At 69.8% G+C, this 57,671-nt stretch carries 48 protein-coding genes, 1 pseudogene and 1 riboswitch (1 of these 50 running past the window's edge); of the genes and pseudogenes, 9 read left to right on the top strand and 40 right to left on the bottom strand.

From position 1 onward, the window contains the following. The 5 genes in view from ACWFRB_RS14740 to rpsP are tightly spaced (at most 51 nt apart) and all read right to left on the bottom strand, a layout consistent with a single transcriptional unit that may run on beyond the window. Positions 1–1,591, bottom strand: the 5' portion of a protein-coding gene (locus tag ACWFRB_RS14740) for a Tex family protein (protein WP_452641886.1). Its footprint begins 770 nt before the window's first position; the window shows 1,591 of its 2,361 coding nt (coding positions 1–1,591); its start codon is at positions 1,589–1,591; its stop codon lies off the left edge, out of view. Positions 1,592–1,642: 51 nt separating this feature from the next. Further along, positions 1,643–2,374: a tRNA (guanosine(37)-N1)-methyltransferase TrmD gene (gene trmD, locus ACWFRB_RS14735; RefSeq protein ID WP_452641885.1), complete on the bottom strand. Its 732-nt coding sequence runs from the start codon at positions 2,372–2,374 to the stop codon at positions 1,643–1,645. Positions 2,375–2,376: 2 nt separating this feature from the next. Beyond that, positions 2,377–2,904 carry a ribosome maturation factor RimM gene (gene rimM / locus ACWFRB_RS14730; protein ID WP_452641884.1) on the bottom strand — a complete coding sequence of 176 codons (528 nt, stop codon included), beginning with the start codon at positions 2,902–2,904 and terminating at the stop codon, positions 2,377–2,379. 4 nt (positions 2,905–2,908) lie between these two features. Further along, on the bottom strand, positions 2,909–3,151 hold the full coding sequence (locus tag ACWFRB_RS14725; protein WP_027499286.1) for an RNA-binding protein: 243 nt from the start codon (positions 3,149–3,151) through the stop codon (positions 2,909–2,911). Further along, complete coding sequence (rpsP, locus tag ACWFRB_RS14720; RefSeq protein ID WP_452641883.1) at positions 3,148–3,609, bottom strand: 30S ribosomal protein S16; 462 nt, start codon at positions 3,607–3,609, stop codon at positions 3,148–3,150. The genes ACWFRB_RS14725 and rpsP overlap by 4 nt, the downstream gene beginning before the upstream one ends. A gap of 283 nt (positions 3,610–3,892) precedes the next feature. Between rpsP and ACWFRB_RS14715 the strand changes: the two genes are divergently transcribed. Both ACWFRB_RS14715 and ACWFRB_RS14710 read left to right on the top strand, forming a co-directional pair. After that, the gene (locus tag ACWFRB_RS14715; protein WP_452641882.1) at positions 3,893–4,828 is read left to right on the top strand and encodes a DUF5336 domain-containing protein; all 936 of its coding nucleotides are present in this window, start codon (positions 3,893–3,895) and stop codon (positions 4,826–4,828) included. Further along, positions 4,825–5,664, top strand: a complete 840-nt coding sequence (locus ACWFRB_RS14710) for an NADase-type glycan-binding domain-containing protein (protein ID WP_452641881.1) — start codon at positions 4,825–4,827, stop codon at positions 5,662–5,664. The genes ACWFRB_RS14715 and ACWFRB_RS14710 overlap by 4 nt, the downstream gene beginning before the upstream one ends. 6 nt (positions 5,665–5,670) lie before the next feature. Here the strand turns inward: ACWFRB_RS14710 and ACWFRB_RS14705 are convergent, their stop codons facing one another. From ACWFRB_RS14705 to ACWFRB_RS14670, 8 genes are all read right to left on the bottom strand, one after another. Then, positions 5,671–6,780, bottom strand: coding sequence for an amidohydrolase family protein (locus tag ACWFRB_RS14705; protein ID WP_452641880.1), 1,110 nt, complete (start codon positions 6,778–6,780; stop codon positions 5,671–5,673). Between the two features lie 2 nt (positions 6,781–6,782). Beyond that, complete coding sequence (ffh, locus tag ACWFRB_RS14700; RefSeq protein WP_452641879.1) at positions 6,783–8,372, bottom strand: signal recognition particle protein; 1,590 nt, start codon at positions 8,370–8,372, stop codon at positions 6,783–6,785. 41 nt (positions 8,373–8,413) lie between these two features. Next, complete coding sequence (locus ACWFRB_RS14695) at positions 8,414–10,951, bottom strand: [protein-PII] uridylyltransferase (RefSeq protein WP_452641878.1); 2,538 nt, start codon at positions 10,949–10,951, stop codon at positions 8,414–8,416. Beyond that, a complete protein-coding gene (locus ACWFRB_RS14690) occupies positions 10,941–11,279 on the bottom strand; it encodes a P-II family nitrogen regulator (protein WP_005240467.1) in 339 nt (112 codons plus the stop codon). Before ACWFRB_RS14690 ends, ACWFRB_RS14695 begins: the two co-directional genes overlap by 11 nt. Before the next feature lie 5 nt (positions 11,280–11,284). Continuing rightward, positions 11,285–12,592 (bottom strand): ammonium transporter, encoded by a 1,308-nt coding sequence (locus ACWFRB_RS14685; RefSeq protein ID WP_452641889.1) that lies wholly within the window; start codon positions 12,590–12,592, stop codon positions 11,285–11,287. Between the two features lie 312 nt (positions 12,593–12,904). Next, positions 12,905–14,311 carry a signal recognition particle-docking protein FtsY gene (ftsY, locus tag ACWFRB_RS14680; RefSeq protein ID WP_452641877.1) on the bottom strand — a complete coding sequence of 469 codons (1,407 nt, stop codon included), beginning with the start codon at positions 14,309–14,311 and terminating at the stop codon, positions 12,905–12,907. A gap of 83 nt (positions 14,312–14,394) precedes the next feature. Then, the gene (smc, locus tag ACWFRB_RS14675; RefSeq protein ID WP_452641876.1) at positions 14,395–18,012 is read right to left on the bottom strand and encodes a chromosome segregation protein SMC; all 3,618 of its coding nucleotides are present in this window, start codon (positions 18,010–18,012) and stop codon (positions 14,395–14,397) included. Between the two features lie 96 nt (positions 18,013–18,108). Then, positions 18,109–18,885 carry a VOC family protein gene (locus tag ACWFRB_RS14670; protein ID WP_452641875.1) on the bottom strand — a complete coding sequence of 259 codons (777 nt, stop codon included), beginning with the start codon at positions 18,883–18,885 and terminating at the stop codon, positions 18,109–18,111. Between the two features lie 78 nt (positions 18,886–18,963). Between ACWFRB_RS14670 and ACWFRB_RS14665 the strand changes: the two genes are divergently transcribed. Next, positions 18,964–20,514: an APC family permease gene (locus ACWFRB_RS14665; RefSeq protein ID WP_452641874.1), complete on the top strand. Its 1,551-nt coding sequence runs from the start codon at positions 18,964–18,966 to the stop codon at positions 20,512–20,514. A 4-nt stretch (positions 20,515–20,518) separates the two neighbouring features. Here ACWFRB_RS14665 and ACWFRB_RS14660 read toward each other — a convergent pair. The 14 genes and pseudogenes from ACWFRB_RS14660 to ACWFRB_RS14595 form a co-directional block, all read right to left on the bottom strand. Beyond that, positions 20,519–21,355, bottom strand: a pseudogene (locus ACWFRB_RS14660) (SDR family NAD(P)-dependent oxidoreductase). 37 nt (positions 21,356–21,392) lie between these two features. Beyond that, positions 21,393–21,848, bottom strand: coding sequence for a DUF350 domain-containing protein (locus ACWFRB_RS14655; RefSeq protein ID WP_452641873.1), 456 nt, complete (start codon positions 21,846–21,848; stop codon positions 21,393–21,395). Between the two features lie 41 nt (positions 21,849–21,889). Further along, positions 21,890–23,056 carry a glutathionylspermidine synthase family protein gene (locus ACWFRB_RS14650; protein ID WP_077041204.1) on the bottom strand — a complete coding sequence of 389 codons (1,167 nt, stop codon included), beginning with the start codon at positions 23,054–23,056 and terminating at the stop codon, positions 21,890–21,892. Between the two features lies 1 nt (position 23,057). Beyond that, positions 23,058–23,570: a hypothetical protein gene (locus ACWFRB_RS14645; RefSeq protein ID WP_452641888.1), complete on the bottom strand. Its 513-nt coding sequence runs from the start codon at positions 23,568–23,570 to the stop codon at positions 23,058–23,060. A 148-nt stretch (positions 23,571–23,718) separates the two neighbouring features. After that, positions 23,719–24,003, bottom strand: a complete 285-nt coding sequence (locus ACWFRB_RS14640) for an acylphosphatase (protein WP_452641872.1) — start codon at positions 24,001–24,003, stop codon at positions 23,719–23,721. A 12-nt stretch (positions 24,004–24,015) separates the two neighbouring features. Beyond that, positions 24,016–25,251, bottom strand: coding sequence for an SMP-30/gluconolactonase/LRE family protein (locus tag ACWFRB_RS14635; RefSeq protein WP_452641871.1), 1,236 nt, complete (start codon positions 25,249–25,251; stop codon positions 24,016–24,018). 13 nt (positions 25,252–25,264) lie between these two features. Beyond that, the gene (locus ACWFRB_RS14630; RefSeq protein ID WP_452641870.1) at positions 25,265–25,720 is read right to left on the bottom strand and encodes an OsmC family protein; all 456 of its coding nucleotides are present in this window, start codon (positions 25,718–25,720) and stop codon (positions 25,265–25,267) included. 81 nt (positions 25,721–25,801) lie between these two features. Further along, positions 25,802–26,482: a response regulator gene (locus tag ACWFRB_RS14625; RefSeq protein ID WP_027499265.1), complete on the bottom strand. Its 681-nt coding sequence runs from the start codon at positions 26,480–26,482 to the stop codon at positions 25,802–25,804. Then, complete coding sequence (locus ACWFRB_RS14620) at positions 26,479–29,004, bottom strand: ATP-binding protein (protein ID WP_452641869.1); 2,526 nt, start codon at positions 29,002–29,004, stop codon at positions 26,479–26,481. The genes ACWFRB_RS14625 and ACWFRB_RS14620 overlap by 4 nt, the downstream gene beginning before the upstream one ends. A 26-nt stretch (positions 29,005–29,030) precedes the next feature. Next, positions 29,031–29,663: a potassium-transporting ATPase subunit C gene (locus ACWFRB_RS14615; RefSeq protein ID WP_452641868.1), complete on the bottom strand. Its 633-nt coding sequence runs from the start codon at positions 29,661–29,663 to the stop codon at positions 29,031–29,033. A gap of 6 nt (positions 29,664–29,669) precedes the next feature. Beyond that, positions 29,670–31,781, bottom strand: coding sequence for a potassium-transporting ATPase subunit KdpB (kdpB, locus tag ACWFRB_RS14610; RefSeq protein WP_452641867.1), 2,112 nt, complete (start codon positions 31,779–31,781; stop codon positions 29,670–29,672). Then, positions 31,778–33,478 (bottom strand): potassium-transporting ATPase subunit KdpA, encoded by a 1,701-nt coding sequence (gene kdpA / locus ACWFRB_RS14605; RefSeq protein WP_452641866.1) that lies wholly within the window; start codon positions 33,476–33,478, stop codon positions 31,778–31,780. The genes kdpB and kdpA overlap by 4 nt, the downstream gene beginning before the upstream one ends. A gap of 3 nt (positions 33,479–33,481) precedes the next feature. Continuing rightward, entirely contained in the window at positions 33,482–33,565 is an 84-nt protein-coding gene (gene kdpF / locus ACWFRB_RS14600) for a K(+)-transporting ATPase subunit F (RefSeq protein ID WP_452641887.1), read from the bottom strand. A 306-nt stretch (positions 33,566–33,871) separates the two neighbouring features. Then, positions 33,872–34,510 (bottom strand): pyridoxamine 5'-phosphate oxidase family protein, encoded by a 639-nt coding sequence (locus ACWFRB_RS14595; protein WP_452641865.1) that lies wholly within the window; start codon positions 34,508–34,510, stop codon positions 33,872–33,874. A gap of 77 nt (positions 34,511–34,587) precedes the next feature. Here ACWFRB_RS14595 and pdxR point away from each other — a divergent pair, with 77 nt between their 5' ends. Beyond that, entirely contained in the window at positions 34,588–36,048 is a 1,461-nt protein-coding gene (gene pdxR / locus ACWFRB_RS14590) for a MocR-like pyridoxine biosynthesis transcription factor PdxR (protein WP_452641864.1), read from the top strand. A 1-nt stretch (position 36,049) separates the two neighbouring features. Here the strand turns inward: pdxR and ACWFRB_RS14585 are convergent, their stop codons facing one another. The 9 genes from ACWFRB_RS14585 to ACWFRB_RS14545 form a co-directional block, all read right to left on the bottom strand. Then, positions 36,050–36,556, bottom strand: coding sequence for a hypothetical protein (locus ACWFRB_RS14585; RefSeq protein ID WP_452641863.1), 507 nt, complete (start codon positions 36,554–36,556; stop codon positions 36,050–36,052). Positions 36,557–36,608: 52 nt separating this feature from the next. Beyond that, on the bottom strand, positions 36,609–37,469 hold the full coding sequence (gene mutM / locus ACWFRB_RS14580; RefSeq protein WP_452641862.1) for a bifunctional DNA-formamidopyrimidine glycosylase/DNA-(apurinic or apyrimidinic site) lyase: 861 nt from the start codon (positions 37,467–37,469) through the stop codon (positions 36,609–36,611). 4 nt (positions 37,470–37,473) lie between these two features. Beyond that, on the bottom strand, positions 37,474–38,217 hold the full coding sequence (rnc, locus tag ACWFRB_RS14575) for a ribonuclease III (protein ID WP_452641861.1): 744 nt from the start codon (positions 38,215–38,217) through the stop codon (positions 37,474–37,476). Positions 38,218–38,224: 7 nt separating this feature from the next. Continuing rightward, positions 38,225–38,407 carry a 50S ribosomal protein L32 gene (gene rpmF / locus ACWFRB_RS14570; RefSeq protein WP_077041191.1) on the bottom strand — a complete coding sequence of 61 codons (183 nt, stop codon included), beginning with the start codon at positions 38,405–38,407 and terminating at the stop codon, positions 38,225–38,227. Positions 38,408–38,409: 2 nt separating this feature from the next. Next, positions 38,410–39,027 (bottom strand): YceD family protein, encoded by a 618-nt coding sequence (locus ACWFRB_RS14565; RefSeq protein WP_452641860.1) that lies wholly within the window; start codon positions 39,025–39,027, stop codon positions 38,410–38,412. 96 nt (positions 39,028–39,123) lie between these two features. Further along, positions 39,124–39,894, bottom strand: a complete 771-nt coding sequence (locus ACWFRB_RS14560; RefSeq protein WP_452641859.1) for a DivIVA domain-containing protein — start codon at positions 39,892–39,894, stop codon at positions 39,124–39,126. A 97-nt stretch (positions 39,895–39,991) separates the two neighbouring features. Then, the gene (coaD, locus tag ACWFRB_RS14555) at positions 39,992–40,513 is read right to left on the bottom strand and encodes a pantetheine-phosphate adenylyltransferase (RefSeq protein WP_452641858.1); all 522 of its coding nucleotides are present in this window, start codon (positions 40,511–40,513) and stop codon (positions 39,992–39,994) included. Further along, entirely contained in the window at positions 40,510–41,073 is a 564-nt protein-coding gene (gene rsmD, locus ACWFRB_RS14550; protein ID WP_452641857.1) for a 16S rRNA (guanine(966)-N(2))-methyltransferase RsmD, read from the bottom strand. The genes coaD and rsmD overlap by 4 nt, the downstream gene beginning before the upstream one ends. Further along, a complete protein-coding gene (locus ACWFRB_RS14545; protein ID WP_452641856.1) occupies positions 41,070–44,483 on the bottom strand; it encodes a pyruvate carboxylase in 3,414 nt (1,137 codons plus the stop codon). The genes rsmD and ACWFRB_RS14545 overlap by 4 nt, the downstream gene beginning before the upstream one ends. Positions 44,484–44,785: 302 nt before the next feature. Then, a riboswitch (cobalamin riboswitch) is annotated at positions 44,786–44,994 on the top strand. 147 nt (positions 44,995–45,141) lie between these two features. Here ACWFRB_RS14545 and metE point away from each other — a divergent pair. Further along, positions 45,142–47,409, top strand: coding sequence for a 5-methyltetrahydropteroyltriglutamate--homocysteine S-methyltransferase (gene metE / locus ACWFRB_RS14540; protein WP_452641855.1), 2,268 nt, complete (start codon positions 45,142–45,144; stop codon positions 47,407–47,409). A gap of 43 nt (positions 47,410–47,452) precedes the next feature. Here metE and ACWFRB_RS14535 read toward each other — a convergent pair whose 3' ends face one another. Then, positions 47,453–48,874 carry a short-chain fatty acyl-CoA regulator family protein gene (locus ACWFRB_RS14535; RefSeq protein ID WP_452641854.1) on the bottom strand — a complete coding sequence of 474 codons (1,422 nt, stop codon included), beginning with the start codon at positions 48,872–48,874 and terminating at the stop codon, positions 47,453–47,455. A gap of 168 nt (positions 48,875–49,042) precedes the next feature. Between ACWFRB_RS14535 and prpD the strand changes: the two genes are divergently transcribed. The 3 genes from prpD to ACWFRB_RS14520 are packed head-to-tail and all read left to right on the top strand — an operon-like array spanning position 49,043 to position 52,580. Further along, positions 49,043–50,545, top strand: a complete 1,503-nt coding sequence (gene prpD, locus ACWFRB_RS14530; protein WP_452641853.1) for a 2-methylcitrate dehydratase PrpD — start codon at positions 49,043–49,045, stop codon at positions 50,543–50,545. Then, the gene (prpB, locus tag ACWFRB_RS14525; protein WP_452641852.1) at positions 50,545–51,462 is read left to right on the top strand and encodes a methylisocitrate lyase; all 918 of its coding nucleotides are present in this window, start codon (positions 50,545–50,547) and stop codon (positions 51,460–51,462) included. Before prpD ends, prpB begins: the two co-directional genes overlap by 1 nt. Beyond that, complete coding sequence (locus ACWFRB_RS14520; protein ID WP_452641851.1) at positions 51,459–52,580, top strand: bifunctional 2-methylcitrate synthase/citrate synthase; 1,122 nt, start codon at positions 51,459–51,461, stop codon at positions 52,578–52,580. The genes prpB and ACWFRB_RS14520 overlap by 4 nt, the downstream gene beginning before the upstream one ends. Positions 52,581–52,587: 7 nt before the next feature. On the opposite strand, the gene ACWFRB_RS14515 is transcribed toward ACWFRB_RS14520, so the two are convergent. From ACWFRB_RS14515 to ACWFRB_RS14505, 3 genes are read right to left on the bottom strand one after another with little or no spacing between them, the layout of a single operon-like run. Next, positions 52,588–53,310, bottom strand: a complete 723-nt coding sequence (locus tag ACWFRB_RS14515; protein ID WP_452641850.1) for an HNH endonuclease family protein — start codon at positions 53,308–53,310, stop codon at positions 52,588–52,590. Between the two features lie 18 nt (positions 53,311–53,328). Then, positions 53,329–55,569 (bottom strand): ATP-dependent DNA helicase RecG, encoded by a 2,241-nt coding sequence (gene recG, locus ACWFRB_RS14510; protein WP_452641849.1) that lies wholly within the window; start codon positions 55,567–55,569, stop codon positions 53,329–53,331. Positions 55,570–55,578: 9 nt separating this feature from the next. Continuing rightward, a complete protein-coding gene (locus tag ACWFRB_RS14505) occupies positions 55,579–57,213 on the bottom strand; it encodes a DAK2 domain-containing protein (protein WP_452641848.1) in 1,635 nt (544 codons plus the stop codon). A gap of 225 nt (positions 57,214–57,438) precedes the next feature. Between ACWFRB_RS14505 and rpmB the strand changes: the two genes are divergently transcribed. Then, positions 57,439–57,630 (top strand): 50S ribosomal protein L28, encoded by a 192-nt coding sequence (gene rpmB / locus ACWFRB_RS14500; RefSeq protein WP_072750141.1) that lies wholly within the window; start codon positions 57,439–57,441, stop codon positions 57,628–57,630. Positions 57,631–57,671 lie beyond the last annotated feature (41 nt).

The following is a 57,671-nucleotide window of genomic DNA, read 5'->3' as shown; positions in this document are numbered from 1 at the left end:
CGGCGCGGGCGCGGAAGGGGCCGTTCGCGTCGCGGTGCGCGACGATGGACTCGGCCAGCGAGCCGGTGATGCCCGAGACCCGCGAGAGCAGCGGTACCGACGCGGTGTTGACGTCGACGCCGACCGCGTTCACGGCGTCCTCGACCACCGCGGCCAGCGAACGCGCCAGCAGTGTCTCGGAGATGTCGTGCTGGTACTGGCCGACGCCGATCGACTTCGGGTCGATCTTCACCAGCTCGGCCAGCGGGTCCTGCAGCCTGCGCGCGATCGACACCGCGCCGCGGATGGACACGTCCAGGTCCGGCAGCTCGGCGGAGGCGTACGCGGAGGCGGAGTACACCGAGGCGCCCGCCTCGGAGACCATCACCTTGGTGAGCCCGGCCTCGGGGAACTTCTTGATCAGGTCCGCCGCCAGCGCGTCCGTCTCGCGCGAGGCGGTGCCGTTGCCGATCGCGATCAGGTCGACCCGATGCTTGGCGGCCAGCGCGGCGAGCGTCGCGAGCGACTGGTCCCACTTGTTGGCCGGCTGATGCGGGTAGATGGTGTCGTGCGCGAGCACCTTGCCGGTGGAGTCGACGACGGCGACCTTCGTACCCGTCCGGAAGCCGGGGTCGAGGCCCATCGTGGCGCGGGTGCCCGCGGGCGCGGCGAGCAGCAGGTCCTTGAGGTTCATCGCGAACACGTCGACGGCGTCCCGCTCGGCAGACTGACGCAGCCGCATCCGGGTGTCGATGCCGAGCGTAATGAGCATCTTGGTCTTCCAGGCCCAGCGGACCGTATCGAGCAGCCACCGGTCCGCGGGCCGTCCGCGGTCCGCGACGCCGAACCGGCCGGCGATGCGGCCCTCGTAGACGCTGACCTCGCCGAGCGGGAGCTCCTCGGTCTCGGGGTCGAGGGTCAGCGAGAGCACCTCCTCCTTCTCGCCGCGGAACATGGCGAGGATGCGGTGGCTGGGCAGCTTGCCGAAGGGCTCGGAGAACTCGAAGTAGTCGGCGAACTTGGCGCCCTCGGTCTCCTTGCCCTTGCGGACCGCGGACTTGACCTGGCCGCGGGTCCACATCAGCTCGCGCAGCTCGCCGACCAGGTCGGCGTCCTCGGCGAACTGCTCGACCAGGATGGCGCGGGCGCCCTCGAGCTGCTCGGCGTCGTACTGCGCGGGGTCCGTGGTCGGGTCCGACAGCAGGGCGTCGGCGACGGGCTGGTGCCCGGCCTCGCGCGCGATCTGTGCCTTGGTGCGACGCTTCGGCTTGAACGGCAGGTAGATGTCCTCGAGCCGGGCCTTGGTGTCCGCGAGCATGATCTGCGCCTCGAGCTCGGGATCGAGCTTGTCCTGGGAGCGGATCGACTCGAGCACCGCGACCCGGCGCTCGTCGAGCTCACGCAGGTATCGCAGCCGCTCCTCGAGGGTGCGCAGCTGGGCGTCGTCGAGGGTCCCGGTGACCTCCTTGCGGTACCGGGCGATGAAGGGAACCGTGGCGCCGCCGTCGAGCAGGTCGACCGCCGCGCGGACCTGCTCCTCCCGGACGCCGAGTTCCTCCGCGATGCGCGCGTTGACTGATTTCAGAGCTGGTGCATTCGGAGCTGAGGTCACGGCGATCGACCCTACCGGCAGGCACCGACACCACCCGGCACCTCGGGACCGTCAGGGCTCGAGAACCGCGCGATCCGAGTCGGAGAGCTCGACGTGTTCGAGCAGGTCGGGACGGCGTTCGCCGGTGCGCAACAGCGACTGCTCACGGCGCCAGCGGGCCACCTTGGCGTGGTCACCGGAGAGCAGGATCGGCGGCACTTCGAGCTCGCGCCAGCTCACCGGGCGGGTGTAGCTCGGACCCTCCAGCAGGCCGTCGGAGAACGAATCCTCTTGGTGCGACTGCTGATTGCCCAGCACGCCGGGGAGCAGCCGGACGACCGCCTCGGCCATCACCAGCACCGCGGCCTCGCCCCCGATGAGGACATAGTCGCCGATGCTGACCTCCTCGACCCGCACCCGCCTGGCCGCGTCGTCGAACACCCGCTGGTCGATGCCCTCGTACCTGCCGCAGGCGAACACGAGGCGTTTCTCCCCCGCCCAGCGGTGCGCGGTGTCCTGCGTGAAGGGCACGCCCGCCGGGGTGGGGACCACCAGCAGCGTGTCGGGGTCCGGCTCGGCGCCGAGCACCTCGTCCAGGGCCTCGCCCCACACGGTCGGCTTCATCACCATGCCCGGGCCGCCGCCGTACGGCGAGTCGTCGACCGCCTTGTGGACGTCATGCGTCCAGTCGCGCAGGTCGTGCACGCCGACGGAGATCAGGCCCTTGTCGATGGCCTTGCCCAGCAACGCCGTTCGCAACGGCTCGAGGTACTCGGGGAAGATCGTGATGACGTCGAGGCGCACAGCTACTCCGGATTCAGAAGTCCCTCAGGCGGATCGATCTCGATGACTCCGTCGGCGACGGACACGGAGGTGACGATGGCGGCGACGAACGGGATCAGGATCTCGCCGGTCTTCTGTCCCTCAGGACGCACGGAGAGCAACTCTCCCGCGGCCGAGTGCAGCACCTCGATGACGGAGCCGACCGGGGTACCGTCGACGAGCCGGACGGCGAGGCCCTCGAGCTCATGGTCGTAGAACTCGTCGGGATCATCCGACGGCGCCAGGTCCGCGGTGTCGACGATGAACAGCGTGCCGCGAATCGCGTCCGCGGACGTGCGGTCGTCGATTCCCTTGAGACGCAGCAGAAGCCGCCCGGAGTGTTCCCGGGCGGCTTCCACCGTGTAGCTGGTGAGTTTCTGCTCGCGGGGCTTGCGGCCGTGCAGCACGGTGCCGACCGCAAAACGTCCATCGGGATCATCGGTCCGTATGTCTACGGCCAATTCACCCCTGATGCCGTGCGACTTGGCCACACGCCCGATGACGAGCTCCACTGATTTACTGATCGGTGTCGACCACGTCGACGCGGATGCCGCGGCCACCGATACCGGTGACCAGGGTCCGCAACGCGGTGGCGGTGCGTCCGCCACGACCGATGACCTTGCCCAGGTCCTCGGGGTTCACGTGCACCTCGACCGTCCGCCCACGACGTCCGGTCGAGAGCTCGACCCGGACGTCGTCGGGGTTGGCGACGATGCCGCGAACGAGCTGTTCGACGGCATCGGCGACAACGGCACTCACTTGTCAGCAGCCTCGGAATCCGCGGCAGCCTCGGCGGGGGCCTCGGTGGCCTCCTCCGCGTCGGCCTTCTTGGCGGCCTTCTTCTTCGGGGTGATGGCCTCGGCCACCGGCTCGCTGTCGGCCTGCGCCAGCGCGGCCTGGAAGAGCTCCAGCTTGGACGGCTTGGCTTCCTTGACCTTCAGGGTGCCCTCGGTGCCCGGCAGGCCCTTGAACTTCTGCCAGTCGCCGGTGATCTTGAGCAGGTTCTCGACCGGCTCGGTCGGCTGCGCGCCGACACCCAGCCAGTACTGCGCACGCTCCGAGTCGATCTCGATCAGGGAGGGCTCTTCCTTGGGGTGGTACTTGCCGATGGTCTCGATCGCACGGCCGTTGCGGCGGGTGCGAGAGTCGGCGATGACGATGCGGTAATGCGGGGTACGGATCTTGCCGAGCCGCATGAGCTTGATCTTGACAGCCATGGTGGAGCCTTTCAGATGGTCACGGCGCAATTCAGCGATGCGCAAGGCCTGCGCACCCGGTTTCGCGTTGAGGGGTTGTCGTGACCGCCGCGCGGTACGTAACCGGAGACGGGCGAACAGCGGTCCATTCTGCCAGACGATGAGGTCGCGCCGTTAATCGCCCGCGGCCGCCGGTGTTTCGCCCTTCCGCGGGCGCCCCCTCGGCCTAGACTTCGTTGGCACGCCATCACTGCAGGTCGGTGGCGAATTCCACCGAAGTCGCCGCTCGTTCACAAGGGGGATCATGTCCAACGCGCCGTTCGCAGCGCCCATCGCGGGGCCACCGGTTCCGGCCGTCGGCCGACCGAACGCACTCGGCATCGCAGTGCTCACGCTCGGCCTGCTCAACCTGTTGCTCGGCTTCGGCCCCTACTTCGTCGTCCGAACCTCCGGCGATGTGATCAACATCAGCGGCTTTCTCCTCCCACAGGCCCTGCTCGTCGTCGTCTTCCTGCTGTTCTCCGGCATCAGTGCGGGCCTGTCCACGGTTTCCCGGCTGTCCCAGTTCCCTGGCGCGGCGCCGGTCCTGCGGGCCATCGCGACCGCCGCGGCTGCTGTCGGCGCCCTGCTGGCTCTGTTCCTGCTGATCGCGATCAGCAACGTCCCCAGCTTCACCGGCAACTTCTTCGACGACTCCGAGGACGAGAGCCTGGGCGTCTCGCTCGGCTGGGGCGGGATCGCGATCCTGGTCCTGGCGATCCTGCAGACCGTGGCGGCGTTCCTCGCCCTTGCCTACGACCTCGGCCTTGTCCAGCCCCGCGCCGCCCGCGCGCTCGATCAGGGCGCCGTTCGCCCGCCCGCAGAGACCGAGCCCATCGACGCGGCGGTCCCCGGGACCCCGCCGCCCGCAGTCGGGCCGCCCGCCCCGACCAAGCCGTACACGCAGGCACTCGCGCTCGATCCGTACACCCCGCTGCAGACGCTCGGCCACATCGCCCAGTCCGATGCCGCGTTGCGGCCGTATGTCGCGGCGAACCCCAGCACCTACCCCGACCTGCTGGACTGGCTGGCTGAGCTGGGCGACCCCGAGGTGGACGCCGCGCTGAAGGCACGCCCGGACCGCCCCGAAGCCAAGTCCGCTGACATGACGGCGGACATGACGGCGGACGAGGCCTCCGACAAGGACAGGGCCGACAAGCAGACCGGCAACAAGGCCGCCGAGAAGGTGGAGGCCCCGTGACCCCCGACGACGGACCCCGCCCTGCCGCCGAGGCGACTCCCCCGCCGCCACCGCCTCCACCACCCGCCCAGCCCTTCTTCGACGCACCGGCTGGGTTCGACGCACCGACTGCGCCCGCGCCCGGGCGTGGGCCGCTGTCCTGGAAGGGCTGGCTCGGCATCATCGCGGCCGTCACCGCCGCGGTCGTGCTGCTCGCGGGGGGCGGTTTCCTGCTCAACTGGACGCTGGCCCGCGACACCGACGGCGAGGCGACGGCCGCGACAAGCGAGGCCTACGACAGCGACGCCTTCGAAAGTGGTGCCGGTGACGGCGGTAACCTCACCCCGATCACCCCCACCGGCGCCGTCCCCACCTGCGCCGCCTACCCGCCCGCGGTCGACTCCACGGGCCGCAAGAACTCCTACGAGGCCCCGAATGCCACCGACGGCGACGTCACCACGGCATGGCGCTGCGGGGGCACGAAGGGCCAGGTGCTCTCGGTGAGCTTCGCCTGCAAGCTCGACCTCACCTCGGTCGGGATCGATCCCGGCTACGACAAGAAGGACGTGGACGGCTCGGACCGGTTCGCCCAGAACCGCAAGGTCACGAAGGTGACCTGGGCCTTCGACGACGGCACCTCGGTCGTCCAGGAGGTCCGGCCGGAGCGCGGCATCCAGGCGCTCGACGTCGACAAGGCGGCCAAGACGGTCACCATGACGATCAACGAGACGGTGGACGGTCAGCCGGTGAAGAACGCGGCCGGCCAGGAATCCGCGCCGTTCAACGACGTCACCTCGGTCAGCGAGGTCCGGTTCACCGGTCGCGCCGATGCCGGGGCCGATCCCTGCGTCAAATAGACCGCATCACACGACCCGGCCGCGCACCTCGACCACCCGGCCGCGCAGCATGACCAGGTCCGGGGCGGCGAGCACCTCGGGCCCGGTGCGCGGGTCCTGCTCGTAGACGAGCAGGTCGGCGGCCGCGCCGGGCTCGAGCCCGGGCCGACCCAGCCATGCCCTGGCGTCCCAGCAGGCCGCGCCGAGGGCGCGGGTCGGCCCCAGTCCGGCCTGCGCGAGGGCGGCGACCTCGTCCGCGACCCGCCCGTGCACGATCGAGCCGCCCGCGTCGGTGCCCGCGTAGATCGGGATGCCTGCGTCGTGCGCGTCGCCGACGGTGCGACGGACCCGCGAGTGCAGCTCCCGCATGTGGCGTGCGTAGGCCGGGTACCGGGTGGCCGAGTCCGCGATGCCGGGGAAGGTGTCGATGTTGATCAGCGTCGGCACCAGGGCGGTGCCACGTTCGACCATCAGCTCGATCGTCTCCGAGGTGAGACCGGTGCCGTGCTCGATGCAGTCGATGCCGGCGTTGATCAGGCCCGGCAGCGCGTCCTCGGAGAAGACGTGCGCGGTCACCCTTGCGCCTACCCGGTGCGCGGCCTCGATGGACTCCTTGAGGATCTCGTCGCTCCACAACGGGCGCAGGTCCCCCACCGAGCGGTCGATCCAGTCCCCGACGATCTTCACCCAGCCGTCGCCGAGCAGCGCCTGCTGGGTGACCGCCTCCGGCAGCTGCGACTCGTCCTCGAGATCGACCGCAAGGCCGGGGATGTACCGCTTCGGCATCGCGATGTGCCGACCGGCCCGGATGATCCGCGGCAGGTCCTCGCGCGCGTCGAGATCCCTGGTGTCCACGGGCGATCCCGCGTCGCGCAGCAGCAGCGCCCCGACCGCGCGTTCGGCCTCGGCCTGCGCGATCATTCCCGGCCCGTCCTCGTGACCCCCGCCGTACTTGATACCGACGTGGCAGTGCGCGTCGACCAGCCCGGGCAGGATCCAGCCCGATTCGCACAGGGACTCAGCGCCGGGCAACGGCTGATCGGAGATCACCCCGCCGCCGACCCACAGTTCCAGCGGCTGCCCGTCGGGCAGCCCGACACCGCGCAGCCGGAAGGACTCTGTGCGGGCAGGCGCCACGGCTACTTCTTGGGCAGCTTCAGCTGGGACAGGTCGATGCCCTCGAGGCCGGGCGGCAGCTCGTCGAGGCCCTTCGGCATCTTCGACAGGTCCATGCCTGCGGGCAGTCCGGGGAACCCGGCGGGCATCCCACCCGGCATCCCGCCTGGCATGCCGGGGAAGCCGCCGCGGATCTTCGGCTGCGTCGGCCCCTTGCCGCCCTTCTTACCCTTCTTGCCCTTCTTGCTGCGCTGGCTCGAGCGGGCCCCTGGCATCCCCATCCGGCCCGCCATCGCGGCCATCATCTTGCGGGCCTCGAAGAACCGGTCCACCAACTGGTTGACGTCGGAGACCTTGACGCCGGAGCCGTTGGCGATACGCAGCCGACGGGAGGCGTTGATGATCTTCGGGTCCTCGCGTTCCGCGGGCGTCATGCCGCGGATGATCGCCTGGACCCGGTCGAGCTGCTTCTCGTCGACGTTGGCGAGCGCGTCCTTCATCTGCCCGGCGCCGGGCAGCATGCCGAGCAGGTTGCCGATCGGGCCCATCTTGCGCACGGCCATCATCTGCTCGAGGAAGTCCTCGAGGGTGAGCTGGCCGGACCCGATCTTCTGTGCGGTGGCCTCGGCTTCCTTCGCATCGAAGACCTGCTCGGCCTGCTCGATCAGGCTGAGCACGTCGCCCATGCCGAGGATCCGGCTGGCCATCCGGTCCGGGTGGAAGACGTCGAAGTCCTCGAGCTTCTCGCCCGTGGAGGCGAACATGATCGGCTCGCCGGTGATCTCGCGGACGCTCAGCGCGGCACCGCCGCGGGCGTCGCCGTCGAGCTTGGTGAGCACCACGCCGGTGAAGCCGACGCCCGCACGGAACGCCTCCGCCGTCTGGACGGCGTCCTGACCGGTCATCGCGTCGAGGACGAACAGGATCTCGTCCGGGTTGACGGCGTCGCGGATGCCCGCCGCCTGACCCATCAGTTCCTCGTCGATGCCGAGGCGGCCTGCGGTGTCGACGATCACCACGTCGTGCTGCTTGGCCCTGGCCTCCGCGATGCCCTGCCGGGCGATGTCGACCGGGTCCGCCGCGGACTGACCCAGCTCGTTCTCGCCGCCGCCGATCGAGGTACCCGGGTGCGGCGCGTACACCGCGGCGCCCGCGCGCTCGCCGACGATCTTGAGCTGGCTGACCGCGCCGGGACGCTGCAGATCGCAGGCCACCAGGAGCGGCGTGTGTCCCTGCCCGGCCAGCCACTTCGCGAGCTTGCCCGCGAGGGTGGTCTTACCGGAGCCCTGCAGGCCGGCCAGCATGATGACGGTCGGCGGGTTCTTCGCGAACCGGAGCCGCCGGGTCTCGCCGCCGAGGATCCCGACGAGCTCCTCGTTGACGATCTTGACGACCTGCTGCGCGGGGTTCAGCGCGCCGGAGACCTCGGCGCCCTTGGCGCGCACCTTGATCTTCTCGATGAAGGCACGCACCACGGGCAGCGCGACGTCGGCCTCGAGCAGGGCGAGCCGGATCTCCCTGCAGGTGGCGTCGATGTCGGCGCCGGAGAGGCGCCCCTTGCCCCGGAGGTCCTTGAGGGCACCGGTCAACCTGTCGGAAAGGGATTCGAACACCGATCGGGCTCCTGGCTGTCGCGTGGGCGTTTCGGTCAAGCCTAGCCGCTCTGCCCGGCGCCCCCCTCCGTGGCGCCACCCTCGGCGCCCTCGCTCGTGCGCGGCCGGGGCGCCGGGACCACCTCGAGCATCGCGGCCTCGAACTCTTCCCTGGTCACCCTCGAGTCGGTGTCGCCGAGATGCAGGCAGAACGCGTCGACCACCGACGCGCCGAGCGTGGAGACCCGCGCCCAGCGGATGTCGGCACCGTGCCGCTCGAGCACGCTCGCCAGCCGGCACAGCAGGCCGAGCCGGTCCTCGGCCCTCAGTTCGAGGATCACCTGGCCGTCCACCGGGGTGTCGAACCAGATGATCCGCGGCGGAGCCTTCGCGTACTGGACCGGCACCCCCTCGGCGCCCCGCTCGAGCGCCTGTTCGGCCAGCGCCTGCTGCTCCTTCGCCTCGAGCATCGCGACCAGGTCCAGTTCTCCGGAGATGGCCCGGATCAATTCCTGGCGCAGCAGCCCCGCCTGCGGCGGCGCACCGAACCGGGGCGCGACGGTGAACGAGTTCACCGCGGCCCCCTCGTGGCTGCCGAGGGAGGCCGAGAGCACGCGCAGCGAATGCAGCGCCAGCACGCCCGCAGCATCCGAGAGCAGGCCGAGGGTGTCCGGAGCGACCACGGTGACGGTGTAGGTGTGCGCGCCCTCCGCGGGCTGGAGCAGCACGTGCACGCCCCCGTCCGCCGCCAGCGCCGCATGCTCCGGGTCGATCGGATCCGGCATCGGCAGCTGCTCGCCCGCCATCACCATCCGGCAGCGCCGCACCAGCTCCCGGATCAGCGAGGACTTCCAATCCCCCCACACACCAGGACCGGTGGCCAGGGAATCGGCCTCGGCGAGCGCGTAGAGGAGCTCGAGCAGCACCGTGTCGCCGCCCAGCGCCTCCGCGACCATCCGGACCGTCGCCGGGTCGTCCAGGTCGCGGCGGGTGGCGGTTTCCGGCAGCAGCAGGTGGTAGCGCACCATCGCGCTGAGCACCGCCACGTCCGACGGCCACAACCCGAGCCGATTGCCGATCTGATTGGCGAGCTCGGCACCCACCAGGCTGTGATCGCCGCCGCGGCCCTTCCCGATGTCGTGCAGGAGGGCTCCGAGCACCAGCAGGTCGGGCCGCGAGACGCGGGTGGTGAACCCGCTGGCATAGGCGGCGGTCTCGACGAGATGCCGGTCCACCGTCCACGTGTGGACCGCGTCGCGCGGCGGCAGGTCGCGGATCGTGCCCCATTCCGGCAGCAGCCGTCCCCACAGGCCCGTTCGGTCGAGCGCCTCGATCACCGCGATCGTGTTCCGGCCGGATCCGAGCAGCACGAGCAGGTCGTCGAGGGCCTCCTTCGGCCACGGCTCCCGCAGCTCGGGTGCGCTGTCCGAGAGCCGGTTCAACGTCGACGCGGAGATCGGCATGCCGGTCTGCGCGGCCGCGGCCGCCACCCGCATGATCAGCCCCGGGTCCTTGTTCGGCTTGGCGTCGCGCGCCAGCACCACCTCACTCGCGTGCTCGACCACACCCTCGTCCAGAGGTCGCCGCACCGGAACCCTGCGCAGCCGCGACAGGCCCCGACGCGGCAAGGCGTTGCCCGCCGTCCGCAGCCCGACGTCGACGGAGTAGCTGATGGTGCGGGCCGAGTCGCTGAGCATCCGGGCCAGGTCGAAGCGGTCCCCTATCCGCAGTGCTGCGCCGATCTCGTCGGCGTCCTGGGCCCGGAGCTGGTCGCGGGCGCGCCCGGCCACCCGATGCAGTTCGGTCCGCACGTCCAGCAGCCGCTCGTGCGCGAAAGCCAGTCCGCCGCCGGGCGTCTGTGGGCCCAGTCCCGGCACCGCATCGGTCAGCTGCGCGATCGCCAGCGCGCTCAGCAGCTGGATGTCGCGCAGCCCGCCACGGCCGTTCTTGATGTCCGGTTCGGCCCGGTGCGCGATCTCGCCGCTGCGTGCCCAGCGCGCGCGGGCCTGCTCGACGAGTTCGTCGAAACGCGAACGGATCCCGGTGCGCCACTGCCGCCGCACCCCGCCGATCAGCAGGTTGCTCAGCTCCACATCGCCCGCGATGTGCCGGGCCTCGAGGAGCCCGAGGGCGGCGGTGAGGTCCGACGACGCCACCTGCAGCGCCTGTGGCACGGTCCGCACGCTGTGGTCGAGCTTGATGTGCGCGTCCCACAACGGATACCAGAGCCGGTCGGCCACCTCGGAGACGACGGCGGGGTCGAGGTCGTCGTGCAGCAGCACCAGGTCCAGGTCGGAGTACGGCAGCAGCTCGCGCCTGCCCAGCCCGCCGACGGCGACGATGGCGAATCCGCTGTCCGGCTTGATGCCGAGCTCTGCCCCCTTGGTGGTCAGCCAGAATTCGTGCAGGTCCACCAGCGCCTGCCGAAGCGCGACCGTGTCGAGGCGGCGGCTCCGGGAACCACCGTCCAGCAACTGCTTCCGGGCACGGACCAGATCGTCGGCGGCAACCATGCCCCCGGACGCGGGTGGCCCCGACCCCGCCGACGTCGCGGCGGGATCGGGGCCACCAGATCCGGACCCTGTTGGGTCAGAGCGCATCCGCGCCCCGTTCACCCGTACGTACGCGGATGACGGATTCGACAGGCGAGACCCACACCTTGCCGTCTCCGATCTTTCCGGTACGAGCGGCCTCGACGATGACCTCGACGACCTTGTCCACGGCGGCGTCGTCGACGACGACCTCGACGCGAACCTTGGGCACGAAGTCGACCGAGTACTCGGCACCGCGGTAAACCTCGGTGTGGCCCTTCTGACGGCCGTAGCCCTGGACCTCACTGACGGTCATACCGAGCACCCCGGCCTGCTCCAGGCCGGTCTTGACATCCTCGAGAGTGAACGGTTTGACGATTGCGGTGATCAGCTTCATATTTCTCATGCCTCCCTGACGGTCGAGCGCCCCGGTACCGAGCTTCCGCCGAGCGCGGCGAAATCGTATGCGTTCTCAGCGTGTTCTGCTTCGTCCACGCCGAGCGACTCGGCCTCATCGCTGGCCCGGAGGCCGATCGTGTACTTGACGATGAGCGCGACGATCGTCGTGGCGACGAGCGAGTACAGCAGAACCGCACCCGCACCGACCGCCTGACGCCACAGCTGGTCGAAGCCCCCACCATAGAACAGACCCTTGACGCCCGCGGGCGCCTCCGCCGTCGCGACGAATCCGACCAGCAGGGTGCCGACCAGACCACCGACGAGGTGGACACCGACGACGTCGAGCGAATCGTCGAAGCCGAAGCGGTACTTCAGGCCGACCGCGAGGGCGCAGAGAACACCGGCGGCGACGCCGATGGCCAGGGCACCGAGCACGTTCACAGAGGAGCAGGCGGGGGTGATCGCGACCAGACCGGCGACGATGCCGGAGGCGGCACCGAGGGTGGTGGCGTGCCCGTCACGGATCCGCTCGACCAGGAGCCAGGACAGCATCGCCGCGCAGGTGGCGATGACGGTGGTGAGGAAGGTGGCACCGGCGATCCCGTTGGAGCCCACCGCGGATCCCGCGTTGAAGCCGAACCATCCGAACCACAGCAGCGCGGCGCCGAGCATCACGAACGGCAGGTTGTGCGGACGGAACGGAGTTCCCGGCCATCCGCGACGCTTGCCGACGACGATGGCGAGGACCAGGCCGGCGACGCCTGCGTTGATGTGAACCGCGGTACCACCGGCGAAGTCGATTGCCTTGAGCTGGTTGGCGATCCAGCCGCCCTTCTCCGCGGTCACGCCGTCGAAGGCGAAGACCCAGTGCGCCACCGGGAAGTACACGATGGTCGCCCACAGGCCTGCGAACAGGAGCCAGGGGCCGAACCGGAGACGGTCGGCGACCGCGCCCGAGATCAGGGCGACGGTGATGATCGCGAACATCGCCTGGAAGGCGACGAACACGGTTGCCGGGATGGTGCCGACCAGCGGGATGGCCATGCCTGCGCCGGTGTCGGCGTCGGCCAGGTAGGCGCCGCCGAAGATGCCCTTCAGGCCGAAGTACTGGAAGGGGTCACCGAAGAGTCCACCCTTGTCCTCGCCGAAAGCCACCGAGTAGCCGTACAGGACCCAGAGGATGCCCACGACGCCCATCGCGCCGATGCTCATCATGATCATGTTCAGCACGCTCTTGGCCCGGACCATGCCGCCGTAGAAGAATGCGAGCCCCGGCGTCATCAGCAACACCAGCGCGGCGCTCATCAGCATCCACGCGGTGTCTCCGGTGTCCGGCGCCCCGATTGTGGGAAATTCCACGTTGAGCCTCCTCCTTCTGTCGTCCCGCTCCTTGCGGCTTTCGACTTGGTGTGAAGACTGCTGATCCGGTGTTTCAGCTGTGGCGCTGCCGTGTTTCGCTCGAGTGAACGCATCGGGGGAATGTGTTGCTTCTGCGTTTCACGAACCTGTCGCCCAAGTGAATCTCCCTGTGCGGAGTCCGGGCCGGGCGAGCCCCGGCCGCTTCGTTACTCATTCGTTAGGCGTCGGCCGATGGCCAAGGAGGCGTAGAGAGGACGCCCCCGATCAGCCGAGCAGCGCGTCCACGAAGGCGCCCGGCTCGAACGGCGCGAGGTCGTCCGCGCCCTCCCCGAGCCCGACGAGCTTCACCGGAACCCCCAGCTCGTGCTGCACCTGGAAGACGATGCCGCCCTTGGCCGTGCCGTCGAGCTTGGTCAGCACCACGCCGGTGATGTCCACGACCTCCGCGAACACCCGGGCCTGCATCAAGCCGTTCTGTCCGACGGTGGCGTCGAGCACCAGCAGCACCTCGTCGACGACGGCGCGCTTCTCCACCACACGCTTGACCTTGCCGAGCTCGTCCATCAGCCCGGTCTTGGTGTGCAGCCGGCCGGCGGTGTCGACGATCACCACGTCCACGCCGGTCTCGATGCCCTTGGTCACCGAGTCGAAGGCGATCGCGGCGGGGTCGCCGCCCTCGGGACCACGCACCACCTCGGCGCCCACCCTCTCGGCCCAGGTCTGCAGCTGATCGGCGGCAGCCGCGCGGAAGGTGTCGGCGGCGCCCAAAAGCACCCGGCGACCGTCCGCGACCAGGACCCGCGCGAGCTTGCCGGTGCTGGTGGTCTTGCCGGTGCCGTTGACGCCGACGACCAGCAGCACCCCGGGGGTCGAATCGTGCGGCAGCGCCTTGATCGAGCGGTCGAACTCGGGGTGCAGGGCCTCGATCAGGACGGTGCGCAGCAGGGCTCGAGCGTCGGCCTCGGACTTGACGGCGCCCGCCGCCAGCTCGGAGCGCAGTCGGGTCATGATCTGCTCGGTGGTGGCGCTGCCGAGGTCCGCGATCAGCAGGGTGTCCTCGATCTCCTCCCAGGAGTCCTCGTCCAGGTCGCCGCCGCCGAGCAGGCCAAGCAGGCTCTTGCCGACCGCGGACTGCGAGCGCGAGAGCCGCCCGCGCAGCTTGTCGAGCCGTCCCGCGGTCGGCGCGATCTCCTCCACAGGGGCGGGAACCGCCGGGGCAGGCGCGGGCGCAGGCGCCTCCTCGACGGGGGCAGGCTCGACCGGGGCGGGCGCGGTGGGGGCAGGGGCGGGAGCGACCGCAGGCGCCTCTTCGACGGGGGCCTGCTCGGCGGGGGCGGGCGCAGGCTCGACCGGCGCGGGCGGGGCCGGCTCGACGGGCGCGGGCGGCACCTCCGTGACCTGTTCCTCGACCGGCAACGTGACCGGCGGTGCCGGCGGCGGGGTCGGCCGCGACACGGGCGGCGCGGTGGCCGTCGCCCCCTGGCTGAAGCTGATCCCGCTCTCGGGCTTGTACCCGCCCGACCGGTCCTTCGTTTCCTCCAGCTGACCGGGTGCGGGCTGGGTGGGCTGCAGGCTGACCCGCCGCCTCCTGTACAGCGCCCAGCCCACGACGAGCGCGACGAGAAGGACGGCCACGACGGCCGCGATTGCGATCCAAGCTCCGGTAGTCACGCCCCCCATCCTTTCAGGCACCGATCCGGCACAGGCAGGCGACGGGAGATCACCCGGTCAGCGCGCGACCGACGCCTCGCGCATCACTCCGCGACCGGCTGGGGAACGGCCAGGTTCTGCCCCCGCATGCGCTGCGAGATGACCTGCGTGATGCCGTCGCCGCGCATGCTGACGCCGTACAGCGCGTCGGCCACCTCCATGGTCGGCTTCTGGTGCGTGATCACGATCAGCTGCGACTTCTCGCGCAGCTGCTCGAACAGGCCGATCAGGCGCCGGAGGTTGGTGTCGTCGAGGGCGGCCTCCACCTCGTCCATCACATAGAACGGGGAGGGGCGGGCGCGGAAGATCGCCACCAGCATCGCCACCGCGGTCAGCGACTTCTCGCCACCGGAGAGCAGTGAGAGGCGCTTGACCTTCTTGCCGGGCGGGCGGGCCTCCACCTCGATGCCGGTGGTGAGCATGTCGGACGGATCGGTCAGCAGCAGCCTGCCCTCGCCGCCGGGGAACAGTTTCGCGAACACCCCGACGAACTCGCGCTCGACGTCCAGCCACGCCTCGGTGAACACCTGCAGGATCCGGGCGTCGACGTCGGCGACCACCCCGAGCAGGTCCTTGCGCGCGGTCTTGACGTCCTCGAGCTGGGTGGCCAGGAAGTTGTAGCGCTCTTCGAGCGCCGCGAACTCCTCCAGCGCAAGGGGATTGACCTTGCCGAGGGTCGCGAGGTCCCGCTCGGCCCGCTTGGCGCGCCGCTCCTGGGTGGCCCGGTCGTATGGCATCGGCGCGGGCGCCACCACCTGTTCGCCCCGCTCGCGGGCCTGCTCGTACTCGGCCATCTCCAGTGCCGACGGCGGCAGCGGAACATCGGGTCCGTACTCCGCGACGAGGTCGTCCAGGCCGATGCCGTGCTGCTCCGAGATGGTCTGCTCGAGCTGCTCGATCCGCAGCGCGGCCTGCGCCCGGGCGACCTCGTCGCGGTGCACGGCGTCGGTCAGCGCGGTCAGCTGGCCGGTGTACAGCCGCACCCGCTCCTTGACCGTCTCCAGTTGCTGCGTGCGCTCGGTCCGCTGCCGGGTCAGCTCGTCGCGGTGCGCCACGGCGGCCGCGACCACCTCCTCCAGGTGAGCCGCCACCCGCCTGCCGGATTCCGCGACGGCGGCGGCGACCGCGGCCGCGTTCTGCCGCGCGGCCATCGCACGCTCGGCGCGGGCCCTGGCCTCGCGCTCCACCTGCGCCGCGCGCCGAAGCGAATCCGCCTTGCCGCGAACCGATTCCGCTCGTTCCTCGGCGGTCCGCAAGGTCAGGCGTGCTTCCATCTCCACGGACCGCACCTCGGCCAGCGCCGCGGCCGCGGCCTCCCGCTCGCCGCTGCTGGGGTCCCCTGCCGCCGGATCGCTGTCCATCGACTGTTCCTGCTGGGCCAGCGCGAGGCGCTCCTCCAGCTCCCGCAGCGACGCGACCGCCTCCTCACGGCCCGCCTCCGCCGCGGTGCGCTGGCCCGCCAGCCGATCGGACTCGGCGTGCGCGGCGCGGGCCACCTGGCCGAGCCTGCCGAGCTGCTCGTAGATCGCGGACAGGGCGGCGTCGGACTCGTTGAGCGCGGCGAGGGTCTGCTCCGCGGACTCGGCGCGGTGCTCGCGTTCGGTCGTGGCCCCCGACAGCGCGGCGGAGAGCTCGTCGGCGCGCCGCTCGGCGTCCGCGAGGCCGGCCGTGGACGCGTCGATGGCCGACTGCACCTCGAGGGTGGAGGGTCGCCGATCGGAGCCGCCGGTCATCCAGCCGGACCCGAGGAGGTCGCCGTCCCTGGTGACCGCGCGCAGGCCGGGTCGGCCTGCGACGAGGTCCGCGGCCTCCTCGAGGGAGTCCACGACGGCCACCTCGCCGAGCAGCGCGCTCAGCGCCCCGCGCAGGTTGTCGGGATGTTCGACCAGGTCGAGGGCGCGCTGCGCGGATCCGGGCAGCGCGGCGTGATCACGCGGCGACGCCGAGGCGCCATCCCCGACCACCAGCGCGGCCCGGCCACCGTCGGCCTCCTTGAGCGCGGCGACGGCCGACCGCGCGTCCGCCACCGTCTGTGCCGCGATGGCGTCGGCGGCGGGCCCGAGCGCGGCGGCGATCGCGACCTCGTAACCCTGCCGGATGCGGAGCATCCCGGCGAGCGGGCCGATCAATCCGTCCCCGGAGCGATGTTCGATCAGCCAGGCGGCGCCGTCCTTCTGCTGCAGTCCGATCGAGAGGGCCTCGATCCTGGCCCGCAGCGACGCGACCTCCTGGCCCGCGGCACGCTCCGCGTCCTGCAGTTCGGTGACCCGGGCGGTGGCCGCCTCGAGCGCGGCGACGGCGCGTTCGTTCTGGGTGTCGAGCCCGAGTTCGCCCTCGTCGAGATCACCGATCTGCGCCTGCACGCCTTCGAATTCCGCCTGCGCGGCATCGCCGCGGGCGCGCGCATCCTCGATGGCCAGCGTCAGCCGCGCCATCTCGGCGTCGACGGAGTCCGCGCGGGTGCGGAAGGTGTCCACCTGGCCGGAGAGCCGGGCCAGGCCCTCGCGGCGGTCGGCGATGGCCCTGACCGCGGCCATGTGCGCCCGCTCGGCGGCGGCGGAGGCCTCCTCGTACTCGGTCAGCGTGTCCTTCGCGGCGTCGAGGGTGGCCCTGGCCATCTCGACCGCGGCCACCAGCTCCGCCTCCTCCGCCGCGACGCGCTCGGCCTGCGCCTCGAGCTGGTCGGGGTCCTGCCCGCGACTCGAGGTGGGCGCGCTGTCGAGGTGGCGGGCACGTTCGCTGGCGATCCTGATCGTGGCGTTGACCCGCTCGGCCAGCGCGGAGAGCCGGAACCACGTCTGACCCGCGGCCTCCGCGCTCGGGGTCAGCCTGGCCAACGCCTGCTCGTGGGCACCGAGCTCCGCGGACGCCGCCTCGAGCTCGGCCTGCACGTGCTCCTGCTGGGCGCGGGCCATCGCCTCGTCCTTGGACTGCGACGCCAGCTCGGCCCGCCGGGTGACCAGGTCGTCGGCCACCAACCGCAGCCGGGCGTCGCGCAGGTCGGCCTGCACGGTCTGCGCGCGGCGCGCGACCTCGGCCTGCCTGCTCAGCGGCTTGAGCTGACGACGCAGTTCGGTCGTGAGGTCGGTCAGCCGGGCCAGGTTGGCCTGCATGGCGTCCAGCTTGCGAACGGCCTTTTCCTTGCGCTTGCGGTGCTTGAGGACGCCCGCGGCCTCCTCGATGAACGCGCGGCGGTCCTCCGGACGGGACTCCAGGATGGCGGCCAGGCGGCCCTGACCCACGATGACGTGCATCTCCCGGCCGATGCCGGAGTCGCTGAGCAGCTCCTGGACGTCCATCAACCGGCACGAGCTGCCGTTGATCTCGTATTCGCCCGCGCCGTCGCGGAACATCCTCCTGGTGATCGAGACCTCGGAGTACTCGATCGGCAGCGCGCCGTCGGAGTTGTCGATGGTGAGCGTCACCTCGGCTCGGCCCAGCGGGGGCCGGCCGGAGGTACCGGCGAAGATGACGTCTTCCATCTTGCCGCCGCGCAGCGCCTTCGCGCCCTGCTCGCCCATCACCCAGGTGAGGGCGTCGAGGATGTTCGACTTGCCGGACCCGTTCGGTCCCACCACGCAGGTGATACCCGGTTCGAACCGCAGAGTCGTGGCGGACGCGAAGGATTTGAAGCCCTTCAGCGTCAGACTCTTGAGATGCATGGCGAATGACGTTACTGCACCGCACCGACCGAATCGGCCATTGAACGCCGCGCCGGGACGACGACCCGGGCCTTCGCCCGCGGCGCCGGCGAGGCCCTACCCCGATGCGCCGGGAACCGGGGAGCCCACCGTGAACTTCGCGCCGAACGGGTCGGTGACCTCCGCGGTCCGCCCGTACGGCATGTCCGTCGGGTCGTCCGCGGTGCCCCCGGCCGCTCGGGCGGCGGCGACGGCCGCGTTCGCGTCGTCCACCTGGAACAGCGTGCCCCAGGCCGCTGCGGGCGCGGCCGGATCACCCACGATGCCGCCGATCTCGTGCCCGTCCGGTCGGCGCAGGAACGTGAAGTCCATGCCGGGCAGGTCGTCGTTCCCGTCCAGCGTGAAGTCGAACACCGTGGCGTAGAAGTCGCGGGCCGGGCCGGGTCTCGGGGTCACCAGGTCGTTGCGCAGCAGCGTGTTCGGCTCGTTGACCAACTCGCAGCCGACGTGCGCCTGCCCCTGCCACAGCCCGAACTGTCCGCCCGAGGGATCTCGCATGATCGCCATCCGGCCCTGCCCCATCACGTCCATCGGTTCGACCAGTACGGCACCGCCCGCGTCCCTGGATCGAGCGACCGTCTCGTCGACGTCGTCGGTTGCCAGGTAGACGTTCCACCAGAAATCGGTCGCGTTCTCGTCGGGATTCGGCATCAGCGCGGCGACCTTCTTGCCCCGCAACAGACACATCGTGTACCGCCCGGATTCTTCGGGGCCGATGTCGAATTCCCAGCCGAAGACCTGCCCGTAGAACGACATCGCCCGATCCAGGTCGGGGATGCCCAGGTCGATCCAGGTGGGGGTGCCAAGCGGTTGGTTCGTCGTGACGGCGCTCATCGCTACTCCTCAACTGTCGGGTACGCCGTCGACGGTAGCCTTCGGCGCCGACACGGACCCTGCATTACTCTCCCCCGAGTGATCGATGATGTGACCAGTTCCAAGGGGCTGAGGGCGGGGGCCCTGAGCCTGACTTCCAGCGTGGTGATCGGGGTGGCCTCGGCGGGCCCCGCCTACAGCATCGCCGCCACCCTCGGCCTCGTCGTCGCGGCGGTCGGGCTGCAAGCCCCTGTGGTCGCGTTGCTCGCGTTCGTCCCGATCCTGTTCGCCGCGTTCGGCTACAAGGAGCTCAACCGCGCCGACCCGGACTGTGGCACCACCTTCGTCTGGGCCACGCGTGCGTTCGGCCCGTCCTGGGGCTGGATGGCCGGCTGGGCAATCGTCGTCGCGGACGTGCTGGTGATGGCGAGCATGGCCCAGGTCGCGGGCCAGTACACCTTCCTGCTGTTCGGCGCGGACGGGATCGGCCGCGACGCCACCAGCGTCTGGGTGTTGCTGCTCGGGGTGGCGTTCATGGTCGCGATGACCTACCTGTGCTTCCGCGGCATCGACATCTCGGCACGCTTCCAGTCGGTGCTGCTGACGATCGAGTTCGTCGCGCTGGTGCTGTTCGCAGTGGTCGCCCTCGTCCGGGTCTGGATGGGCAACGCGGGCGCGGCGGCCCTGACCCCGCAGTGGAGCTGGTTCAACCCGTTCGAGATCGGTTCCTTCTCGACGTTCGTCAACGCGATCCTGCTGATGGTGTTCATCTACTGGGGCTGGGACTCGGTGGTCTCCGTCAACGAGGAGACCGTCGACAAGCGGAGCACCCCCGGCCGCTCGGCGGTCATCTCGACGATCGTGCTCGTCTCGCTGTACGTGTTAGTGACGGTCGCCGCACAGTCCTTCGCCGGAGTCGGCACCGAGGGCACGGGGTTGGCCAATCCCGAGCATTTCGACGACTTCTTCGCCGCGATCGGAACCGCGGTGTTCGGCGAGGGCCTGGTGGGGCAGCTGCTCGTGCACGTCCTGCTGCTGATGATCCTGACGTCGGCCATCGCGTCGACGCAGACCACCATCCTGCCGACCGCCCGCACCACCCTGTCGATGGGCGTCTTCAAGGCGCTGCCGGACAGCTTCGCGAAGGTGCATCCCCGCTTCCTGACACCGACGGTGTCCACCCTCGCGATGGGCGCTGTGTCCGCGGGGCTCTACATCGCGTTCAACTTCGTCTCCGCGGGCAACCTGATCTTCGACTCGGTCTCCGCGATCGGGATCGCCGTCGGCTTCTACTACGGCATCACCGGTGTGTCCTGTGCATGGCTGTACCGGGACACCCTGCGCGACGGCCCGCGCGAGCTGTGGATGCGCGGAATCCTTCCGCTCCTCGGCGGCGCGATGCTGCTGTTCTCCGCCGGATGGACGGCGGTGACCTCGTTCGCCTCGGACTACGGCGAGACCAGTTGGACACTGCCCTTCGCCCCGCACTGGCAGATCGGCGGTGTGTTCATCCTCGGTGTCGGGTCGATGCTGCTCGGCCTGCCGCTGATGTGGTGGTGGCGCAGCCGCGATCGCCGGTTCTTCGACGGCGAGATCATCGAACGCCGACTTCCCGAACCCGAGGCCCGCGACCGCGAACCGGTCGTCTGAGGCGTCAGGTGCGCTTCGCCGACGGCATGGCCCGCCCCAGCACCTCGAGCATTGGCCGCTGGTACCACGAACCGAGAACGCGCACCATGAGGTCGAGGCCGCGGGCGTCGTTGCCGACGAGCACGCGGGCTCGGTTCTTCGCGACACCGTCGAGGATGATCTCCGCCGCCTTCTCCGGGCTCATCCTCAGCAGCTTCTCGTTGTAGAGCGCGGTCTCGGCCGCGTCCTTCGTCGGGCCGGCATGCCCGGCGTTGTTGGCGACGTTGGTCTTGACGCCGCCCGGGTGTACGCAGGTGACACGCACGGGGTGTCCGCCCGCGAGCATCTCCAGCCGCAACGACTCGGTGAACCCGCGCACCGCGAACTTCGCTGAGTTGTAGGCGCTCTGGCGGGGCAGGGCGAGGATGCCGTAGAGGCTGGACGTGTTGATCACGTGGCCGTCGCCCGACGCGATGAGGTGCGGCAGGAAGGCCTTGGTGCCGTTGACGACTCCCCAGTAGTCGACGTCGAGGACGCGCTCGATGTCCTTGAACTCGGACTCGAGGACGGAGCCGGAGAAGGCGATGCCTGCATTGTTTTAGACCTGGTTGACGACGCCGAAATGCTCCACGACGGCGTCGGCATAGCGCAGGACCGATTCGCGCTCGGACACGTCGAGCCGGTCCGATCTCACCTCGGCACCCAGTTCCTCCAGCAGACCCACGGTCGCGGCGAGCCCCTCGGTGTCGACGTCGGACAACGCCAGTCGCGCCCCGCGGCGAGCCAGACCGAGTGCGAGGGTTCGCCCCATTCCGGAGCCCGCGCCGGTGACGACCGCGACACGTCCGAGGAATTCGCTCATGCCGCCAACCTACTCCCGACGCATGGGAACGGGACGACTAGAGGATGGCGACCGCGACGATCAGACCGAGCGCGACGTGCGCGGCCGCGACGACGAGCACCTCGGGGGTGAAGCGCTCCTCCGCGAGCACCTCCCCGATGTCGATGCCGGTGACGAGCTCGATGAATCGCACCGAGAACACCTGCGCGACAATCCCCAGCAGCCCGAAGACGAGCGTGTAGATCAGGCCCTCGACCAGCCGGCCGGAGGAGGCGTAGATCGCCAGCACGATGATCAGCGCCATGCTCACCATGCCCGCCGACGTCACGATCGCGGCGTTGGGCCTGCCCTCGCGCACCAGCGTCCGCAGGTGGCCGGGCGTGGTCCAGTCGATCGCGTAGAAGCCGAGGACCATCAGCACCAGACCGACGATCGCGTACAGCACGATCGCGGAGACACCCCTGCCCAGATCGGACCAGTAATCGCTGCCGAGGGCCAGCACCTCAGTCGTCATCAATCGCTCCGTTTCGGTATGCATCGGGTTCCAGAGTGCGGTCACGGCTGCGGAATCCGGTGCGGCACGAAGGCCGCGCCGTCATCGGTGATCAGCCCGGAGGTCTCGCGGATGCCGAGACCGGCGGCCGTGTCGCCGACGATCCAGGCGCCGAGAGCCGGGCGCATACCGTCGAATTCCGGTAGCGGATCGAGCAATTGGTAGACGAAGCCCTCGTCGCCGTAGATGCCGCCGGTGGTCGTCTCCATGCCCGCGCCGACCACCGAGATGTTCGCGCCCTCACGGCCGAGCCTGGGCTTGCGCACGTACTCGGTGAGCTCATGCGGGTCGTCGAGGTAGGCGGGCAACAGGTTCGGGTGCCCGGGATACATGCCCCACAGCACCGCCAGGATCGCCTTGTTGCTCAACAGCGTCTTCCAGAGCGGCTCGACCCACATCGTCTCCGGGAGCAGCGCGAGGGCCTTCTTCCCGAAGTCGTCGTCGAGCACCCACTCCCAGGGGTACAGCTTGAACAGGGTCGAGATCGGCGCCTCTTCGAGGTCGACGAACCGGTGCAGGTCCTCGTCGTAGCCGATCTCCTCGATCGCGAGCGCCACGGTGTTCAGTCCCGCTTCCGCCGCCGTCTCCTGCAGGTACGCGACGGTGATGTTGTCCTCGCCGCTGGCATCCGCCGACGACCAGGAGAAATGCGCCTCGTCGCCGGGCAGCCGGTCGCGGATGGCTCCCCATCGCTCGACCAGCGCCTCGTGCAGCGAGTTCCACTGGTCGTCGTCGGGGTGAGTGTCCTTGAGCCAATGCCATTGCAGGATGGACGCTTCGAGCAGGGTGGTCGGCGTGTCCGCGTTGTACTCGAGCAGCTTCGCGGGACGGCGACCGTCGTAGCGGAGGTCGAATCGACCGTAGACGTGCGGGTCGCCGCGACGCCAGGACTCGGCGATCGGGCCCCAGGTCCATTCCGGCAGACCGAAGTCCGCGAACCGTTCGGTGAGGATCACGTGCTCGACCGCGTTGAGGCACATCGAGTGCAGCAGTTCGACATCCGCCTCGATCGCCAGGATCTCGTCCATGTCGAACTCGTAGTGCACCGACTCGTCCCAGTACGGGCGGGCGGTGCCGTCGCCGAGTCGGGCCGGGGTGCCGTACACCAGACCCTGGGATTCGACGATCTTCTGCCACCCCGGACGTGGGGTGGAACGAACTCTGCGCACGTCAGCTCCCGCCGCTGCCGGTCGACTTGCTGCCGAACCCGCCGCGTTGAATCGTCGAACCGGACTTGGTCACCACGGTGGTGGACCCCTTGGGCGTGACGACGGTGCCGCCGGTCACCTTGGTTCCCACGCCGCCGGCGCTGCCGCCGTAGTAGTAGCGGTACGGCGAGCCCGCGTAGATGAACATGCCCGCCATGGCGCCCGTGCCGGCAGACCCCGTCGTGCAGTACGACTCGTCGACCTCGACCTCGGTGTTCGGGTCGATGCAGGTGGCCTGGACCTCGTCCGAGGACAGCGCGGTGTATCCGAGCGCGACCAGCCCGACCACGCCGACCACCGCGACGCCGCCGATCAGACCCTTGCGCCGCTTGCGACGGCGTTCCTCGGCCTTGGCCTCGGCCTCGGCGGCCAGCCGCTCCTGCTCGGCGCGGTCCTTGCGGGCCTTGTCCCTTGCGCGCGCCTCGCCGACGGTGGGCGGGCGGGGCACAGTGGTGCCGGGTTCCTGACGCCGCATCCGGCCGCCACCGGGAGCCTGCGCGGCCTCGTCGCCCGCGTCGGACCCCTCCGCGCCGGCGGCCTCGCCTGCCCCGTTCCGGTCGTCGGGTCCGCCATGATCCGGTCCCACTCGTCCCTCCCCATCCTGTGACGTCATCGCACCGAGATTAGCGTTCGTCGAATCCGGTGAGGTTCCCCGCGGCGTCCGACCAGCTCTCCACCACGAGATCGACCCGACCGGGCGTCGAACCGGACCGCAGCAGCTCCAGCAGCAGCTCGCACTGCGGCCGGGGCCCCTCGGCGATCACCAGCACCCGGCCGTCCGGGCGATTGGTTGCATGCCCGACGAGGCCGAGTTCGAGCGCCCTCGACCGCGTCCACCACCGAAACCCGACGCCCTGAACCGACCCGTGCACCCAGGCGGTCAGGCGCACCTGTTCCGGTGGGCGCATCGCCGGGCTCGCTCAGCTGCTCTTCGGCGGCGCGAGCTTGTGCACGCTGCCGTCAAAGCTGGTGGTGTACAACGCCGCCGGATCCCAGCCGGGGCCGGATCCGAACCGGACGGAACTCGTCAGCGGCAGATCGGAACCGATCTCACAGGTGGACCCCGTGGCGGGGTCGACCCGAACCACCTTGCCCGCGCCGTTGAGCGCCATGTAGACGTTCCCGTCGGCTCCGACGGTCAGGTCGTCGCCCGCATTGGACGCACCGGATCCCGCGACCTTGAGGGTGTGGACGGAGCCCTTGAGATCGGTCGCGTCCAGCTCCCGGATCTCGGTGTTCGAGTCAAAGGTGTTGCCGACGTAGACAGTTGCGCCGTCCGCAGACACGGCGAGGCCGTTGGCGGAGCCCAGGTCGGTACGCACCGACGCCGGGGTGCCCGGCTGTGCGGCCGGGATTCGGGTCAGACCCTGATCGGACCCGAGGTTCCTGGTGACCAGCAGGTCGCCGTTCGCCAGCTTGGCCAGCCCGTTCGGCATCGTCAGCCCCTTGGCCACGGTGGTCTGCTCGCCGGTGTCCAGGTCGAGGGACTCGACGGTGCCGTTCTTACTGTTCGACAGGCCCGCCATCGCGGTGTTCCCGGTGGTGAACAGAATGTTGTCACCGTTCACGACGATGCCGCCCGGCCCGGTGAAGTCCGAGACCAGCGTGCCGGTCTTGCCCCCGGGAGACAGCGTGCGGATGGCTCCGTCGCCGAACAGGGTGCCCTCGGACAGCAGCATCTTTCCGCGGCCGTCGAACGCCAGGTTCTCCAGCATCCCGAATCCGCTGGCCACCTCGCTCGCCGTCCACGGCGTACACGCCTGCGCGGCCGCGGTGGTCGTGGTGGCGGAGGGCGTCGTCGTCACGGCGGCGGGCGCGGGTGCCGAGCTCGCGGGCGTCGCGGTCGGCGCTGCGGTGGTGGCAGGCGTCGCGGCCGCGGGTGCGGCGGACGTGGTCGGCGCGACGACGGGTGCGACCGTCGTGGTCGGCGCGACGACGGGCGCGACCGTTGTGGTCGGCGCGGCTTCTCCCGGCAACGGCGAGGTCAGGCCCGGCAGTGAGAAGGGCGGCGCGACAGTGGGCGTCGTCGTGGCCACGGGCTCCGTTGGAGTCGGAGCAGGCTGAACGGGAGCGGGCTGGGCGACGGCGATCGGGGCACCCACGATCGCGCCGGTTGCCACCAGGGCACCGACCATCGCAACACGAGAGAGCAACATGGCGCCTATTTGATCACGAATCAGATTCAACCGTCAGGTTCACCACGGTGCCAGTTTTCAGGGTACGTCCGACCGTGCACACCTTGTCCACAGATTTGAGCACAACGGTGAGCAAACGCTCCTGCGCCTCGGCGTCGAGTTCGCTGAGATCGACCTCGAGAACCTCGTCCAACTGCGGGTACACCTCGTTCTCGCGGTCCGCCGCGCCCGACACCCGAATGGTCGCGTCGTAGTTGTCCCCGAGCCTGCGCGAGAGCGGCAGGTCCGAGCTCATGCCGCTGCACGCCGCCAGCGCGATCTTGAGCAGCTCGCCGGGGGTGAACACACCGTCGACGCTCTCCGACCCGATCAGCACCTCCGCGCCGCGCGAGCTGCGGCCCGTGTAGCGGCGAGTCCCGGTGCGATCGACCCACAACTCGGTGGACGCGGCCGGCTGGGCGGGGGTGCTAGCGGAAGTCTGATCAGCCATACCCCGAATCCTGCCATCCGCCGCGGTCGGCTCCGCAGGCGACGGTGGCCTCAGCCCTCCCTGGCCGCGAGCGGCGCTCGGCTACACCTGGAAGCGGTACCCCATCCCGGATTCGGTGATCAGATGCTTGGGCTGCGAGGGATCCCGTTCCAGCTTCCGGCGCAGCTGCGCGAGATACACACGCAGGTAGTGGGTTTCGGTGGCGTACGACGGGCCCCACACCTCGCGCAGCAGCTCCTTCTGCCCGACCAGCTTGCCCTTGTTGCGCACCAACATCTCCAGCATCCCCCACTCGGTTGGCGTCAGATGCACCTCACGCTCGTCCTTGATCACCCGCTTCGCGGCCAGGTCGACGGTGAACGACTCGGTCACCACCACCGGCTCGCCCACATCGGTGGCAGCGGAGTGCCGCCGCACCGCCGCCCGCAGGCGTGCCAGGAACTCGTCCATGCCGAAGGGCTTGGTGACGTAGTCGTCGGCGCCCGCGTCGAGGGCCTCCACCTTGTCGGCCGAGTCGGTGCGCGCGGAGAGCACGATCACCGGAGCGGTGGACCAGCCGCGGAGCCCGGCCAGCACCTCGATGCCGTCCATGTCCGGCAGACCCAGATCGAGCACGATCACCTCGGGGTGTTTCTCGGCCGCGGCCCGCAGCGCCGCAGCCCCGGTCGCCGCCGTGGTCACCTCGTAGCCCCGCACGCTCAGATTGATCCGCAGCGCCCGCAGGATCTGCGGTTCGTCGTCGATCACCAGCACCCGTGTCACGCAGTCACCTTCCCGATCCCAGCCAAGTCCACCACCATTGTCAGCCCACCGCCCGGTGTGTCCGTTGCGCTGACGCTTCCCCCCATCGCCTCGACGAACCCGCGCACCACCGACAGTCCAAGGCCAACCCCGGTGGACATGTCGCGGTCGCCGAGCCGCTGGAACGAATCGAAGATCTGCTCCTCCGCGCCTCGGGCGATCCCGGGGCCGGTGTCCGCGACCGTGATCAGCACCCGGTCCTTCACCGGTGCCGCCGCGATCCGCACCGCCCCGTCCGGCGCGTACCTGAGCGCGTTGTCCATCAAGTTCGCCAGCACCCGCTCGAGCAGTCCGCTGTCCGCCATCACCGCGTTGCCCCCGACCTCGACCTTCACCCGGTCCGTGCCCGCCCGTCCGATTCCCGGCGTGCCGACCCCGACGCCGACCAGCGCGCGATGGACCACCTCTTCCAGGTAGACCGGGCGCAGGGTCGGTCGCACCACACCCGCGGCCAACCGCGACGAGTCCAGCAGGTTGCCCACCAGATTGGTCAGCTGGTCGGCCGACTCCTCCACCGTGGCAAGCAGTTCCGCCGTGTCCTCCGGCGAGAACTCCACGTCGTCGCTGCGCAGGCTGGAGACCGCAGCCTTGACCGCGGCGAGTGGCGTCCGCAGGTCGTGGCTCACCGCGGACAGCAGCGACCGCCGCAGTCGATCCGCCTCGGCGAGAGCCTGCGCCTTGCTGGCCTCCTCGGCGAGCTCGCTCTGCCGGATCAGCCCCACCGCCTGATTCGCGACGGCCAGCAGCACCCGGCGGTCGTGGGCGTGCAGTTCGCCGCCGCGCAGCGCCAACGCGTACTCGCCGTCGCTGACCTCACAGACGGTGTCGGCCTGGTCGACCTCCTCCGGCGCATTCGGCCCCACCGAGCTCACCACCCCGTGCCCGCGGCGGATCATGCTCACCGACTGCTGGGCGTACGTCTCTCGAACCTTCTCCAGCAGCGCGGGCAGGTCGGCCCCGCGCAGCACCGACCCGGCGAACAGGGCGAGCAGTTCCGCCTCCTTCGACGCCCGGCGTGCCTCCCTGGACCGCTTCGCCGCGGCGTCCACCAGTACGGCCACCGCGACGGCGATCACGAGCAGCACCACCGTGGTGATGAAGTTGTTCGGCTCGGCGATCGTGAAGCTACGCACCGGCGGGGTGAAGAAGTAGTTGAGCAACAGGCCCGAGATCAGCGCGGACAATGCGGCGGCTGCCACGCCGCCGAGCAGGGCGACCAGCAGCACCACGATGAAGAACATCGCGCTCTCCGCGCCCCACCCGAGATGCTGGTCGATCACGCCCATGCCAAGGGCGGCCACCGAGGGCACCAGGACCGCGGCGACCCAGGACAGGATCTTTCGCGAACGGGTGCCGACCGGGGTCAGCCTGCGCGGCGCGCTCGACGCACCGTGCGTGACCATGTGCACGTCGATGGTCCCGGACTCCTGCACGACTGCCGCACCGATGCCCTCGTCGAACATACGAGCCCAGCGCGACCGCCTCGAGGTCCCCAGCACCAGCTGAGTCGCGTTGGCCGCTCGTGCGAACTCGAGCAGGGTCGACGGCACATCGTCGCCGACCACGCTGTGCAGGCTTGCGCCGATGCTGGTCGCCAGCTTGCGCACCTTGCCCATCTCCGGCGCGGACACCCCGGCCAGCCCGTCGCCGCGCACCACGTGCACGACGATGAGCTCGGCGCTGGACTTCGAGGCGATCCGGCCTGCCCTGCGCACGAGGGTCTCGGACTCCGGTCCCCCCGTGACGGCGACCACCACCCGTTCCCTGGCCTCCCAGGTGTCGGTGATCTCGTTCTCCGCACGGTACTTCGCCAACGCCGCGTCCACCTGGTCGGCGACCCACAGCAGCGCGAGCTCCCGTAACGCGGTGAGGTTTCCGCGTCGGAAGTAGTTGCTCAGCGCCGCGTCCACCTTTTCCGCGGCATAGATGTTTCCGTGGGAGAGCCTGCGACGCAGCGCCTCCGGCGTGACGTCCACCAGCTCGACCTGGGTGGCCGCGCGCACGACCGCGTCGGGCACGGTCTCCCGCTGCGTCACCCCGGTGATCTGCTGGACGACATCGTTGAGGCTCTCGAGGTGCTGCACGTTGAGCGTGGTGAGCACATCGATGCCCGCGGCGAGCACCTCCTCGACGTCCTGCCACCGCTTCTCGTTCCTGCTGCCGGGGGTGTTGGTGTGGGCGAGTTCGTCGACCAGCACCAACGCCGGCCTGCGCCGGACCACCGCATCCACATCGAGTTCGGGCATCTTGGTGCCGCGGTAGTCGATCAGCTTCGGCGGCACCACCTCGAGGTCGCCGATCTGCGCGGCCGTGCGGGCGCGGCCGTGGGTCTCCACCACGGCCGCGACCACGTCGGTGCCCCGTTCGCGACGGCGATGGGCCTCGCCGAGCATCGCGAACGTCTTGCCGACCCCGGGGGCGGCGCCCAGATAGATGCGCAGTTCACCGCGCTTGCACTCGCCCCCGGAACCCGTACCGCTCACTCCGTCATCATCCACCAGCGGGCACGTCAGTCGCAGGAAGGCGCGGTCAGGCCCAGCGCGAGGTTCAGCTCGAGCACGTTCACGCGTTCGGCGCCGAGCACGCCGAGCTGGCGGCCCTCGGTGTGTTCGTCGACCAACTGACGGACCCGCTCCTCACCGAGCCCGTTCACCGCTGCGACCCTGGGCACCTGGATCGCTGCGTACGCGGGGCTGATGTGGGGATCGATGCCGGAACCGGATCCGGTCACCGCGTCGACGGGCACCTGGTCGGGGCGCACCCCCTCCCGCTCCGCGATCACCGTGCGGCGCTCGACGATGAACGACGCCAGGATCTCGCTGCTGGGGCCCTGGTTGGTCGGCAGGGCGGTCGCCGGGTCACCCGGCGCGAACGCGTCCTCATCGGAGACCGAACCGGTGACCCGGTTGTGGAAGAACGGATCCGGCGCGCCGGCCTCCACCTGCGGGTCCACCCCGACCCAGCGGCTGCCGACCACGCATCCGTTGCTGTCGCGCACCGGCGAGCCCTCCGCGGACCCCGAGCTGATCCGGCTCACCCCCCACACCGCGGCGGGGTAGATCACCCCGAGGATCACGGTGAGCGCGAGTAGGACGAGCAGGCCTGCCCACACCTGCTTCACGAGACCGATTGTGAATCGCATTCAAGCTCACCCAATTCCAGGAACAAGTCGGACGACGAGGTCGATCAGCCAGATACCGATGAACGGCGTGACCACACCGCCGACGCCATAGATCAACAGGTTTCGGCCCAGCAACTGCGAGGCCGAGGACGGCCGGTAGCGCACACCCTTGAGCGCCAACGGGATCAGCGCCACGATCACCAGCGCGTTGAAGATCACCGCCGACACGATCGCCGACTGCGGCGTCGCCAGGCGCATGATGTTCAGTGTGTCCAGCTGCGGGTAGATCCCGCTGAACAGCGCGGGCAGGATGGCGAAGTACTTCGCCAGGTCGTTGGCCAGCGAGAAGGTGGTCAGCGCCCCGCGGGTGATGAGCAGCTGCTTGCCGATCTCCACCACCTCGATGAGCTTGGTGGGATCCGAGTCCAGATCCACCATGTTCCCGGCCTCCTTGGCCGCGGAGGTACCGGTGTTCATCGCCACACCGACGTCGGCCTGTGCCAGCGCGGGTGCGTCGTTGGTGCCGTCACCGGTCATCGCGACCAGGCGACCGCCCCGCTGCTCCTTGCGGATCAGCTCGAGCTTGTCCTCCGGGGTCGCCTCCGCCATGAAGTCGTCCACGCCGGCCTCGGCGGCGATCGCCTTGGCGGTCAACGGGTTGTCGCCCGTGATCATGACGGTGCGGATGCCCATGGCCCGAAGCTCGGCGAACCGCTCGGCCATGCCCGGCTTGACCACGTCGGAGAGCTGGATGACACCGAGGACCCTCGGGCTCCCGGCCTCGATCACGGCCACCACGAGCGGGGTGCCGCCGGCCTGGGCGATCTCGTTGACGGTGTCGGTCACCGTAGGCGCCACACCGCCCCCCTGCGCCCGCACCCACGAGAGCGTGGCGTCGCTGGCCCCCTTGCGGATCTGCATTCCGTTGAGGTCGAGACCGCTCATCCGGGTCTGTGCCGTGAACGGCACGAACTCGCCGTTCTTCTCCGCCTCGGATGGCTCAGTGGCGAGCCCGAAGTCCTTGGCGCACAACTCCACGATGCTGCGGCCCTCGGGCGTGCCGTCCGCAAGGCTTGACAGCCGCGCGGCCTCGGCGAGTTCCCCCGCGATCACCCCTGGAGCGGGGTGCAGGGCCGTGGCCCTGCGATTGCCGTAGGTGATGGTGCCGGTCTTGTCCATCAGCAGCGTGTCGATGTCGCCCGCCGCCTCGACCGCGCGGCCCGACATGGCCAGCACGTTGCGCTGCACCAGCCGGTCCATGCCCGCGATGCCGATGGCCGAGAGCAGCGCACCGATCGTCGTCGGGATGAGACAGACGAGCAGCGCGATCAGCTTGATCGGGTCCTGCTCCTGGCCCGCGTACATGCCCATCGGGCCGATGGCGACCACCGCGAGCATGAAGATGATCGTCAGCGAGGCCAGCAGGATGTTCAGCGCGATCTCGTTGGGCGTCTTCTGCCGCGCGGCGCCCTCGACCAGTGCGATCATCCGGTCCACGAAGGAGTGCCCCGGCGCAGCGGTGATCTCGACGACGATGCGGTCGGACAGCACGATGGTGCCGCCCGTCACCGCGCAGCGGTCTCCGCCGGACTCACGGACCACGGGCGCGGATTCGCCGGTGATGGCCGACTCGTCCACGGTGGCGATGCCCTCGACGACGTCGCCGTCGCCGGGGATCACCTCGCCCGCGACCACGACCACCCGATCACCGACCACAAGGTCGGCGCCCGGGATCGACTCGATGTCACCGGTGGCGGTGATGCGGTGAGCGGTGGTGTCCTGCTTGACCTTCCGCAGGCTCGCCGCCTGCGCCTTACCGCGTCCCTCGGCGACGGATTCGGCCAGGTTCGCGAAGAGCACCGTGAACCACAGCCAGGCCGCGACGACCCAGGAGAAGACCGACGGGTCGGCGATCGCCATCACGGTGGTGACGACCGAGCCGACGAGCACCACGAACATGACCGGATTGCGCGCGAGGTGGCGCGGATCGAGCTTGCGGACCGCGCCGGGCAGCGCCGTGATCAGCTGCTTCGGGCTGAAGATCCCGCCCTGCACCCGATGCTGCTGGTGCTGCTCGTCCCCCGCGCCTTCCCCGGATCGCGGGGTGACGTCTGGTCGTTCGGTTGTGTTCACACTCATTGCAGAGCCTCCGCGATCGGGCCCAGAGCCAGGGCCGGGAAGAATGTCAGCGCCGCGACCAGGACGACGGTGCCGGTGAGGAGCCCGGCGAACATCGGGCCCGCGGTGGGCAGGGTGCCCGCGCCCGGCGCCGTCTTCTTCTGCGATGCAAGGGATCCGGCAAGCGCGAGTACGAAGATGATCGGCAGGAAACGTCCGAGCAGCATGCAGACGCCGAGCGAGGACTGGAACCAGTCGCTCGTCACGGTCAGGCCGCCGAAGGCGCTGCCGTTGTTGTTCGAGGCCGAGGCGAACGCGTAGAGCACCTCGGAGAATCCGTGGATGGATCCGGGCGTGCCCGGATCTCCGCTGTTGCCCTGGTATCCGGTGGTGGACGACAGGATCACGGTGATGCCGGTGCCGATGAGCACCAGCGCGGGCATCACGAGCACCGAGAGCGCCGCAAGGGTGATCTCCCGCTGCCCCAGCTTCTTGCCGAGGTATTCGGGGGTTCGGCCGACGAGCAGTCCGCCGACGAACACCGCGATCAGCGCCAGCACGAGGATGCCGTACAGGCCCGTACCGACACCGCCGGGCGCGATCTCGCCGAGCAGCATGTTCAGCATCACCGCGCCGCCGCCGAGTGGCGACATGCTGTCGTGCGCGGCATTGACCGCGCCGGTGGAGGTTCCGGTGGTGCTGACCGCGAACAGTGCGGTGCCGGGGATCCCGAACCGGACCTCCTTGCCCTCCATCATGCCGCCTGCCGCGGTGGCGGCGACGCCACGCTGACCGGATTCGGCGGTGAGGGTCACGGCGAGCAGGCCTGCCCAGAGGATGCCCATGACGGCCAGCAGGGTCATTCCCTGCTTGCGGTCGCCGACCATGGTGCCGAAGGTGCGGGTGAGCGACACCGGAATGAGCAGAATCGCGATGATCTCGACGATGTTGCTCAGCGGGGTCGGATTCTCGAAGGGGTGGGCCGAGTTCGCCGCGAGGATGCCGCCACCGTTGGTGCCGAGCTCCTTGATGGCCTCCTGCGAGGCAACCGGCGCGAGCGCGTTGGTCACGGAGTTCCCGTCGAGGCCGGTCGAGGAGAAGCCGGAATCAAAGGACTGGATCACGCCCTGGCTCAACAGGATCAGCGCGATGACGAACGAGATGGGGAGCAGGATCCGAATGCAGCCACGGGTCAGGTCGACCCAGAAGTTGCCGATCTCGCCGCCGCGGGAGACGCGGACGAAGCCACGGATCAGCGCGGCGGCGACCGCCATACCGACGGCCGCGGACACGAAGTTCTGCACCGCGAGGCCGATCGGCTGGGTCAGGTTGCTCATCGTGGTCTCGGGCGCATAGGACTGCCAGTTGGTGTTCGCCACGAACGAGGCGGCGGTGTTGAACGCCATCGCCGGGCTCACCCCGGTCAGGTCACCGCTGAGCGGCAGCACGCCCTGGATGCGCTGCAGGAAGTAGAGGAACAGCACGCTCGCGGCCGAGAAGCCGAGCAGGCTCCCGGCGTAGCCGTACCAGGTCTGGTCGGTGCGGGCGTTGATGCGGCAGAGCCGGTACAGGACCGACTCGACGCGCAGATCCCCGGAACGGAGATCGGTGTCGGTGGTGTAGACCTTGGCCATGTAGTCACCGACGGGGACGTACAGAATCGCTAGCACGGCGATCACCAGTGCTATCTGTAGTCCCGCAGCAAGCGCGGGATTCATGTGTCAGAACCTCTCGGGGTCAAGAAGTGCGATCAGCAGGTAGATCACGAGGGCCGCCGCGATGGCGATCAGGATGACGCTGAGCATCCCGCCGGCGGTCACTGCGCACGCTTTGTCTGCAACCCGCGCAGCACCAGCGCGCAGAGGCTGAAGGTGCCGAAGATGAGCGCCACGTAGGCCAGATCAGCCATGACAGTTCCTTTTCGAAAGTCTCACGCGCGCCGTCCATCGGCGTGCGCCGTCCCTGTTTCGGGGCACAGTGCAGCGTGCTCCCGGACGTGGACGAAAGGGACTTCCTTACGGCTCGCTAACGCCGCCACCTGGGCTGTTGACGCATTCTTTACGCGCTTCGCGCCCATGAGCGTGTTGCACCCCGATGGGGGTACAACACGCTCACAGTTCTGCCGCCTCCCCGACGAGCCGACCGACCGACGCGGGCACCGGGGTGTCCCCGTCCACCCAGGCCGCCGGAATCGGTGTGCCCGCCACGGTCCGCAGCGGCACGACGCCCGCCCAGGCGCCGCCGTCTCCGTTGGGACCACTCGGCGGGGCGTTGCGCACCTTGACGGTCCACCCGCCCGCGCTGATCGGCAACGCGATGGTCAGCGTGGCCGCGAGCTCCTTCTTGGTGTGGCCGCGCACCTCGGCACTTCGTCCCGGGATCAGGGCGTCCGAGAGTGCGCTCAGCGCGTCGGTGGACTCCTCCCGCGTGAGCGTGGTCAGGTGCCCGCGCACCACGGCGGATCGGTAGTTGGCGGAGGAGTTGAAGAGGTTGTCCGCCACCACGATTCCGTCGAGCAGGGCTACGCAGAGCGCGGCGGGTGCACCCGCGGCGACCTGGCGCAGCGCCCCCGCCCCTGTTGACCCGTGCAGGATGATCCGGTCGCCGTCCCTGGCATAGAGCATGGGAACCGCCCACGGCATGCCGTCGACGACGGTGGCGAGGGTCCCCACCGCCGCGGCGTCGAGCACGGCGTCGAGCTGGGTTCGGTCGAGCATCGAGCGTTCGGGGTGCCTGTTGATTTTGTCCACGCCACCAGCCTCGTCATATTCTGGTGTGATCGATAGGTCCAGAATCAATGATTCGCATAGTCCAGTATTCTCCGACCATGGCCCGCCACCCCCGCGACGTCCAATTGACGCTGACGCTGCCGCCCACCGGCGCCGCTCTCCGGCACCGCATCTCGGAGGCGATCATCGACGCGATCCGGCTCGGTCGGCTCCACCCCGGCGACGCACTGCCACCGACCAGGGCGCTCGCCGCCGAGCTGGGCGTGTCCAGGGCAGGCGTGGTCGAGGCCTACGACGAACGCTGTGCAGCCGGATATGCCTGCGCGCGGCCGGGATCCGGGACACTGATCGCGCCAGGGGCCGACGCCGCGGCCGCCGTGGGAGCCGGCTCCCACGTGTCGGATCGCCCGACGCCGGTCCCCGAAACCGAGCCGACACCGACCGCGCCGACCTGGGACCTCACCCCCGGCTGCCCGGACACCGGCCTCATCTCCCCCGACGACTGGCGGCGCGCATGGCGTGCGGCCGCGGCGGCACCGATCCGCCCGCGCTCCCCCGGCTCGACCGGCCATCCGGAGCTGCGCCACGCGCTGGCCCTGCACCTGCGCCGCACCCGCGGGATTCTCGCGCACCCGGACGAACTGGTGCTCGTCCCCGGTGTCGACTCCGCGCTGCGCACTCTCGCCGCGGCAGCGGATCTGGCCGGACGGGACGTCGCCTTCGAGGAGCCCGGGTACCGCAACGCCCGCCGGACGCTCGAGCTGTCGGGGGCACGACCTCGGCCGATCGGGGTCGATGCCGACGGTCTCGACCCGGCGGCGCTCCGCGAGACCGATGCCGCCGTGTATTGCACTCCGGCACACCAGTATCCGCTCGGCGCCCGAATGCCGGTGGCCCGTCGCGCCGCACTGGTCGCGCGGGCGGCCGCCTCCGGGACGCTGATCATCGAGGACGACTACGACGGCGAGTTCCGCTACGACGTCTCCGCACTACCCGCCCTCCGCAGCATCGAGGGCGGACGCGAGCACGTCGCCTACCTCGGCACCGCGTCGAAGATCCTCTCGCCCTCGATCCGCCTGGCCTGGCTGCTCCCCCCGCCCGCGCTGCTCCAGCGGGTGCACGACTCGTTGCGCCGCACGGGCGAGAACTGCTGCGGGGTCACCGGACTCGCGCTTGCCCACTTCATCGAATCCGGCGCCCTGACCCGGCACCTCGCCCGGGCCTCGCGCACCTACTCGGCGCGGCGGGCGGCCCTGGTCGGCGCGCTCAGGAGCAGGCCTGCCCTGATGGACCGTCCGGGGGTCGACCTGGCCGGCATCGAGGCCGGGCTGCACGTGGTGCTGCGCCTGCCGGACCGCGCCGACGACGACGCCATCGCCACGGAACTCGGCACCAGGGGCATCGCGGTGCCCGGACTCGGTCCGTACCGCACCGACGCCGCGGGCCCTCGGGGCCTGATGTGCGGGTACGCGCAGTTACCCGAGACCAGGGCCGACGCCGTCGCCGGGGCGATCGCGGAGGTGGTCGGCAGGCATCTCGCCCGCGACACCGCGAGCTGACTCACGGCTGCTCATCGGGCTCCTGCTCGAGTACCTTCTCCAGGAAGTCCTTGAGCTCCTGGATCGCGGACGCCCCGGGGATGGCGCTGAGACTGGCGAGCGCCGCGTTCAGCGCGGCAAGGAGGGTTCGAAAGATCCGCCGTCCGATCGTCCCGCCGCCGCGGACGACCCCCATCACCTCGCTGCGGCCGGCCAGTTCGATCACCGCGAGCTTGAAATCGCGCATGGCGCCGTCCCAGCCCGCCGACCCCAACGCGTCGATCACGGTGTCGGCGGGGAACTCCCGGCTCTCGCCGCTGAGTGCGCGGAGCGCCTCCGCCCCCTGATTCGCCACGAGTTGGTCGACAGCCGAGGCGAACTGGCGCCGGAGATCCTCGTCGGGCAGCACGGCCCGCTCGGTACCGGTGTCGTCACCGAGGGCCGCGTGCGGTTGCGCCGACCAGCGCAACACCAGCAGGACGTCGCCGACGAGCTGGCGCACGATGAGCATGTCGTCGTAGTCGGCCACGGGACCTCCTCGCCGAAGGACACTCGCAAGTGTGCGCGTCCCTGGTGGGGGTCTACAAGCCTCGCGGCCGTGGCTGGCACTTCGGGCAGCTGTAGGAGGACCTGTTCATGAACTTCTCGCGCCGGATGGGCGCACCACAGCGCGGGCACGGTCGGTCCTCGCGGCCGTAGGCGGACAGCGACCGGTCGAAGTACCCGGACTCCCCGTTCACGTTGACGTACAACGCGTCGAACGAGGTACCGCCCTGCGCCAGCGCCTCACTCATCACCTCGGTGACCGAACCGAGCAGCAGGCGCACCTGTGGGCGGGTCAGCCGGTCCGCAGGCCTGTTCCCGTGGATCCCGGCGCGCCACAACGCCTCGTCGGCGTAGATGTTGCCGACCCCGGACAGCACCGTCTGATCGAGCAGGATCCGCTTGATCTCGCTGCGCTTGCCGCGGATCGCCGCGACCACCGCCTCGCCGTCGAACCCGGGGTCGAGTGGGTCCCGCGCGATGTGGGCGACCGGCTCCGGCAGGGCTGCGCCGTCCACCTCGACGATGGGGGCGAGCGCCCAACCACCGAAGGTGCGTTGATCGACGAAGCGGAGCTCGGTGCCGTTGTCCAGCGCGGCCAGGATCCGCAGGTGCTTCTCCCGGGCCACGCTCGGCGCCTGGACCAGCATCTGGCCGCTCATCCCGAGATGGACGACCACGGCGAGGTCGCCGGGCGCCAACTCGAGCCAGAGGTACTTGCCGCGACGGCTGGCGCCGGTGACCACCAGGCCTGCCAGCTGCGCGGCGAGATCGTGACCGCCGAGGACATGTCGGCGGACAGCGCGGGGATGCAGGACCTCGACGGCGTCGATCCTGGAACCGACGACGTGGGCCTCGAGCCCGCGCCGGACCACCTCGACCTCGGGCAGCTCCGGCACGGCGTCAGCCGACCTGGTCGGAGTCGTCCTCCGAGAGGGACTTCCAGGCGGTGCTGGCCGCCTTCTGCTCGGCTTCCTTCTTCGACCGTCCGACACCGACCCCGAGCGCGTTCCCCGCGACCACCACGGTTGCGGTGAACTCCTTGTCGTGATCGGGCCCGGTCGCGCTGATCTCGTAGACCGGCACGCCCGCGCCACGCTCCGCGGTGAGTTCCTGGAGGCTGGTCTTCCAGTCGAGACCCGCGCCCAGTTTGGGCGCGCGCTCGAGGAGATCGCCGAACAGCGAGAGCACCACGGTTCGCGCGGTGTCGATGCCGTGCTGCAGATGCACGGCACCGAGCAGCGACTCCATACCGTCGGCCAGGATGCTCGCCTTGCCTCGGCCCCCGGTCATCTCCTCGCCCTTGCCGAGCAGCAGATGGGCACCGAGACCGCCCTCACCGAGATCGCGCGCGACCTCCGCAAGGGCGTGCATGTTGACGATGCTGGCCCTGATCTTGGCCAGCTCACCCTCGGACTTCTCCGGGTGTGCGACGTAGAGCTTCTCGGTGATGGTCAGGCCGAGCACCGAGTCGCCCAGGAACTCGAGCCGCTCGTTGGTCGGCAACCCGCCGTTCTCGTACGCGTACGAGCGGTGGGTCAGCGCCAGCGTGAGCAGCGGTTCGTCCAGGACAACGCCAAGAGCGGCGAGGAGGGAATCATGATCCCCCTCGCCGCCGGCGGGTGCTGCGTTGCTACTACTTGTCACTGCGCGACTAGACCGCAGCGGTGACCTGACGACCCTTGTAGGTGCCGCAGGACGGGCACGCAATGTGGGGCAGGGTCTTCTCGCCACAGCCACGGTTCGGGCAGGTGATGAGGGTGGGCACAGTGGTCTTCCACTGGCTGCGACGCGACCTGGTGTTGGACCGCGACATCTTGCGCTTGGGGACAGCCACTTCTACTTCTCCTCGGCTTCAGTGTTCACACGACTCTTGCTGGGCTGGGATGATGCATCCTCAGCGTCGAACTTCCCCGCGAGGGCAGCCCAGCGAGGATCCAGTATCTCATGTCCATGCCCAGATTCTGCAATCGCCAGACGAACCCCACATTCGGGGCACAGTCCCTGGCAATCTTCGCTGCACAATGGCTGCAGCGGAAGCGCTAGCCCGGCCGCGTTCACGATGACCGGTTCGAGATCGATCAGGTCGTCGACGATGCGGTAGATCTCATCTTCTTCGGTGGTCGCCTCGGTGGTGCTGTTCGGGTACGCGAACAGCTCGGTGAGATAGAGGTCGAGCTCACCGCCGAACGGTTCGAGGCAGCGCGAGCACTCGCCCTCGGTTGCCGCTCGGACGGTGCCGGTGACCAGCACGCCCTCAGAGACGGACTCCAAACGGAGGTCGAGTTCGACCTCACCACCGACCGGCACCGCGATCATGTCGAGGCCGATGCGCGAGGCGGCGGGCACCGCACGGGTGACCGTGGTCATCGACCCGGGGCGGCGCCCCAGACTGAGGATGTCCAGCACGAGGCCGCCCTCGTGAAGACGGGGCGAACCGGAACGATGCGAGGACACGCGAATACTCTTTCGTCAGCGAAGAAGGGGATGGGCAACCACTCAACGGTACGCGATGGGGTCCCCCAATGGAAAATCTGAAGCCGTGACCCCGGGCTACCGGTGACGACTCGACCGGCTGGGTCGCTCGTCGGCCTCGTCGTAGTCGGGGATCCCGGAGCCGGTCCGAAGCTGCTGACGGCCGCGGCCCACCGAGCGGATGGTCCCGCTGAGGAACTCCTCGAACTCCGCCAGCTTGCCGTCCACGTACAGGTCGCATTCGCCACGCAGCCGGTCCGACTCGGCGTGTGCGGAGTCGATGACCCGTGCCGACTCCGAGTGCGCGGCCTGCACGACCTCGGTCTGCGCCACCAGTCGCTCCTGCTCGGCGCGGCCGTCCGCGACCGATCGGTCGTGCGCGGCGCGGCCGGATTCGACCAGGCGCTCCGCCTCGGCCGCGGCCTGACCGGTGAGGGTGTCGTATTCGTGCTGTCCCTCGGCGACGGTCCGGTCCGCCTCCTCGCGCGCGTCGGCGACCAGTTCATCGGCGTGTGCCTGCGCCTCGGAGACCATCCGGTCGGCCTTCGCCTTGGCGTCGGCGAGGATCCGGTCGGCGTCCGCGCGCGAGTCGGCGAGGGTGGCCGCGGCCTCGGCGTCCGCGCTCGAGACGGCCTGCTCGGCGTGCGCGCGGGCGTCGCCGACCAGCTTGTCGCGGTGGTCGAGCACGTCCTGTGCGTCGTCGAGTTCACCCGGGATCGCCTCACGGACGTCGTCGAGGAGTTCGAGGACGTCTCCTCGGGGCACAACGCACCCCGCCGTCATCGGGACCCCGCGCGCCTCTTCCACGATCGCGACGAGCTCGTCGAGCGCCTCGAATACCCGGTACACGCCAAACCCCAATCGTCGACGACGGCTTACGGGACCAGTCTGCCCGCCGCGCCGCTCACGGGCGCGCCGCCACGCCCAGTGTGTCGAGGATCAACCGCTACGCGGTATCGCCTGCGCGGCTCGCCGCGGTCGGCTCCGCGGCGCGTTCCGCCAGCCGGGCCAGCAGCCGCTCGTGCACCTTCGCAGGCAGCATGTCCGCGACATCGCCGCCGTAGGTCGCCACCTCCTTGACCAGCGAGCTGGAGAGGTAGCTGTAGCGCGGGTTCGTCGCGATGAAGAGGGTGTCGACGCCGGTGAGCTTGTGGTTCATCTGCGCCATCTGCAGCTCGTAGTCGAAGTCGTTGGCACCGCGCAGGCCCTTGACGATCGCGCTGGCCCCGTTGGCCTTTGCGTAGTCGACGAGGAGTCCCTGCCACGAGTCGACCCGGACATTCGGCAGGTCGGCGACGGCCTCGCGCAGCATCTCGAGGCGTTCGTCGATGCTGAACAGGCCCTTCTTGTTCTTGTTGATCATCACCGTGACGATGACCTCGTCGAACTGAACCGCCACCCGGCCGATCACGTCGAGGTGGCCGTTGGTGATGGGATCGAAGGACCCGGGGCAGACCGCACTGCTCATGACTGCAGACCGTAACAGGCGATCTCGATCCGGGTCTCGCCGTACTTGCGCACCCGGTCGGCCGACAGACCCGCCGGCCACACGGTCTCGGGCGATCGCGAGGACCGCTCGAGCACGACCAGCGAATCCTCACCGATCCAGCCCCCGTCGACGAGCGCGCCGAGCACCGACCCGACCTCGTCCTCCCCCATCGCGTACGGCGGGTCGAGGAAGACCAGGTCGTACTCGCGGTCGGGGGTCCCCGCGACGACCGCGGCCACCGGCGACGACCGCACGAGCGCGCCGGGCAGCCCGAGCGTCGCCACGTTCTCGCGGGCCACCGCGGCCGCCTTCGCGTCCGACTCGACCAGCACCACGTGCTCGGCGCCCCGCGAGAGTGCCTCCAGCCCAAGCGCTCCCGATCCCGCGAACAGGTCGAGCACGGCGGAGCCGTCGAGGTCCATCCGGGCGTCGAGCGAACTGAACAGCGCCTCGCGCACCCGCTCCGAGGTGGGCCGGGTGCCCTTGGGAGGGACCCGGAGCCGGCGCCCACCCGCGGCGCCGGCGACGATCCGGGTCACTGCGGCCCGTCCTCCTCCGTCGACACCACGGAGATCACGGTCAGCAGGTCGCCACCCTCGACCTGCTGCACCGGTGTGATCGCGAGCCTGCTCACGACGCCACCGCGGGTGGCGGTGATCGCCGCCTCCATCTTCATCGCCTCGATCGTCGCGACGGTGTCGCCCGCGGCGACCTTCTGTCCCTCCGCCACGACGAGGGTGACGACGCCTGCGAACGGCGCGGCCACGTGGCCGGGGTTGCCCCGGTCCGCCTTCTCGGCGGCGGGGACCTCGCTGGCGATCGAGCGGTCGCGCACCGACACCGGCCGCAGCTGGCCGTTGAGGATGCACATCACCGTGCGCATGCCGCGCTCGTCGGGTTCCGAGATCGCCTCGAGCCCGATGAGCAGCTCGACACCGGGGGCCAGCGCGACCCGGTGCTCCTCGCCGCGACGCAGGCCGTAGAAGAACTGGTTCGCCGACAGCCGCGAGGTGTCGCCGTACTTCTCGCGGTGCTCGAGGAACTCGCGGGTCGGGCCGGGGAACAGCAGCCGGTTGAGGGTGCCGCGGCGCTCGGCCGGAGAACCGTCGAGTCCGGCCTGGTCGTCCGCGGTCAGCGGCGTCTCGGGCTTCGCGTCACCGCGGCCCTCGAGCGCCCTGGTCCGGAACGGCTCCGGCCAGCCGCCTGCCGGGCTGCCCAGTTCGCCGCGCAGGAACCCGATCACCGATTCCGGGATGTCGTATCCGGCGGGGTTCTCCGCGAACTCGTCCGTCGACACGCCGGAGCCGACGAGGTGCAGCGCGAGGTCGCCGACCACCTTGGAGGACGGGGTCACCTTCACCAGGCGGCCGAGCATCCGGTCCGCGGCCGCGTACTTCGCCTCGACCTCCTCGAACTGGTCACCCAGCCCGAGCGCGATGGCCTGCTGGCGCAGGTTCGACAGCTGACCACCGGGGATCTCGTGCGTGTAGACGCGACCGGTGGGAGCGGGCAGCCCGGACTCGAACGGCGCGTACACCTTTCGCAGCGCCTCCCAGTACGGCTCGAGGTCGCACACGGCCTGCAGATCAAGGCCGGTGTCCCGCGCCGAGTGAGCGGTCGCCGCGACGATCGCCGACAACGCGGGCTGGCTGGTGGTGCCCGCCAGCGCCGCGCTCGCGCCGTCGACGGCGTCGGCGCCCGCCTGCCACGCCGCCAGGTAGGTGGCCAGCTGGCCGCCGGGGGTGTCGTGGGTGTGCACGTGCACAGGGAGGTCGAAGTTGCTGCGCAGCGCCGACACCAGAGTTGCGGCCGCCGGTGCGCGCAGCAGTCCGGCCATGTCCTTGATGGCCAGCACGTGGGCGCCCGCATCCACGATCTGCTCGGCCAGCTTCAGGTAGTAATCGAGGGTGTAGAGGTTCTCGTTCGGGTTCGACAGGTCGCCGGTGTAGCTCATCGCGACCTCGGCGACGGCGGTGCCCGTCTCGCGGACCGCGTCGATGGCGGGCCGCATCTGGTCGACGTTGTTGAGCGCGTCGAAGATCCGGAAGATGTCCACGCCCGTAGAGGTGGCCTCGCGCACGAACGCGCGGGTGACCGACTCGGGGTAGGGCGTGTAGCCGACGGTGTTGCGACCGCGCAGCAGCATCTGCAGGCAGATGTTCGGCATCGCCTCACGCAGTGCGGCCAGCCGCTCCCACGGGTCCTCGTGCAGGAAGCGCAGCGCGACGTCGTAGGTCGCGCCGCCCCAGGCCTCCACCGACAGCAGCTCGGGCGTCATCCGGGCGACGTGGCCCGCGACGTCGAGCAGGCCGCCGGTGCGCACCCGGGTCGCCAGCAGGGACTGGTGCGCGTCGCGGAAGGTGGTGTCGGTGACACCGAGTGCGTCCTGTGCGCGCAGCGCGGCAGCGAAGCCCTCGGGCCCGAGTTCGACCAGTCGCTGCTTCGAGCCTGCGGGCGGCGGCGTCGTCAGGTCGATCTTGGGCAGCTTGTCCCGCGCGTACACGGTGGTGGGGCGCTCGCCGTGCGGCTTGTTGACGGTCACGTCGGCGAGGTAGGTCAGGATCTTGGTGCCGCGGTCGGCGGACGCCCTCGAGGTGAGCAGCGCCGGGCGCTCCTCGATGAACGAGGTCGTCACGTTGCCTGCGCGGAAGTCGGGGTCGTCGAGGACGGCCTGCAGGAACGGGATGTTCGTGGCCACGCCGCGGATACGGAACTCGGTCACCGCCCGGCGCGCCCTTGCGACGGCCGCGGGCAGGTCCCGGCCGCGACAGGTGAGCTTGACGAGCATCGAGTCGAAGTAGGCGCCGACCTCGGCGCCCAGGTTCGCGCCACCGTCGAGGCGCACGCCCGCACCGCCGGGGGTGCGGTACGCGGTGATCCGACCGGTGTCGGGACGGAACCCGTTGGCCGGGTCCTCGGTGGTGATGCGGAGCTGCAGTGCCGCGCCGCGGAGCTTGATCGAATCCTGGGCGAGCCCCAGATCGGCCAGCGTCTCGCCGGAGGCGATCCGCAGCTGCGCCTGCACCAGGTCCACGTCCGTCACCTCCTCGGTGACGGTGTGCTCGACCTGGATGCGCGGGTTCATCTCGATGAACACGTGGTTGCCGCGGGTGTCGAGGAGGAACTCGACGGTGCCCGCGCAGCTGTAGTTGATCTCCTTGGCGAACGCGACCGCATCAGCGCAGATCCGCGCGCGCAGCTCCTCCGGGAGGTTCGGCGCGGGCGCCAGCTCGATCACCTTCTGGTGCCGTCGCTGCACGCTGCAGTCGCGCTCGAACAGGTGAATCACGTTGCCCTGGCCGTCTGCCAGGATCTGTACCTCGATGTGCCGCGGGTCGACGACGGCCTGCTCGAGGAACACGGTGGCATCGCCGAAGGCGGACTCCGCCTCGCGGGCCGCGGCCTCGATCGATTCACGCAGCTGGGCTCGCTCGGCGACCCGGCGCATGCCGCGGCCACCACCACCGGCGACCGCCTTGACGAACAGCGGGAACTGCATGGACTCGGCGGCGGCGAGCAGCTCGTCCACGTCGGCGGACGGCGCCGAGGACGAGAGCACCGGGAGTCCGGCAGCCTTCGCGGCGGCGATCGCGCGCGCCTTGTTGCCGGTGAGCTCGAGCACCTCGGCGGACGGCCCGACGAAGGTGATGCCCTCGGCGGCACAGGCCGCGGCCAGGTCCGGGTTCTCGGAGAGGAAGCCGTAGCCGGGGTAGATGGCGTCGGCGCCAGCCTTCTTCGCCGCCGCGACGATCTCGGCGATCGACAGGTAGGCCCGGACCGGGTGCCCCTCCTCCCCGATCTGGTAACTCTCGTCGGCCTTCAGACGGTGGACCGAGTTGCGGTCCTCGTACGGAAAGACAGCTACGGTTCCCGCGCCCAGCTCGTAGGAGGCACGGAACGCCCTGATCGCGATTTCCCCGCGATTGGCAACCAAAACTTTAGAGAACATTGCTGAAAATTACCCTTGCTCTCGTACCGCTCGCCGGACGGTGTCCTAGCATCCGGGAAATTCCCGCATACTCGACCCGCTGTAACGATGCAGTACGCTACCGGCCCCCACCTCACAGGACTACGGCACCCGCCGTGAACTGCGGATTCGCCCGATTCGCGACCCCTTACGCAGGGTTCGCCGATGGGCCGAACGGCGGGCGAATGCCCCCACATCGAGCTGGTCGACCGCTCCAGTTCTGCCTCATATACTCGTTGGTGCAATCGGTCCGCCCGGTGTGGTCATGAGGAGCCCCGAAGTCCCCGCCCGGCGTCGAAGCACGTCTCCCCCTCGATGGGGAGAGGTGTGAGAGGGAACCCGGTGAGAATCCGGGACTGTCCCGCAGCGGTATGCAGGAACGACCGCCGTCACCATGCACTGGACTCACGTCTGGGAAGCGACGGCCACTAGGACCGGTGTCGATCACCGGGCGCCTGCGAGTCCGAAGACCTGCCGACTGCGTCGGGCACGCCGTGCCCGACGGTCCACCGCCTCGTGGAATGGGCGAGTAGATCGGATCAGTACTGACTGCTGCCCACATACGGGCGCCACCAGGGCTCGGTTCGTGCTCTCGTCTGCCGGTGGTGGCCACCCACGCTGTCAGCAACTGGAGAACACCGTGACATCCACCTTCACCGCAACCGTGCTGGGCTCCCCGCGCATCGGTCCCCGCCGCGAACTCAAGAAGGCCGTCGAGTCCTACTGGGCAGGCAAGCTCGACGCCTCCGCACTCGACGCCGCCGCGCGGGACCTGCGCGCACTGAGCTGGACCGATCTGCGCGATGCCGGGATCGATTCCGTTCCGGTCAACGTCTTCTCGTATTACGACCAGATGCTCGACACCGCCGCGATGCTCGGCGCGCTGCCGGAACGGGTCGCCGGGGAGTCGACGGCGCTGGACCGATACTTCGCCGCCGCGCGCGGCACCGCCACCGTCACCCCGCTCGAGATGACGAAGTGGTTCGACACCAACTACCACTACCTGGTCCCCGAGATCACCGCCTCGACCCGCTTCGCCCTCGACCCGTCGAAGGTGCTGGGCGAGGTGGCGGAGGCGCAGGCCCTCGGCATCGCCCCCCGGCCGGTGCTGATCGGACCGGTCACCTTCCTGCTGCTGTCGAAGGCGATCGACTCCGAATCATCACTCCTCTCGCGGGTCGGAGAGCTGCTCCCGCTGTATTCCGCGCTGCTCGGGCAGTTGGCCGACGCAGGCGTCGAGTGGGTCCAGATCGACGAGCCCGCGCTGGTCGCCGATCGCACGGAGTCCGAGATCGCGACCGCGGGCGAGGTGTACCGGGCGCTGTCCGCGCTCGGACACCGGCCCGCGATCCTGCTCGCCTCCTACTTCGGCGACCTCGGCGGCGCGCTGCCCGCGCTGGCGAGGACCGGCGTCGAGGGACTGGCGGTCGACCTCGTCGCCGGCAGCGTGGAGACGCTGGCCGGAATCCCCGAACTCGCGAGCAAGCACCTCGTCGCCGGGATCGTCGACGGGCGGAACATCTGGCGCAACGACCTGACCGAATCCCTGGCGACCCTCGAAACGCTGCGCGCGAGCGTGGGTTCGGTCGCGGTCTCCACCTCCTGCTCGCTGCTGCACGTGCCGTATTCGCTCGAGAGCGAGAGCGAACTCGACGATGCGCTGCGGTCATGGCTGGCCTTCGGATCCGAGAAGGTTCGCGAGGTGATCACCCTCGCGACGGGCCTGAGGTCCGGTCGCGACGCAGTCGCCGAGGAACTGGCGCGAGCGGCTGCCGCGAAGGCGACCCGGACCGCCGATCGACGGCTGCACGACTACGCGATCCGGGCGCGACTGACCGGCCTGAAGGCGGCAGGCGACGGACGACGTCCCGCCGCGGAGCGCCGCGAGTTGCAGGCGGCCGTCCTGCCGCTGCCGCAGTTGCCCACCACGACGATCGGCTCGTACCCGCAGACCACCGCGATCCGGGTGGCCAGGGCCGCGCTGCGGAAGGGCGAGATCGACGAGGCCGAGTACCTCCGCCGGATGCGCGGCGAGGTGGCCGATGTCATCGCCCTTCAGGAGCAGCTGGGTCTGGACGTGCTGGTGCACGGCGAGCCCGAGCGCAACGACATGGTGCAGTACTTCGCCGAACAGCTCGACGGGTTCTTCGCCACCGCGAACGGGTGGGTGCAGTCCTACGGGACCCGCTGCGTGCGACCGCCGATCCTGTTCGGCGACGTTCGCCGACCGCGCCCGATGACGGTCGAGTGGACCTCGTACGCGCAGTCGCTGACGGCCAAGCCGGTCAAGGGCATGCTGACCGGACCGGTGACGATCCTGGCGTGGTCGTTCGTCCGCGACGACCAGCCGTTGTCCGAGTCCGCCGACCAGGTGGCGCTCGCGATCCGCGACGAGACCGTCGACCTGGAATCCGCCGGCGCCAAGGTGATCCAGGTGGACGAACCCGCACTGCGTGAGCTGTTGCCGCTGCGGTCGGCGGATCAACCCGCCTACCTGGACTGGTCGGTCGGCGCGTTCCGGCTGGCCACCTCAGGGGTCGTCGACGCGACCTCGGTGCACACCCACCTGTGCTACTCGGAGTTCGGCGAGGTGATCGGGGCGATCGCCGGTCTGGACGCCGACGTCACCTCGATCGAGGCGGCGCGCTCGCACATGGAGGTCCTCGACGATCTCAACGCGGTCGGATTCGATCTCGGTGTCGGTCCCGGCGTCTACGACATCCACTCCCCCAGGGTGCCGTCGGTCGGGGAGATCGCCGACTCGCTGCGGGCCGCGCTGAAGGCCGTGCCCGCGGAGCGGCTGTGGGTCAACCCAGACTGCGGTCTGAAGACCCGTGGCCGGGCCGAGGTCGAGGCGTCCCTGCGCAACCTCGTCGCCGCGACCGAGCTGGTCCGGGCAGAGCTGTAGGCGGTGCTGCACCCGCGCTCGCCCCCGGCGAGCGCGGGTGCAGCTACGCGTGTGGGTACGGCAGGTGGCCGCTGCTGTTCTCGTTGACCAGGACCGACCGCCCCAACTGCGGGAATGCCCGTTGCGCGCATGCGGGGCGGTCGCACACCTTGCATCCCGCTCCGATCGGCACGATCGTCGCGGGGTCGTCGGTCTGGATTCCGCGCGAGTAGACCATCCGATCGGCGTAGGCGATGTCGCAGCCGAGCCCGATCGCGAAATTGCGTTCGGGCGCCAGGTATCCGAGGCCGCCGCTGTGCGTGGTCCTGGCCACCCACAGGTAGGTACGCCCGTCTGGCATCTTCGCCACCTGCGTGTGGATCCGACCGGGGTTGGCGAACGACTCGTGGACCACCCACAACGGGCAACTCCCACCCACCCGGGAGAAGTGAAAGGCGGTGGCGGACTGCCGTTTGGAGATGTTCCCTGCACGGTCGGTGCGGACGAAGAAGAAGGGCACCCCGCGCTGGCGGTGCCGCTGCAGCGTGGACAGCCGGTGACAGATGGTCTCGAAGCCGACCTCGAACTTCAGGCTGAGCAGGTCGATGTCATACCGCAACGATTCGGCCGAGTCCAGGAACTGGCTGTACGGCAGGATCAGCGCGCCTGCGAAGTAGTGCGCCAATCCGATCCGCGCCAGCGCGGCGGATTCGGAACTCAGCGAATCGTCTTCCGCCACTATGGAGTCGATTGCCTCTGCCTGCGTCAGGAAGGCCAGCTGCATCGCGATCTGGAAGGCCCGCTGACCCGCTGTGAGCCGCCGCGCGAGGGTGAGGGTCGACTTTCCCGCGTCGAAGAAGCGCTTGGGCCCCAACTGATCAGGTTCGTCGGTCCGGATCCGGACCGTGACGCCGTGCCGATCCCGCATCAGCCTCGCGAGCTGCAGGTCGAGTGCCCCGATGGTCAGCTCGTTGCGGGTGAACATCTGCTCCGCGGCGTCGTCGAGCCGGGCGATGTGGTTGCGGCGGTCGTAGAAGAAGTCGCGAACCTCCTCGTACGGCATCGGGACGCGCACGGACCCGGCCGGGGTCTCCCCGGAGAGCTGGGCCGAGAACTGGTCCAGCTGATCGGTCGCCGCGTGCAGGCGGCGGTGCAGCGTCACCAGGGTTCGGCCCACCGCGGGCATGCGGGCAACCAACTCGTCCAGCTCCGCGAGCGAGACGTCACCGGACTCGGATGTCTCCGCCAGCGCCTGGTGGACATCGGCGACCAGGCGGGCATCGGAGTCCGCCGCGAAGAACTGGACGTCGAGATCGAACTCGGAGTTGAGCTTGAGGAGCACCGGCACCGTGAGCGGGCGCTGGTCGTTCTCCAACTGGTTGACGTAGCTCGGCGAGAGCCCAAGCGTCTTGGCGAGCGCCAGCTGCGACAGGTGCCGTTCCTCACGGAGCCGCCGCAGCCGGGCTCCGGCGTACATCTTCTTCATCGGTCTCCTCCTCGCTCGCCAGGTGAGAGTACCGCGCGCTGATTCACAAGATTCGCAAGATTGATCCTCACCTCACGCAAAAATAGGCAAGTGCAACGTATTTGATGAGACTCACGCCATGCGTAGCGTGCGAAGGAACAGCAGTACAGGCACCACCACGGAGGATTGATGAAGACACATCTCGTACGCACGCACCGGTCCGCGGAGGAGTTCCCCCAGCACGAGCACCTGGCCTGGAAGATCGCCGAGGTCGCCACCGACGCGGTCGAGGTCCCCGCAGCCACCTCCGAGATGATCGTCAACCGGATCATCGACAACGCGGCCGTCGCGGCCGCCTCGCTCGTGCGGCGGCCCGTCGCGAACGCTCGCGCCCAGGCTCGGTCGCACCCCTATGGCCCCGGGTCGACCGTGTTCGGCGTGGCAGGCACCTACTCCCCCGAGTGGGCCGCGTGGGCCAACGGCGTCGCGGTCCGCGAACTGGACTTCCACGACACCTTCCTGGCCGCCGAGTACTCGCACCCCGGCGACAACATCCCGCCGATCCTCGCGGTCGCCCAGCACGCGGGCCGTAGCGGCGCCGATCTGGTCCGCGGGCTGGCGACGGGCTACGAGATCCAGGTGGACCTGGTGCGCGCGATCTGCCTGCACGAGCACAAGATCGATCACGTCGCGCATCTCGGCCCCTCCGCCGCCGCCGGCATCGGCACCCTGCTGGGCCTGGACACCGAGACCGTGTACCAGGCCGTCGGCCAGGCGCTGCACACCACCACCGCGACGCGTCAGTCCCGCAAGGGCGAGATCTCCAGCTGGAAGGCCTACGCACCGGCGTTCGCCGGCAAGATGGCCGTCGAGGCCGTTGACCGCGCGATGCGCGGCGAGGGCGCACCGTCGCCGATCTGGGAGGGCGAGGACGGCGTCATCGCCTGGCTGCTCGGCGGACCGAAGGCCGAGTACCAGGTTCCGCTGCCCGGTCCTGGCGAGGCCAAGCGCGCGATCCTGGACACCTACACCAAGGAACACTCGGCGGAGTACCAGAGCCAGGCCCCGATCGACCTGGCCCGCCGGATGCGGGACCGCATCGGAGACCTGGACCAGATCGCCTCGATCGTCCTGCACACCAGCCACCACACCCACGTCGTCATCGGCACCGGCTCGAACGATCCGCAGAAGTTCGACCCCACCGCGTCCCGCGAGACCCTCGACCACTCGGTGATGTACATCTTCGCCGTCGCCCTGCAGGACGGCACCTGGCATCACGAGCGCTCGTACGCGCCCGAGCGCGCGCAGCGCCACGACACGATCGAGCTGTGGAAGAAGATCTCCACGGCCGAGGACCAGGAGTGGACCCGCCGCTACCACTCGACCGACCCGGAAGAGAAGGCCTTCGGCGCCCGCGCCGAGGTGACGCTCAAGAGCGGCGAGGTGATCGTCGACGAGCTCGCGATCGCGGACGCACATCCGTTGGGCGCACGACCGTTCGCGCGGGACCAGTACATCGCCAAGTTCCGCACGCTCGCGGAGGGCGTCGTCTCCCCGGCCGAGCAGGACCGCTTCCTGGACGCCGCGCAGCGCACCCCCGAACTGAGGTCCGGCGAGCTGAACCAGCTCACCTTCACCGTCACCGAGGACGTGCTCGACCGCGCACCGACGTCGCCGAAGGGGCTGTTCTGATGTCGGGCCTGATCGCAGCCGCGACCTCCGCCTCCGACAAGCGGATCGCGTTTCGGCGAGGGCTCACGTCGGGGTCGATTCAGCGCCTGCCCGGGGCGTTCAATCCCCTTGTCGCCAAGCTGGTCCAGGAGATCGGCTTCGAGGGCGTCTACGTATCCGGTGCCGTCGTCTCCGCCGACCTCGCGCTGCCCGACATCGGACTGACCACCCTGACCGAGGTGGCCGAGCGCGGCAGGCAGATCGCCCGCGTCACCGACCTGCCCGTGCTGATCGACGCGGACACCGGATTCGGCGAACCGATGAGCGCGGCCCGCACGGTCACCCTGCTCGAGGACGCCGGGATCGCGGGCTGCCACCTCGAGGACCAGGTGAACCCGAAGCGGTGCGGACACCTCGACGGCAAGGCCGTGGTGCCGACCTCCGAGATGGTGCGGCGCCTGCGCGCGGCGGTCTCGGCCCGCCGGGACCCGACCTTCGTGATCTGCGCCCGCACCGACGCCGCGGGCATCAACGGGATCGATGACGCGATCGAGCGGGCCAAGGCCTACGCCGAGGCAGGCGCCGACCTGATCTTCACCGAGGCCCTGCACACCGAGGCCGAGTTCGAGAAGTTCCGCGCGGCCGTCGAGATCCCGCTGCTGGCGAACATGACCGAGTTCGGCAAGTCCGAACTCATCTCGGCGAAGACGCTCGAGGACATCGGCTTCAACGCGGTGATCTACCCGGTCACCACGCTGCGACTGGCGATGTTCGCGGCCGAGCAGGGTCTCCGTGAGATCCACGCCGAGGGAACCCAGTCCGGGCTGCTCGACAAGATGCAGCACCGCAGCCGGCTCTACGAACTGCTCGAGTACGAGCGCTACAACGAATTCGACAGCGGCATCTTCAACTTCCGTATCGAGGAGAGTGGCTCATGACCGAGGCGATTCCGACGATCTACAAGGGCCTCGCGGGCGTCGTCGTCGACACCACCGCGATCTCCAAGGTGGTCCCCGAGACCAACTCGCTGACCTATCGCGGGTACGCGGTGCAGGATCTCGCGGCGCACTGCAGCTTCGAGGAGGTCGCGTACCTGCTCTGGCACGGAGAACTCCCCACGCCCGCGCAGTTGGAGCTGATGTGCCAGCGCGAACGTGCGGCTCGCCGGGCCGACCGCTCGCTGCTGTCGCTGCTGGCGAAGATGCCCGACAACTGTCACCCCATGGATGTCGTGCGCACCGCGATCAGCTACCTCGGCGCGGAAGACCCTGCGGAGGAGGACAACTCACCCGAGGAGAACCTCGCGAAGGCACTGCGGATGACGGCGGTGCTCCCGACGATCGTCGCGGCCGACTTCCGGCGCAGACGCGGTCTCGATCCGATCGCGCCGCACTCGCACCGGGGATTCGCGGAGAACTTCCTCAACATGTGCTTCGGCACGGTCCCCGACCCGGTGATCGTGCGGGCCTTCGAGGTGTCGCTGATCCTGTACGCGGAGCACAGCTTCAACGCCTCGACCTTCGCGGCACGGGTCGTCACCTCGACACTCTCGGACATCTACAGCGCGGTGACCGCCGCGATCGGCGCGCTCAAGGGCCCGCTGCACGGCGGCGCGAACGAGGCCGTCATGCACGACATGCTCGAGATCGCGACCCCCGACCGTGCCGAGGACTGGATGCTCGCCAAGCTCGCCGCCAAGGAGAAGGTGATGGGCTTCGGCCACCGGGTCTACAAGAACGGCGATTCGCGGGTGCCGACGATGAAGGCCGCGCTGACCGATGTCGCCGAGCACACCGGCGGCGAGAACTGGCTGCGGATCTACGAGATCCTCGAGAAGACGATGGTGAGCGCGACGGGCATCAAGCCGAACCTCGACTTCCCGACCGGCCCCGCGTACTACCTGATGGGTTTCGACGTCGAGATGTTCACCCCGATCTTCGTGATGAGCCGCATCACCGGGTGGACCGCACACATCATCGAGCAGGGCGGCTCCAACGCGCTGATCCGTCCGCTGAGCCAGTACTCGGGGGTGCCGCAGCGCACGGTTGTCGCCTGAGGCCGGGTCAGCAGGCGCGCAGGACACCGCGCAACGCCTCGGCGGACGCCCTGTCGATGGGCAGCCCGTACTGCCGCAGTACCGAGGTGTAGTGATGCGCGTAGTCGCAGCGGAAGGCCTCGTTCGGCGGCATCCAGCTGGCGGGGGTGTGCGAGGCCTTGGCGAAGTTGGCCTCCCCCGCCACCGCGACGAGGTTCGCGGGGTCGTTCGCGAACCTCGCCCGCAACTCCGGGGTCCAGGTGCTCGCACCCATGTCCCATGCGAGCGCCAGCGAGACGATGTGGTCGATCTGGACCGCGTTGCTGGTGTCCTCCCCGTGCTGGAAGGCGATCGCGGCGCCGCTGTACGGGTCGTGCAGGGTCCCACTCCGCACCGCCCACGGGCAGCGCCAGATGTCGAAGTTCGCCCTGTCCACCAGGTCCCGCTCGAGGATGTCGTTGCGGGTATCGCAGCCGTTGCGGCCCAGCGGGGCATCGGTGTCGTCGGTCCACGCGGGGCCGAAGTCGTCGCGGTCGTAGCCGGGCACCTTGGTGCGCTTGGCCACGACCGCGACGCCCGCCAACGGATCGGGCGCCGGATCGCCTGCGGGTGCGCTGCTCACCGCACCGGGTCCGGCCTCGACCGGGTCGGTGTCCGTGCCGCGGGACTGCAGCAATCCCACCGCGACCAGGATCGCGACGGCGAGCACCACCACAAGCCCGAGTCGGCCGCGAAACCCCAGACGCCGCATGGTCACAAAGTATGCCGCCTAGGACTTCTCCAGGAACTCGATCCGGTCGGCATCGATCGCGGCGGTCACCATCGAGGCCAGGCCCGGATGGCGGGCCAGGTCCGGATCGGCGTCGATCACCGCGCGCGAGAACTCGCGTGCGGCGACGATCACGTCCTCGTGGTCGAGCAGCGAGAGCAGCCGGAGGGTGGTGGTGCTGCCGGACTGCGCGGCACCGAGCACGTCACCCTCACGTCGCTGGGCGAGGTCGAGTTGGGCGAGCTCGAAGCCGTCGTTCGTGCCCGCCACCGCGGTCAGTCGTTCGAACGGCGGGGAGCCCGGCTTCGTGTCCGTGATGAGCAGGCAAAGCCCCTGGTGGGCACCGCGACCGACCCGGCCGCGGAGCTGGTGGAGCTGGCTCACACCGAACCGGTCCGCGTCCTTGAGGACCATCACGGTCGCGTTCGGCACGTCGACTCCGACCTCGACGACGGTGGTGCACACCAGCACGTCGATCAGTCCCGCGGTGAAATCGCGCATCACCGCATCCTTCTCGTCCGCGGGCAGCCGGCCGTGCAACAGACCGACCCGCAGATCGGACAGCGGGCCGAACCGCAGCTCCTCGAACAACGCCAACGCCGCCGTCGTCGGCTGCTCCTTCGCGTCCGGGGCGTCGTCACCCTCCCCGATTCGCGAGCACACCACGTAGGCCTGCCTGCCATCGGCGACCTCCTCGCGGATCCGTTCCCAGGCGCGGTCCACCCAGGCCGGCTGGGTCAGGGCAGGCACGACCTTGCTGACGATGGGCGACCGCCCACCGGGCAGCTGCCGCAGCGTCGAGGTCTCCAGGTCGCCGAGCACGGTCATCGCGATGGTCCGGGGAATGGGCGTCGCCGTCATCACCAGTAGGTGCGGGCTGAGTCCCTCGCGCGCCCGGCCACGCAACTCGTCGCGCTGCTCGACGCCGAACCGATGCTGCTCGTCGACAACCACCATGCCGAGGTTGAAGAACTCGACGCCGTCCTGGATGAGGGCGTGGGTGCCGATCACGATCCCGGCATCGCCCGTCACCGCCTCCAGCAACGCGGCGCGGCGGGCCGCGACCGACATCGACCCGGTCAGCAGGGTCACTCTGGTGGCCAGCTCGTCGGCTCCGAGTTCGCCTGCCATGGAGAGGTTTCCGAGCATCTGCCGCAGCGACCGGGCGTGTTGCGCGGCGAGCACCTCGGTCGGCGCCAGCAGAGCACACTGGAAGCCGGCGTCGATCACCTGCAGCATGGCGCGCAGCGCGACGACTGTCTTCCCCGAGCCGACCTCACCCTGCAGCAACCGGTTCATCGGGTGTGCCCTGCCGAGGTCGGCGGAGATCTCCTCGGCGACCGCGTGCTGCCCCTCGGTCAGGGTGAAGGGCAGCCGGGTCTCGAACGCGGCGGCGACACCGTCGGGTTTCGGCGGGCAGGCGGGGGCCACCCGTCCCGCCACCTCGTGGCTGCGCTGGGCCAGCACCAACTGCAGGGCCACCGCCTCGTCGAACCGGAGGCGCTCGCGAGCGAGATCCACCTCGTCCTTCGTCTCCGGCAGGTGCACCGATCGCAGCGCCTCGTCGAGACCGATCAGACCGTGCTCGCGCCGAATCTCCTCGGGCAGCGGGTCCTGCACCTCGTCGAGCTGGTCGAGCACCTGGCGGATGCACCGCAGCAACGTCCAGCTCTCGACCTCGCGGGTCGCCGGATACAGCGGGATGAGGTTCCGTTCGAAGATCGACATGTCGACTCCTGCGCCAGGATCCTGCGCGCTGCGCGCCATCCCGGCCAGGGCACCACCGCCGCGCACCTTGCCCGCGGCCACCACCGAACCGTCGTCCTCGTCGCGGCTGGGCAGGATGAGGTAGCTGGGATGCGTGAGCCCCAGTTTCCCCCTGAAGTACTTCACGTTCCCCGAGAACATAGCGCGCACACCGGGTTTGATGGAATGTGCCACCTTCTGCGGGTTGAAGAAGGTGGCATCGACGCTCTGCTTGTCGGACGTCAGCACCACCTTGAGCATCTTCCCGCTGCGCGACTTCATCGAGATGATCGCGGCAGAGGTCACCGTCGCCAGGATCGTCAGGTGCGTGCCCTCGGGCGGCTCCTTCTCGCCGAGCTCGGCGCCCTGTGTCGCGTACCGGTGCGGGTAGTGCCGCAGCAGGTCCTGCACGGTCTCGATCCCGAACGCCTCCGCGAGCGGCTCCGCGACCTTGCGGCCGAGCAGGTGATCGATCCGATCGGTCAGAGTTGCCATCACACCGCTCTATTCGACGCCGAGCTGCAGCAGATCCCCGGACTGCCCGCCCTCGTAGACCAACACCTCGACGCCCGGGTGGCGCGCCGCGACATGCTCCGAGAGGAGGTCGGCGAAGCCCGCGGGAATCTCGGCCCCCAACAACAACGTCAACAGTTCGCCGCCGACCCCGAGAACCTGGTCGATCAGGCGCCTGCCCGCCTCGGCCGGGTCGGGCGCGATCACCACGACCTCGCGGCCGATCAACCCGAGCCCGTCGCCTGCCTCGCAGGTACCCATCAGGGTGAGCGCCCGCTCCGTCGCCACCCGCAACGATCCCCAGCGCGTCGTCGCGGCCGCCTCGGACATCGCGAACACGTCGTCGACGGCGGCCCGGCCCGGATCGTGCACGGCGAGGGCGGCGAGCCCCTGCACCATCGACGTGCAGGGCAGCAGCAGCACCTCGTGGCTCTCGTCGCGGGCGGCGACACCGATCGTCACCAGCTCCGGCGCCGAGAGCGCGCCGTTCGGGAGCACCAGCACCTCACCGCAATCGAGCGCACGAATCGCGTCGAGCAGTTGATCGGGGGTGACCGGTTCGTCACAGCGGAGGACCGTGGCGCCCTCCCCCGCGAAGAGGTCGGCGGCGCCGTCGCCTGCGACGATCGCGAGAACCCCGCGGTCGGTCCCGCCTGCACGCCTGCTCACCCTCCCGGCCCGCTTCTCGTCGAGGGCAAAGCAGGAGATCCGGATGTCGTGGGTGCGACCCGCGGCGAGTCCGGCCTCGATCGCAGGGCCGGGGTCCGAGCAGTGCACGTGCACCGACCAGGAGCCCTCGCCGTCACCGACGATGATCACCGAGTCGCCCAGCTCGCCGAGCCGGGACCGCAAGGTGTCCACCCGTCGCGAGTCGGATCCGGAGAGCAGGTACATCACCTCGTAGTCCTGGTCGCCCGGCTGGTCCGCGCAGGCGGACGGCGGTGCGACCACGCCAGGGGTGGCGAGCGTGACCGGCGCGACCACGATGTCCTGGCGCTCGGGTGTCGCCCCCGTGACGACGCCGACGAGGGCGTCGAGGATGACCAGCAGCCCGAGCCCGCCCGCGTCGACCACGCCTGCCGCGCCGAGAACGGAGAGCTGAGAGGGGGTCCGCGCGAGCGCCTCTGCGGCGGCGTCGGCGGCCTCCGAGGCCACCACCGACAGCGCCGCGTCGTGCGGGCATCCGTCCGCCGCCGCGGCGGCGTGCCGGAGCACCGTCACGATCGTTCCCTCGACCGGAATGCTGATCGCCTCGGTCGCCAGCACGGCGGCCTCGTTCAGCGCACCACGCAGCAGTCGGGCGTCCAGCGGCTCGTCGCCTGCGACCTCGGCGATCCCCCGGAGCACCTGGGACAGGATCACGCCGGAGTTACCGCGGGCTCCCGCGACCGCACCTCTGGCAAGGGCCGCGGCTACCGCACCCACCGAGGCGGCCGGGCCGACGACCTCGGCACCGTCTGCGGCCGCGCGCATGGTGAAAAGGAGATTCGTGCCGGTGTCCGAGTCCGGAACCGGGAAGACATTGAGGTTGTTGATCTCCTCGCAGCGGGCGACAAGGCCGTCCACGCACCGCCGCGACCAACGCAGCAACGCCTCGCCGTCCACGCTGTCCAGGGCAATGAGCAACTCGACTCTTCCTCTCTGCCCTAGTGGGAACTGCTCGGCTCGGCCAGACTATCCTTCTCCACAGACGGTCCGCCCGGCTCCACGTGCGGGACAGGCCGGTTTGGTCAATCAACACGGATACGGTTACTCTTGCAGGGTTGCCTCGCAAGGGTCACTTCGGTGTCTCGTGTTCGTAGGCCAGCACCAAAGAAGATATCCGTACATCAATTCAAGGAGTTCGCGACTATGGCTGCCGTCTGCGACGTATGCGCCAAGGGGCCCGGCTTCGGTAAGTCGGTCTCGCACTCGCACCGGCGTACCAACCGTCGTTGGAACCCGAACATTCAGACTGTCCGGGCCCAGGTTGGTCCCGGTACCCGTCAGAAGCTCAACGTGTGCACCTCCTGCCTCAAGGCAGGCAAGGTCGTCCGCGGCTGACGCGTTCCACGCTTAACGACTGTGCCCCGACACCTCAGGTG

This window comes from Rhodococcus sp. NPDC055112, assembly GCF_053607505.1.
This window is presented reverse-complemented; position numbering and strand designations above follow the sequence as displayed.

Coding starts and splice junctions, on each gene's coding strand:
- ACWFRB_RS14545 (WP_452641856.1), bottom strand. CDS start 44,483: ATGTTCTCTAAAGTTTTGGTTGCCAATCGCGGGGAAATCGCGATCAGG.
- kdpF (WP_452641887.1), bottom strand. CDS start 33,565: ATGCTCAGCGTCATCCTGATCGCCATCGCGGCGGCCCTCGTGATCTAC.
- kdpA (WP_452641866.1), bottom strand. CDS start 33,478: ATGAATCCCGCGCTTGCTGCGGGACTACAGATAGCACTGGTGATCGCC.
- ACWFRB_RS14695 (WP_452641878.1), bottom strand. CDS start 10,951: ATGCGCTCTGACCCAACAGGGTCCGGATCTGGTGGCCCCGATCCCGCC.
- ACWFRB_RS14670 (WP_452641875.1), bottom strand. CDS start 18,885: ATGAGCGCCGTCACGACGAACCAACCGCTTGGCACCCCCACCTGGATC.
- coaD (WP_452641858.1), bottom strand. CDS start 40,513: ATGAGCAGTGCGGTCTGCCCCGGGTCCTTCGATCCCATCACCAACGGC.
- ACWFRB_RS14635 (WP_452641871.1), bottom strand. CDS start 25,251: ATGTTGCTCTCTCGTGTTGCGATGGTCGGTGCCCTGGTGGCAACCGGC.
- rpmB (WP_072750141.1), top strand. CDS start 57,439: ATGGCTGCCGTCTGCGACGTATGCGCCAAGGGGCCCGGCTTCGGTAAG.
- pdxR (WP_452641864.1), top strand. CDS start 34,588: ATGGCCCGCCACCCCCGCGACGTCCAATTGACGCTGACGCTGCCGCCC.
- ACWFRB_RS14685 (WP_452641889.1), bottom strand. CDS start 12,592: ATGCTGATGAGCGCCGCGCTGGTGTTGCTGATGACGCCGGGGCTCGCA.
- ACWFRB_RS14645 (WP_452641888.1), bottom strand. CDS start 23,570: ATGCGGCGTCAGGAACCCGGCACCACTGTGCCCCGCCCGCCCACCGTC.
- recG (WP_452641849.1), bottom strand. CDS start 55,569: ATGGCAACTCTGACCGATCGGATCGATCACCTGCTCGGCCGCAAGGTC.
- ACWFRB_RS14690 (WP_005240467.1), bottom strand. CDS start 11,279: ATGAAGCTGATCACCGCAATCGTCAAACCGTTCACTCTCGAGGATGTC.
- ACWFRB_RS14640 (WP_452641872.1), bottom strand. CDS start 24,003: ATGCGCCCACCGGAACAGGTGCGCCTGACCGCCTGGGTGCACGGGTCG.
- ACWFRB_RS14520 (WP_452641851.1), top strand. CDS start 51,459: ATGACCGAGGCGATTCCGACGATCTACAAGGGCCTCGCGGGCGTCGTC.
- prpD (WP_452641853.1), top strand. CDS start 49,043: ATGAAGACACATCTCGTACGCACGCACCGGTCCGCGGAGGAGTTCCCC.
- ACWFRB_RS14630 (WP_452641870.1), bottom strand. CDS start 25,720: ATGGCTGATCAGACTTCCGCTAGCACCCCCGCCCAGCCGGCCGCGTCC.
- prpB (WP_452641852.1), top strand. CDS start 50,545: ATGTCGGGCCTGATCGCAGCCGCGACCTCCGCCTCCGACAAGCGGATC.
- rpsP (WP_452641883.1), bottom strand. CDS start 3,609: ATGGCTGTCAAGATCAAGCTCATGCGGCTCGGCAAGATCCGTACCCCG.
- ACWFRB_RS14535 (WP_452641854.1), bottom strand. CDS start 48,874: ATGAAGAAGATGTACGCCGGAGCCCGGCTGCGGCGGCTCCGTGAGGAA.
- smc (WP_452641876.1), bottom strand. CDS start 18,012: ATGCATCTCAAGAGTCTGACGCTGAAGGGCTTCAAATCCTTCGCGTCC.
- ACWFRB_RS14655 (WP_452641873.1), bottom strand. CDS start 21,848: ATGACGACTGAGGTGCTGGCCCTCGGCAGCGATTACTGGTCCGATCTG.
- kdpB (WP_452641867.1), bottom strand. CDS start 31,781: ATGAGTGTGAACACAACCGAACGACCAGACGTCACCCCGCGATCCGGG.
- ACWFRB_RS14715 (WP_452641882.1), top strand. CDS start 3,893: ATGTCCAACGCGCCGTTCGCAGCGCCCATCGCGGGGCCACCGGTTCCG.
- ACWFRB_RS14515 (WP_452641850.1), bottom strand. CDS start 53,310: ATGCGGCGTCTGGGGTTTCGCGGCCGACTCGGGCTTGTGGTGGTGCTC.
- ACWFRB_RS14615 (WP_452641868.1), bottom strand. CDS start 29,663: ATGCGATTCACAATCGGTCTCGTGAAGCAGGTGTGGGCAGGCCTGCTC.